The organism is Streptomyces sp. NPDC002795 (assembly GCF_042888725.1).
Lineage (GTDB): Bacteria > Actinomycetota > Actinomycetes > Streptomycetales > Streptomycetaceae > Streptomyces.
On sequence record NZ_JBIAQB010000008.1, the window covers coordinates 281,227 to 336,172 of the forward strand.

Consider the following 54,946-nt stretch of genomic DNA (forward strand, 5'->3'; position numbering starts at 1 on the left):
ACTGTCATCACTGCTCCTTGCTGCACACGACGAGGGAACCGGTCTCGTCGGCCGTGACCTGATGGCCGGGCGGGACGACGGTGGTGGCGGTGGACTCCACGACGATCGCCGGGCCCGCGAAGGTGTGTCCGGGCAGGAGGTCGTCGCGCCGCACGAACAACGTCTCCTGTTCGGTGCGGTCGAAGACGACCCCCCTGACCTGGTGCGCGAACTCCTGCTGCGGCGCCGGGGCGATCCGCTCGGTCTCGGCCCGGCCGAGGTCGCCGAACGCGGTGGTGCGCAGCGTGACGAATTCAATGGGCGCGCCGAGGTTGGCGTGGCCGTAGCGGGACTCGTGCTGGGCGCCGAAGCGCTGGGCGATCACCTCGAGGAAGTCCTCGCGCAGCGGCTCGTCCGCGCTCTCCATGGGCACCGTGAGCGTGTACTCCTGCTCCACGTAGCGGACGTCGACGGCGTGGACGGCGCGCCGGCGTTCCTCGGGCACGCCCTCGCCGGACAGAGCCGCGATGGCGTCGCGGTGCAGGCTCGCGAACTGGGCGGCCATGTCGGTGCGGTCGAGGTCGGTGTCGACGAAGAAGTACGGCTCGGAGAAGTCCTTGCGGATCTCGGTCTGCAGCATGCCCCAGGCGGAGAACGCGCCGGGAAACCGTGGCACGACGACGTCGGTGATCCCCAGTTCCTCGGCGAGGAACACGGCGTGCATTGGTCCTGCGCCGCCGAAGGCGACGAGCGCGAACTCGCGGGGTTCGATGCCGCGCGACACGGTGATGGTGCGGATCGCCTGCGCCATCTTGGCGTTGGCGACGCTGCAGATGCCTTCCGCAGCCTGGACGACGTCCAGGCCGAGCTGCTCGCCGAGCGCGGCGACGGCTGTCTTGGCGCGCTCCAGGTCCAGGTTGATCTGCCCGCCGGCGAACCAGTCGGGGTCCACCCGGCCGAGCACCAGGTTGGCGTCGGTGACGGTCGGCTGCTCGCCACCGCGGCCGTAGCAGGCCGGCCCCGGGTCGGCGCCTGCCGACTGCGGCCCGACGCGCAGGCCTCCGGCCTCGACCCAGGCCACCGAACCTCCGCCCGCGCCGATGGTGTGGATGTCGACCACACTCATCAGCATCGGGAGGCCTTCGAGGGTGGCCTCGGGCGACACGACCGGCTCGCCGTCCACGACCAGGGACACGTCGAACGACGTGCCGCCCATGTCGACGCAGATCAGGTTGGGACGGTCGAGCGCCTTGGCCAGGGCTGCGCCGCCGGCCGTGCCGCCGACCGGCCCTGACAGCAGTGTCTGCAACGGGCGTTGCCGTGCCGACTCGGCGGACAGAATGCCGCCCGACGACTGCATGACGTGCAGCGGAACGGTCAACCCCTGCTCGTCCAGGCTCTGTTCGAGCCTGCTGAGGTAACGGCGCACCACCGGCCCGGTGTAGGCCTCGACGACGGCCGACGAAGTGCGCTCGTACTCGCGCCACTCCTTGGCCGCCTCGTGCGACAGCGAGATGGTGAATTCGTCGCCGAGTTCCTCGCGCAGGATCTCGCGGGTGCGCAGTTCGTGCGCCGCGTTCTTGTAGCTGAAGAGGTAGCCGACGGCGACCGCGCCGAACCCCTCGTTTCTGACCCGCTCGGCCGCGGCGCGTACGGCCGCCTCGTCGAGCGGCTGCAACTCGGAACCGTCCGCGCCGAACCGGCCGCCGACCGGCACGATGTCCCGCAGCGGCAGCAGCGGTTCCGGCTTGCGGAAGTGCAGGTCGTACAGGCGCGTCCGGGGGCCGCGCGCGATGTGGTAGACGTCCTCGGACCCGGCGCTCGCCAGCAGCAGGACCTTGACCCCGCGGCGCTCGAGCAGCGCGTTGAGGCCCTGGGTGGTCCCGTGGACCATAAACGAGATGTCACCCGGCGACTGCACGAGGGACCCGAGGGCGGCGAGCACGCCCTCCGTCAGATCCTTCGGTGTCGTCGAGGACTTTCCGGCGTGGAAGGCACCACCCTCATCGTCGTAGGCGACGACGTCGGTGAACGTGCCCCCGATATCCATGGAGACGCGGTATCGGCCCATCAGTGGGCTCCTCTCAGCACGATGTGGGCGGCACGTTAGGCCGCGAGCGGACGGCGGCCTTGTGCCGTGCGCCCACGCGAAGTCGAAGTGGGTGTGCCAGCTGCACGTCGAGGTCGCGGGCGTCGCCCGCGTCAGTCGGCGTCCGGCCCCGTCACGGCGTCCAACACCGCGGCCAGCGCCCCGCCGTCGTAGTACAGAAACGCCTGCGTGATGCGCCCGTCCCGCACCGTCACGACGGAGCAGCCGTGGACATCCAGGGGCTCGCCGTCGGCCGCCGACGGGGTGCCGCGCATCCGCCAACGGGCCACCGCCCGCTCGCCGTTCGCGACGACGTCTACGATCTCGCGGCGGTAGTCCGGGTAGCGGCGCAGCAGTTCGTCGTTGGCGGCACGGTCGTCCTCGGCCGAGGCCAGCGCCTGCCGACCGTTCACCTGGACGTCGAGGTCCGGCGCGAGCAACTGTGCCGCGGTGTCGGGGGCGTGGGCGTTCTCGGCGTCGTTGTATGCGCGGAAGATCTTCTCTGCGTCGGTCATGGCAGCCTCCTGGCGGGGCGTCGGGCGTCGGGATCCGGGAGACGCTATGCCGGGCACCGGCGGACGGAGTGTGCCTTCCGCACAGTGCGGGAGCGGCGAAGGGTGCCTTGTGAACGACCGCCCCATCCGCAGGATGTACGCCGTGCGATGGAGTGCTTCACCGGTCGACCATCAGGCACCGGCCACACTTCGGCGAGTCGGCCGACGATGAGGATGGGCGTGAGGGACTGGTGTCCCTGAAACGGACCTGCTGGAGGCCGATGGGTCTTCGCGGACGTCACACAGCGGGGAGGACATCGTCCTGTCGGCGCTCCGACGAGCACCTGACCCGGCCCTGGGAACCGGGTGTGGAGACGGCCACCACACCTGCGCAGGCGATGCCGCGCCGCCGGGCGAATGGAAGGACGTCCGCCAACGCTCCACCGACCCCCTCTGCGCCAGCGGTAAAGATCACTCCGGGCGTGGAGCGCGCCGCATCCTCCGCTCCGAGAAGACGGCCTCGGCCGACTCCCGGTCAAAGTGCTTGAGGGCCACAATGATTCACGCGAAGGTGTTGGCGTAGCCGAGGAAAGGATGTCCCACCATGGCCGCCACCACCCGGCCCCCGTTCCGCGCCGACCACGTCGGCAGCCTGCTGCGCCCGCCCGCGCTCCTCCAGGCCCGCGAGCACCATGCCGCGGGGAAGATCGACGATGCCGCGCTCGCCGCCGCCGAGGACGAGGCGGTGCGCGTGATCGTCGCGATGCAGAAGGAAGCGGGGCTGCGCAGCGCCACCGACGGCGAGTTCCGCCGTGCCTCGTGGCACATGGACTTCATCTACGCCCTCGGGGGCGTGCGGCGCGTCGAGGACGAGTCGCTGCACGTGCGGTTCCACAACGAGGACGGCGACATCGAGTTCGCGCCGCCCTCCGCGCGCATCGACGGCAAGGTGTCACTGGAACGCACCATCTTCGCCGATGCCTTCGCCTTCCTGCGTGACACCGTCGCCGACGGCGTCACCCCGAAGCTGACCATCCCCTCGCCGAGCATGGTCCACTACCGCGGCGGCCGCGCCGCGATCGACACGACCGTCTATCCCGACCTCGACGCCTTCTGGTCCGACCTCACCGACGCCTACGCCGCCCAGATCCGCGGCGTGCACGAACTGGGCTGCCGTTACCTGCAGTTGGACGACACCTCGCTCGCGTACCTGAACGATCCCGAGCAGCGTTCCTACGTCGCGTCCATCGGCGGCGACGCGGAGCACCAGCACGAGACGTACATCGCGAACATCAACCGGGCGCTCGCGGGACGCCCCGACGACCTGCGTGTCACCACCCACATGTGCCGCGGCAACTTCGCCTCCTCCTGGGCCGCTTCGGGCAGCTACGACTACATCGCCGAAGCCGTCTTCGGCGGCCTCGACGTCGACGGCTTCTTCCTGGAGTACGACGACGAGCGCTCCGGCGGGTTCGCCCCGCTGCGCTACGTCCCCAAGGGCAAGCAGGTCGTGCTCGGCCTCGTCACCACCAAGCGGCCGCAGCTGGAGGACAAGGACGCGCTCAAGCGGCGTATCGAGGAGGCCTCCCGCTACATCGACATCGATCAGCTGTGCCTGTCCCCGCAGTGCGGCTTCTCCTCCACCGTCGAGGGCAACAAGCTCACCACCGAGGACCAGATGGCCAAACTGCGCCTCATCGTGGAGACGGCGGAGGAGGTGTGGGGCGGGGTGTGACGGCACGTCCGCCGTCAACTGCGCGCCACTCCCGCGCCGCCCGGCCGGGGAAACGGAATCCATCCGCAACCGCAACCGGCACGAAACCCTCCGCCGCACCGCGCTCCGTACGCTCGCCGTACCGCTCCCGGGCACCGGGATCCGGTACGCGCCCGCACTGGACCGTCACGGGGAGAAAGGCCATGGCGCACGTCATTCCGATCCGTGAGCCCGCCGCACGCGCGCCGGAGGAGGGCAGCGCGCTCGCCTTCGCCACCGTCCACGGCTACCGCCGCGCCTACCGGATCGCGGGCGAGGGCCCGGCCGTGCTGCTCATCCACGGTGTCGGGGCGTCCAGCGCGCACTGGGAGGACTGCGTCGGCACCCTCGCGCGCCGGCACACCGTCATCGCTCCCGACCTGCTCGGGCACGGCGATTCGGCGAAGCCGCGCGCCGACTACTCGGTCGCCGCGTACGCGAACGGCCTGCGCGACCTGCTCGGCGTGCTCGGCATCGACCGCGTCACGCTCGTCGGGCACTCCTTCGGCGGCGGAGTCGCGATGCAGTTCGCGTACCAGTTCCCCGAGCGCGTCGACCGGCTCGCCCTGATCTCCACCGGCGGGGTCGGCCGCCAGGTCACGCCCCTCCTGCGGGCCGCGACGCTGCCCGGCGCGGGCCTCGCGCTCGGCCTGCTGAAGGTGACAGGCGCACGCTTGCCGGTCACCGCGGTCGTCCGCGCCCTCCAACTCCTGGACACCGGGCTCGGCGTGGACGCGCCCGACCTCGTCAACATGGTCGACGCCCTGCCCGACCAGAACTCCCGCGACGCCTTCATACGGACACTGCGGGCCGTCGTCGACTGGCGCGGCCAGGTGGTCACCATGCTGGACCGCTGCTATCTCGCGCGGGGCATCCCCACGCTCCTCGTCTGGGGCGACCGCGACAGCGTGCTGCCCGTGGCGCACGCCTGCGCCGCGTACCAGGCGATGCCCGGCAGCCGGCTCGAAATCTTCCCGGGCGCCGGGCACTTCCCGCACCACACCGACCCCACGCGGTTCATCCGGCTCCTGGAGGAGTTCATCGCCACCACCGCTCCCGGCGACTGGAGTGTCGAGCAGTGGCGCGAACTCCTCCGTACGGGACGCCCCGAGGAGACGTACACGCGGGCTGTCGGCGACGTAGATGTCTCCTGATGCGGTACCGAGGGAGTCTCCTGGCGCGCGGAAATATTCGCTCGCGTACGCCCCAGCGGCCTGCCTACCCTTGCCCCGTTGTTTCCGCACGCACGAACGACCGGGCCCCGCGCCCACCGAGAGGGTGTCTTGATGACCCGGACCGCGCCGAGCGCGCCTCACCGCGACGTACCACCTACGGGCACACGTACACGTACTGCACGTACACGTCGCGGATAACCGACCGATCCAGCCGTCGAGGCCGCTCGGCCTGCTCTTGCTGTCGATGACCAACTCCCCAGCAAGGAGCACCGGTGTCCGAGCACACCCCCAACCCGAGCCCGAACCCCAGCCCCACCCTCAAGATCAGTACGTTCACCTGCGCCTGGTGCGGTCTCACCGTGACCACCGCCGATCCGGACGGCCGTAGCCGTAACCACTGCCCCTCGTGTCTGCACTCGCGCCACGTCCTGGACCACGTTCAGGGCGGCCGCACCGAGTGCCACGGCCGGATGTCACCGATCGCCATCGCCGTCCTGCGGACCGGCGACTGGATGATCGTCCACCGCTGCGTGCGGTGCGACGAGCTCACCTCGAACCCGGTGAGCCCCGACGACAACCAGCTGGTGCTGATGCGGATGGCGGTACGGCCACTGGCCCAACCGCCCTTCCCCCTCGAAACGTTCGGAACACTGTGAGCGGGGAGGCCCGGCATGCCACGCCGTAACCGGACGTCGCCCGAGGTCCCCGACACCCGGCGGCGGCGCCGGCCCGACGGCCACCGCACCCGCGACTTCCGCTGCGCGGGCTGCCGCCTGGAGGTCTCCCTGGACGCCCCGGGCAGCGGCCACCGCAATCACTGCCCGAACTGCCTGACCAGTCTGCACGTGGACGACCGGATCCCCGGCGACCGCGCGTCGGACTGCCGGGGCCGGATGGACGCCTTGACGGTGTCCTGCCGCCCGGACGGCGAGTGGCTGATCGTCCACGAGTGCCTCTCGTGCGGCGAACTCTCCACCAACCGCGTCGCGGGCGACGACAACGCCGTGGTCCTGATGCGCCTCGCGGTCCTCCCGCTCCGGGCCACGGGGCGGGCGGCGCACCGCACGCTGCTGATGCTGTAGGTCACGGCCATCGGGAAGACATCGTGGGCCAGGATCGTGGGCGATGATTGTGGCCGGAACCAGGGAGGCGTCTTCGCGCGTCCCGGAGCTTGACCTGAACAGTGTCCGACCCAAGAGGAGCCCCCATGCAGCAGTCGACCAACCGACAGATCGCCGTGCGAGCAGCAGGGGCGCTGCTGGCGGTGGCGTTCGCGGCGGGTTGCTCGGCGAGCGTGGGTTCGAAGGGGGTGGACAAGGACGAGGTCGCGAAGCAGGCCTCAACGGCCCTGGGCAAACAGATCGGCCGGGAGCCCGACGACATCGCCTGCGCCGACGACCTCAAGGCCGAGGTGGGCGCGACCGTACGCTGCGAACTCACCGACGGCGGCGAGAAGCTGGGCATGACGGCCACCGCGAAGTCGGTCGACGGCGACAAGGTCAACATGGACTTCAAGGTCGACGACGCCGCGGGCGCAGGCAAGTCCGCGGATCCGGAGCCCACCGACGCGGCGAGCACCGGCATCGGCGACGGGTCGGTGAAACGGGCGGAGGTGGCCCGTCAGGGCAAGGCCGCCCTGACGGCGCAGGTCGGCAAGGAGCCCGACGCCTTCTCCTGCCCCGAGGACCTCCCGGCCAAGGTGGGTACCGTCGTCCACTGCCAACTGGCCTCGGAAGGCAAGCAGTACAGGGTGACGGTGACCGCGAAGTCGGTCGTCGACGGCCGGGTCCGCATGGGCTTCAAGGTCGACGACGCCGCGGCAGGCTGACGTGTGGCCGCCGGATCGGGCGTGCTCCGCGGATCGGATTCCTCGGTAGCGTGGCCATCTGACGCATGGGGTGTCCATGTGTCCGGCCGGTCCGTTCAAGGGCCCCGACGGAGAGCGCTGAGGCGGCCATGAGTGAACTGACGAAGCCCGAGGTCGATGTCCCGGAGGGTGACGCTCCTGCCGAGCTGACCATCCGGGACCTCATCGTCGGGGACGGAGCCGAGGTGAAACCCGGCATGGTGGTCAGGGTCCACTATGTCGGGGTCACCTTCGAGTCCGGCAAGGAGTTCGACGCTTCCTGGGACCGGGGCGAGCCGTTCAAGTTCGCCCTGGGCGGTGGCAGGGTCATCAAGGGCTGGGACCGGGGGGTGAGGGGGATGAAGGTCGGCGGTCGACGCGAGATCATCGTTCCCCCGCGTCTCGGCTACGGCAAAGAGTCTCCCTCGCCGTTGATTCCGGCGGGCTCGACCCTCGTCTTCGTGGTGGACCTGCTGGACTCGTATTCCAGGACCGCTGGGTGGAGCAACACCTAGAACGTCACCGTGCGGTGGCCTTCTCGGGGCCTCGCGCGGAGCCCGCGGCACGGCCGAAGAACAGCGCTGCCGCGAACGCCACAAGACCGATGACGCCCGCGAGGACGAACGCCGCGCTCAGGCCACTGGCGTCGGGCGCACCGGACGCGCCGTCGGACGCACTGGACGCCACGGTGACGAAGACCGCCGTACCAAACGCACCCGCCACCTGCTGCATCGTGGCGAGGATCGCGCTGCCGTGGGAGTGCTGGTGGTCCGGCAGCACGTTCAGGGACGCCGTCATCAACGGAGTCATCATCAGGCCGAGTCCGCCCATGAGCAGCAGGTGGATGGCGATGACCGCCGCCAGCGAGGAGTCCGGGCCGAGCAGCGAGAACAGCCACAGCGAGGCCGCCAGCGCGGCCGCCCCCGGGATCACGAGCGGACGGGCGCCGACGCGGTCGTAGAGCCGGCCCACGGGGCGGCCGAGGAGACCCAGGAGCAGGCCGCCGGGGAGGACGGCGAGGCCGCTGACGAAGGTGGTCGTCCCCATGACCGTCTGAAGGTAGAGCGGCAGCAGGATCGCGGCCGCGCCCAGCATGCACATGAACAGCAGCGCGGACAGCAACAGGGCTACGGAGAAGGTGGGGTTGGCCAGCGGGCGCAGGTCCAGCAGGGCGCGATCCTGGCGCTGCAGGCGCAGTTGACGCAGGACGAACAGGGTGAGGGACAGCAGGCCGACGACGATCGGTATCCATGGCGCGACGGTGTGCTCCCCGCCGCCGGACTCGCCGATGGAGGCGAGGCCGTAGAGGATGCCGCCGAAGCCGGCGGCGGAGAGCACCACCGACAGCACGTCCAGCGGCACCTTCCGTGTCTCGCTGTCCAGGCGCAGCCGTATCGCACCGATCACCAACGCCGCCAGTGCCAGCGGCAGGACGATCCAGAACATCCAGCGCCAGCCGAGCGAGGACAGCACCGCGCCGCCCACCGTCGGGCCGATGGCCGGGGCCACCGCGATGACGATCGTGATGGTGCCCATCATCGCGCCGCGGCGCTCCGCGGGGACCAGGCGCATCACTGTCGTCATCAGCATCGGGATCATCACAGCGGTGCCGAACGCCTGCACCACGCGTCCGGTGAGCAGCACGCCGAAGCCGGGCGCGAGGGCGCTGATCAGGGTGCCGGTGCTGAACGCCGTCAGCGAGGCCAGGAAGATCTGGCGCGCGGAGAAGCGCTCGAGAAGGAAGCCGGTGATCGGGATGACCACGGCCATCGTCAGCAGGAAGCCGCTGGTCAGCCACTGCACGGTCGTTGTGGAGACCCCCAGGTCGACCGTGAGGTCGCGCAGGGCGACGCTCAGGATCGTCTCGTTGAGGATCATCACGAACGCGGACGCGACGAGGACCGCGATGAGGACTCCCGCGCGTGCCGATGTCGCGTCCGCGGGCGGGGTGCCCGCACTGCCGTCGTCACCGGGCGCGTCCACGTGCTCGACGTTGGTTGGCTGGCTCATGTGGGGCTGTACCTCGCAAGAGTCGGTCGAAGTCATGGGCCGGGCCGTGCGCCGCGGGCCAGGAGAAAGGCGCGCACACGCAGCACGCACTCAACCCCCAACGACCCGTCGGTGCACGGCATTCCCGGTATGACGGCGATCACTTGGCGAAATGGCCGGTGCGTCTCAGCGGCCGGTTGCCCGGCTCCATGCCCGTTCGGCTCCTCGGCGCCGCGAGAAGCATGCCGTCACTCGGCCGAGGACAGTTCGTACGCTGCGACGCGCCCCGACAAGCGCCTGTACGCCGATGAGCACCCAGACAAAGTTCGACGTCACCGAGGGCCATGCTCCACTGGCGGCGGCGGAGACGGCCAGGAGAGCGCCACCGAGCATGTTGATCACCTGAAACATCTGGGCGTCCGGCTCGATGACACGACGCGAGACCAACAGGTAGGCGGCGGCCGTGCTCAGGGCTCCTACCCATCCTGCTGCCGTCGCCGCGGAGGTCATGATTGCCTGCATGTCCCCCATTGTTGGCACCCACCGCATACAGATCAATCGAAGTTCTCTACGCCGGGGGTTAAGCTGCACTGAATGGATGTCGACCCGCGGAAACTGGCCGTTCTGCTCGCTGTCCACCGGGCAGGCGGGATTCTCGCGGCCGCCGATGTGCTGCACCTGACGCCCTCTGCCGTATCGCAGCAGATCGCCCGCCTCGAAGCCGAGATCGGCACCCCGGTCCTGGACCGCCAGCCGCACGGCGCCGTGGTCACCGCCGCGGGCCGGGTGCTCACCGAAGCGGCCGAACGCATCGAGTCGGAACTGACGGACGTCACAAGGTCGTTGGCGGCCTTGCGGGAGGAGGTCTCCGGCACCGTGGTCATCGCCGCTTTCCAGACGGTGATCCGGGCCCTGCTCGTCCCCCTGGTGCACCAGTTGCGCTCCGAATTCCCGGGCCTGGAGCTGCGGATCCACGAGATGGACGGCGACAAGGCGCAGCAGGAGCTCCGCGCCGGGACAGTGGACCTCCTGATCGTGGAAGCCGAGACCCCCATCGGCCGCAGGTCCGCGCGGGGAACCCGCGACGTGCCGATCCTCGAGGAGCCATGGGTGGTCGTCACGCCCGCCGGAACTCCCGCTCCCACGACCCTGACGGACCTCGAACACCTCACCTGGCTCGGTGTCGACGCGGACGCCGCCGCCCACGACGCCACCGAACACGTACGCCGCGGCATGACCCTGGCCCGCACCGCCCACAGCTACTACGACTACAACGCCGCGCTGGCTCTGGTCGCGGGAGGCCTGGGCGTCGCGGTGGTGCCGTCCCTGGCCGTGCACGGCATGCCTCTTGAGGGAGTCAAGGCGGTGTCCGTGCCCGGGCTCGGCTCTCGTCGCCTGATCGCCCGGCACCGCACGAGCCGTGCCGAGCCGCGCAAGGAGGTGGCGACCGTCCTGGACGGCATCATCAGGGCCGCCGCGGAACTGCCGTCCCCGACGGCATGACCCATGCCCCCCCGCGCCTTCGGCCACTCGGCTGCCAAGGGGCCGAAGGGTGCGGCCCGCCCATTCGCTTGTCTCCCCCGGCACATCAAGCGACCACCAGGTTCACACCCGCCTGCATCAGAGCCGCGCCCAGTTCGGTGTCGGCAGCCCGGTCCGTGATGAGGGTGTCGAAGCCGTCGAGTCCGCAGACGCGGTGGGCAGCGGTGCGGCCGAATTTGCTGGAGTCACCCAGTACGCAGCTGCTCGTGGTGTTCGCGAGGATGGCGCGCCTGGTGGCGACCTCGTCGAGGTGATAGTCGGTCAGGCCGAAGTCCGAGATGCCGCCGGAGCCGATGAAGGCCACGTCGGCGCGGAGGTCGGCGAAGAACCCCACGGCCTGGGCGTTCGAGCAGGCGAGGTCCCCCGCGCGCAACCTCCCCCCGCTGACGAGCACTTCGACTCCGGGCCGCGTACTCGCCTCGGCGGCCACGAGCAGTGATGGAGTGGCGATGACACCGGTGTGGTCGGCCGGTAGGGCACGGGCCACTTCGAGCGCGGTGGTGCCGACGTCGATGATGACCGTCTGCCCAGGTTTGATCAGCGCGGCGGCCGCCCGCCCGATCGCTTCCTTCTGGGCCGCCTGGGTGCCGCTGCGCTCGGTGAACGGGGCCTCTTCCCCGACGGGGGCCTGGCGCGACGTGGCTCCCCCATGGACCCGGGCGAGTTCTCCGCGCTGTTCGAGCAGTGCGAGGTCCCGGCGTACGGTCTCGTGCGATACGCCCAGCAGTGTCGTGAGGTCGTCGGTGGTGACGAAGCCGAGCCGCGAGAGTTCGGCGGCGATCCTGCGGTGTCGTTCTGCGGCGAGCACGCTCGCACCCCCATGACTGTTTCTCATGACTGTTTCTGTGGCTCTCTGCCCGCATCCTACCGTCGTCGGCCACGATTCCGCCCGATCTCTTGACGCGATGCAGGCACAGGTCCACACTTTCGGGTGTTCACAGTCAGGTATCCACAACTTCGGTCAGAGGGCATCCGCAGCGGGGCACTCTCAACCAGGGGAACGCCAGCCATGACTCATCAGGACACACCCACGCCGGGTTCGAGACCACCTGCTCACGAGCCTCGGGAAGGGATGACCCGGGAATTGGGGTGGTACGCCTCGTTCTCGGTCGCCTTCGGGTTCGTCTCGATCGCCACCGGCATCTTCACGACCTACGGAGCGGTCCTGGCCACCTCCGGGCCGCGCGGCATCTGGGCCTGGCCGATCACGGTGATCGGCCAGCTCTCGATCGCCCTGGTCTTCGGCGCGCTCGCCGCCCGCATCCCGATCAGCGGCTACTCCTACCAGTGGGTGTCGCGCATCGTGGGCCCGGTGTGGGGCTGGATCATGGGCTGGATCTCGTTCGCGTTCCTGGGTGTCGTCCTGGTCGCTGTCGACTACACCATCGCCTCGACGATCCTGCCGGAGCTCTTCCAGTACGTCGGAACGCCGCAGAACGCGTGGGCGATCACCGCCCTGGTCGTGCTGCTGCAAGCGGTGTTGGTGGCCCTGTCGACGCGAACCACCCACAAGGTCAACAATGTCGCGGTCACGATGCAGCTCGTCGGGATGATCGCCCTGACCGTGCTGCTCTTCGTGGTAGGCGCCGCCACCGGCAAGCTCGACTTCGGTCATCTCTTCGACACGGGGACCGTCACCGCCGACGGGTACTACGCACTGGGTGGGAGCACGCACGCCGGGCCGTTCGCCCTGGCCTTCCTGCTCGGCGCCTTCACCATCGTCGGGTTCGAGTCGGCGGCTAACCTGGCGGAGGAGACCCGCGAGCCGGCCCGTGTGATCCCCAAGGCGATGGTGCAGGCCGTGCTCTCGCTGGGTGTGCTCGGGTTCTTGTTCCTGGTCGCGGTGACGGCGGCGGCGGGACGGCTGAGCACGCTGAACGAGTCGGCGACCCCGGTGGCCACGGTGATCACAGCGGTGCTCGGCTCCGTCGTCGGCAAGGTGCTGCTCGTCCTCGTCGTGGTCTCGATCTTCTCCTGCGGGCTCGTGATCACCCTCAGCGGCACCCGTCTCGTGTACGCCATGTCCCGTGACGAGCGCTTCCCTGGCTGGAAGCTGCTGCGCCGCGTGGACCGACGCACCACGACGCCCCTGAACGCCTCGGTGTTCATGATGCTCGTCGCCCAGGTGATCCTCGCCCTGTTCTCCGGCTCCACGGACGCGCTGTTCCAGCTGTTCTCGGCCGGAACGCTGCTGCCCGCTCTCATCTACGCGGGCACCGTCGCGATGTACATCGCCAAGCGCAAGTCGCTGCCGCCGTCCCAGGGGTTCTCCCTGGGACGCTGGGAAGTGCCGGTTCTGGTCATCGCCTCGGTCTGGCTCGTCTACGAGCTGTTGATCTTCCGCGACGCCTCGTTCCGTGCTCCCTGGCTGTACGTACTCGTGCTGTTCGCGATCGGTGCCGTGTACTTCGCCGGGCTCTTGTACCGCCGGGGGCGCCACGGGCTGACCATGCCCGACATGGCCGACGTCGACCGCGCGTTGGACGACGCCGACCCCGTCGTACCCCGACAGCACGGCGCTCTCACCGCGGAGGGCGACGTCAAGTGACCACGATCCTCGCCATCGACCAGGGCACCTCGGGAACCAAGGCGATCGTCGTCGACGCCGAGCAGGGCACACTCGCCATCGCCGAAGAGACGCTCCGTCCGGTCTATCTGCCTGGCGGAGGCGTCGAGCAGGACCCCCAAGAGCTGCTGGCCTCCGTCCTCGAAAGCGGACGGCGCGCGGTCCGCAAGGCAGGCCGGCCCATCGACTGCGTCGCGCTGGCCAACCAGGGCGAAACCGTCCTGGCCTGGGACCCGGCCACCGGCAACCCGCTGTCCGCCGCGATCGTGTGGCAGGACCGCCGCGCCGACGACGTCTGTCGCGAACTCACCGCGCACGCCGACGACATCGCCCGGCGCACCGGACTCGTGCTCGACCCGTACTTCTCCGCGCCGAAGATGGCCTGGCTGCGCCGCAACATGACACGCGACGGGGTGGTCACGACCACCGACACCTGGCTGGTCCACCACCTCACCGGTGAGTTCGTCACCGATGCCGCCACCGCGAGCCGTTCCCTCCTCCTGGACCTGGACTCCGGTGCCTGGGACCCCGGACTCGTCGACCTGTTCGGACTGGGGGACGAGGAGCTGCCCCGCATCGTCGCCTGTGACGAGATCGTCGGCACGACGCAGGCCTTCGGCGCCGCCGTCCCCGTCGCCGGGCTGATCGTCGACCAACAGGCGGCGCTGGTCGCCGAGAGCTGCCTGGAGGAGGGCACGGCCAAGTGCACGTACGGCACGGGGGCGTTCCTGCTGGCCAACACGGGCCTGAATGCCGTGCGTTCCAGCGCGGGGCTGACCACGTCGATCGCGTGGCGTGCTGAGGGACGTACGCCGTACTGCATAGACGGTCAGGTCTATACGGTCGCGTCGGCCGTGCGCTGGCTGCAGGACCTCGGACTCATCCGGGCCGCCACCGATCTGGACACGCTCGCCGCCGCGGACGCCCAAGGGGCGCTGTGTGTCCCCTCGTTCGCGGGGCTCGCCGCTCCCTGGTGGGCGCCCGACGCCACCGCGTCGTTCACCGGGCTCTCGCTCGCCACACACCGCGAGCACCTGGTGCTGGCACTGCTGCAGGGCATCGCCGCGCAGGTCACAGCGTTGGCCGACCTCGTGGGCAAGGATCTCGGTCGACCGCTGACCCGGCTGCGCGCCGACGGCGGACTGACCAACAGCGCGGTTCTGATGCAGGCACAGGCCGACATCGCGCAGCTGCCGGTGGACATCTACCCCTCCGCGCACGCGACGCCGCTGGGCGCCGCCGCGCTGGCCCGCTGCGCGCTGGAACCCGCGCTCGGTTTGAAGGAAGCCGTCGGGACCTGGGAACCGACGACCGTTTACGAACCCCGCTGGTCCGCACACCGGGCCGAGGAGTTCCGCACCACATGGGCGCAGGCCGCAACTGCCTGCGCCGGCAAGGGAGTACAACCATGACCGCCACCACTGCGGCGCCCCACGCCGACGTCTACGACGTCGCCGTCATCGGAGGCGGCATCGTCGGCGCGGCCATCGCGCGTGACCTGGCCGGCTACGAGCTGGACATCGCGCTGGTCGAGGCCCGTGACGACGTGGGCGACGGCACCAGCAAGGCCAACACCGCGATCCTGCACACCGGTTTCGACGCCAAGCCCGGCACCCTCGAATCCCGCCTCGTCGCCCGCGGGTACGAGCTGCTGTCCGCGTATGCCGAGGAGACCGGCATCCCCGTCGAGCACACGGGCGCCCTCCTTGTGGCCTGGGACCAGGAAGAGCTCGACGCCCTGCCCGGCCTCAAGGAGAAGGCCGAGGCCAACGGCTACGAGCACTGCGTCATCGTCGACTCCGAAGCGGTCTACCAGGCCCTTCCCGACCTGGGCGAGGGAGCCCTGGGCGGACTCTCCGTGCCGGACGAGTCCATCATCTGCACCTGGACGACGAACCTCGCCCTGGCCACGGACGCTCAGCAACGGGGCACCGAGATCCTGCTCCAGCACACCGTGACCGCCGGCCAGGACAACGGCGACCACACCACGCTGACGACCTCCGCCGGCGAGGTCCGCGCCCGTTGGGTCGTCAACGCGGCCGGTCTCGGCGCCGACCGCATCGACCGGCTCTTCGGCCACGACCGCTTCACCGTCACCCCGCGCCGAGGAGAGCTCTTCGTCTTCGACAAGCTCGCCCGCCCCATGGTCGACAAGATCGTCCTCCCGGTGCCGACCTCCCGCGGCAAGGGCGTCCTCATCTCCCCGACCATCTACGGCAACGTCATGCTCGGCCCCACCGCCGAGGACCTCGAAGACCGCACCGACACCGGCACTTCGGAAAGTGGCCACGACTTCCTGCTCAGCAAGGGGGAACGGCTCATGCCGCGCCTGCTGGCCGAGGAGGTCACAGCCGGCTACGCAGGCCTGCGCGCCGCCATCGACCACGGCGACTACCTGATCGAGGCCAGCCCCGAGCAGCGCTATCTGCTCGTCGGCGGTATCCGCTCCACCGGCCTGACCGCCGGAATCGCGATCGCCGAGCACGTCCGCGGTCTGCTGGAGGACGCAGGCCTGGTCCTCAAGCCCCGCCAGGCGCTGCCCGACCCGCCCCACATGCCCAACATCGGCGAGGCGACCACGCGTCCGTACCAGGACTCCGAGCGCATCGCCGAGGACCCGGCCTACGGGACCGTCGTCTGCTTCTGCGAGCGCGTGACCGAAGGGGAGATCCGCGACGCGTGCCACGCCGCCGTCCCCGCCCGGAACCTCGAAGGCCTGCGTCGCCGTACCCGCGCCATGAACGGCCGTTGCCAGGGCTTCTACTGCGGCGCCGCCGTCGACGCCCTCCGCACCCAGCACCACGCCCACGACGGCTGCCCCAAGGCCTGAAGGACAGAACCCATGAACCACCAGCCGACCCCTCTCATCACCCCCGACGTCCTCGTCATCGGCGCCGGGCCCGCCGGCCTGACCGCGGCCGCCGAACTCGCCCGGCTCGGCGCCGGACACGTCCTCGTCGTCGACCGCGAGGCCGAAGCGGGCGGAATCCCCCGGCACAGCGACCACACCGGCTACGGCATGCGCGACCTGCGCCGCTTCATCTCCGGCCCCGCGTACGCCCGTTACCGCGTCAAGGACGCGACCGAGGCCGGAGCGGAGATTCGGACACGCACGATGGTGACCGGGTGGGAGGACGACACCACCGTCGAGGTGACCAGCCCCGACGGCCGCTACCGGATCCGCCCCCGAGCCCTCGTGCTCGCCACAGGGGCCCGCGAACGTCCGCGCGCCGCACGCCGCATCCCCGGCGACCGCCCGCACGGGGTCTACACCACGGGACAACTCCAGAACCTCGTCCACCTCCACCACCAGCCGGTGGGCAAGCGGGCCGTGATCGTCGGCGGTGAACTCGTCAGCTGGTCCGCGGCCGTCACCCTGCGCGAAGCCGGCTGCACACCTGCCCTGATGGTCAGCCAGTACCCGAAGGCCGAGTCGTACGGAGCCTTCAACGCCGCCGGGCGCACCGTCCTGCGCGTCCCCGTCGCCACCCGCACCCGCGTCACCCGGGTCATCGGCAAAGGGCGCTGCCAGGCCGTCGAGATCGCACACCTCGACACCGGGAAGCGCCGCACCATCGAGTGCGACACCGTCGTGTTCACCGGCGACTGGATCCCCGACCACGAACTCGCCCGCAGCGCAGGCATCGAACTCGACCGGGCCACACTCGGCCCACTCACCGACACCGCCCTGCGCACCAGCCGCCCCGGCGTCTTCGCGGCAGGCAACCTGGTGCACCCCGTCGACGTCGCCGACGCCGCGGCCCTCGACGGCAAACACGTCGCCGAACAGGTCGTCCACCACCTCCACGGCCGGCCACAGCCGACCCAAGGCCTGCGCCTGCTGGCCGACGCACCGTTCCGCTGGATCGCCCCACAGATCCTGCGGCCGGGCGACCCCGCGCCCGCACGCGGCAAACTGCTGCTGTGGACCGACGAGTTCGTACGCGTCCCCAAGGTGACCGTGCACCAGGACGGGCGGGTCATCACCCGGCGCACGAGCCCGTGGCCGGCCGCTCCCGGACGCGTCTTCCGTGTGCCGTTCACCTGGCTCGATGGTGTCTCGCGCGAGGGCGGACCGGTTCACGTCTCAGTCGGCTGATCACGAGGACCTCGGCCGCACGTCTGATCAGCATGCGACTGAGCTCGATTACCTCACCGTCGAACACGCGGAAATCTGTAGCGGCTGAGGTAGACATTGGGCGGTGGTGTGGTTATGGTTTCTCTCGTAGCCGAGATCGAGCAAGAAGCCCGGCAGAGATGAACTGCCGGGAAGCAGTACCGCAGTTGCAGTTCGCAGGACGGTGCGGTGGTGGAGTTTCGAAGCCAGGTTGGTTGCAGGACGGCGACGGGACTGACGACCGGACCGGGTGGCCCGCAGTGATCAGGGGCCGCCGTGAGCAGTACCGCAGTTGCAGTACCCGTAAGTGATTGATCCCAGAGGGAAGAAACGGAGGAGCAGAGCGCCATCAGGATCGCCCGGGCGGAATGTTGAGCCCGGGTACCGCAGGACATCGATAGTGAGGTGGTCTCCGGTCAAGCAACCGCGATCCCCGCAGCCCCGACACCTTCCAGGTCGGGTCGGCGGACACAGAAGGCCGGTGCAGTATCAGGGCCGGCAGATGGTGTAGCAGTTCCTTCGGGGCCCGGGTGCCGTACGGCATCCGGGCCCCTCGACGCGTTCCACAGAGAGGTGCAAGTGACAGCTGACGATTCGTTCGGGCGTCTCGACGACGACGACTACCCCGCCTACACGATGGGCCGGGCCACCGAGATACTCGGCACCACCCAGGGATTCCTCCGCGCCATCGGCGAAGCCCGCCTGATCACCCCGCTGCGCTCCGAGGGCGGCCACCGCCGCTACTCCCGCTACCAGCTGCGCATCGCCGCACGCGCCCGCGAACTCGTCGACCAGGGCACCCCCATCGAAGCCGCCTGCCGCATCATCATCCTGGAAGACCAGCTCGAAGAAGCGCAGCGCATCAACGCCGAATACCGCGCCGCCGAATCGGCCGAAACGAAGAAACCGCCGGCCCCGGCCTGAGGCACAGTGCCTCCTCAGTGACGCTGGCTCCGTCATCTCCGTCCGATTACCGTCCGATCCGTGACGGATCCGCAGGCAGACACGGCGACGAGCCTGGCCACGGGTTGTTGCGGCGGGACGACGAGGGACGGCATCACACCGGGGAGCGGTTCGCGGTTTCCGCTCTGGCCGGGGCGGCGGAGCCGGTCCTTGAGGAGTTGCGGAGCGAGAGCGGGGAGACGGCGCAGGTGTGGGTGCGCCGGGGTACGGACCGGCTCTGCCTGCTCACCGTCGACTCGCGGGCGGAGCTGCGGGCGACCCCGCGCCTGGAGGCACGCTCAGTCCTGCTCCTCGACGATCCTCTTCAGCACGCTCGTCGCTCCCATGCCGTTGGGCCAGCCGGAGTAGAACGCCAAGTGCAGCAGGGCCTCCTTCAGCTCCTCGTCGGTGACGCCGTTCTGGCGGGCGAAGCCGAGGTGGAACTGCAGCTGGTCCATCTTCCCGAGCGCGGTCAGAGCGGCGATGGTGACGAGGCTGCGGTCGCGCTTGGACAGGCCCTCGCGCTCCCAGACCTCGTCGAAGAGGACCCGGTCGGTGTAATGGACCATCCCCGGGGCGAAGTCGCCGAAGGCGTTCTTCCCGCCGGTCCAGCCGGTGCTCGTGTTCTCGGCCATGATCTCTCCCTGTCTGCGTCGACGTCCGTCGGTCGGTCAGTCGGTCTCCGTAGGTGTAACGCCCATGACATCGCCGCACATGTCGAGCGAGGGAGTCCCCGGTGAGGGGCGTACTGGCAGGGCATCCCTCACCACGGCTTCACGTCGTAGCGTGGACCGCATGGACCCCAGGAACGATGCACGGGAGTTCCTCATGTCCCGTCGAGCGAACCTCACTCCCGAGCAGGCCGGCCTGCCGGTTTCCGGACACCGGAGGGTGGCGGGCCTGCGCCGCGGCGAGGTGGCGATGCTCGCGGACGTGAGCCCGGAGTACTACGCCAAGATCGAGCGAGGCCACCTGGCCGGTGTCTCCGACGCCGTCCTGGAATCGCTCGCCCGGGCGCTGCGGCTGGACGACGCCGAGCGCGAGCACCTCTTCGATCTCGCCCGGGCAGCCAATGGCGCGGCCCGGCCCGTACGCAGGCGCAGGTCGAAGAAGTGGGTGCCCAGGGACAGCCTGACCCGCGCGCTGGACGCCATCGCCCTCGGGCCCGCGTTCGTGCGCAACGGCCGGATGGACGTCCTCGCCACCAACGCCCTCGGGCGCGCCTTCTACGACGAGGTCTTCGACGGCCCCGGACAGGAGAACCTGGCCCGCTACTGCTTCCTCGACGACCGGGCCAAGGCGTTCTACCCCCACTGGGAGGCGGCCGCGGACATCACCGTGTCGATCCTGCGCACCGAAGCCGGCCGGGACCCCCGCGACAAGCAGCTGCACGACCTGATCGGCGAGCTGTCCACGTGCAGCGACGCGTTCCGGACCCGGTGGGGAGCACACAACGTACGCCGCCATGGATCTGGCACCAAGGAGTTCCACCACCACGAGGTCGGCGACCTCACGTTGACCTACGAGGGGATGGAGCTGACCGCCGAACCCGGGCTTTCCTTCCTCATCTACACCGCCGAGCCCGGCTCGCCCAGCCAGGAGCGCCTTCAGCTGCTCGCGAGCCTCGCCGCGACGTCCACCGCGGGGCCGCCGCCCCGCAGCGGGCACCCGACCACGATCCAGGAAGGCTGATTCATGCACACCAGAACACTCGGACAAGGCCTGGAGGTCTCCGCGATCGGGCTCGGCGCGATGGGCATGTCCCAGAGCTACGGCCCCAACCCCGGCAGCCGCGACGACATGATCGCGGTGCTGCGCTCCGCGGTCGACGAGGGCGTGACCTTCTTCGACACCGCCGAGGTCTACGGGCCGTACGTGAACGAGGAGCTGGTCGGCGAGGCGCTCGCGCCGATCCGCGACCAGGTCGTGATCGCCACCAAGTTCGGATGGGACATTCAAGGCGGCCGGAGCGTCGGCCTCGACAGCCGTCCCGAGCAGATCCGCCGCGTCGCGGAGGCGTCCCTGAAGCGGCTCCGTACCGACGCGATCGACCTGTTCTATCAGCACCGCGTCGACCCCGACGTGCCGATCGAGGACGTCGCGGGAACGGTCGGCGAGCTGATCGCCGAGGGGAAGGTCAGGCATTTCGGGCTCTCCGAGGCCTCGGCCGCCACCCTCCGCGCCGCACACGCCGTCCACCCCGTGACCGCGCTCCAGAGTGAGTACTCGCTGTGGACACGGGATCCCGAGGCCGAGGTACTGCTCACGCTCGCCGAGCTCGGCATCGGCTTCGTACCGTTCAGCCCCCTCGGCAAGGGCTTCCTCACCGGCACCGTCGACACGTCCATGACCTTCACCGACGGAGACATCCGCCAACGGGTCCCGCGCTTCGAGGCGGAGAACCTGGCCGCGAACCAGGCGCTCGTCGACCATGTCCGGCGACTCGCTGAAGGCAAGGGCGCGACGCCGGGCCAGATCGCCCTGGCATGGCTGCTCGCACAACAGCCGTGGATCGTGCCGATCCCCGGCACTCGCCGCACGGCCCGCATCCAGGAGAACAACGCCGCGACGGCCCTCGCGCTGTCCGCGGACGAGGTGGCCGATCTCGACGGCCTCGCCCAGCGGGTCGGCGTCAGCGGCGACCGCTACAACGCCGAGCACATGGGCTACGTCAACCGCTAGGCGGGACGCACCGAAACAGAAAGAAAGCACGAGAACACGCGAAAATGACTGCCAACGGATTCGACCAGATCTTCCCGCTCGGCGAGAAGAACGAGGCATACGCCCAGTACTTCATCGGCCAGAGCTTCCTGGCTCCGCTCGCCTCAGGAAGCGTTCCCGTCAGCAACGTCTCCTTCGAGCCGGGCTGCCGCAACAACTGGCACATCCACCACGGCACGGGCGGCGGCGGTGACCAGATCCTGATGTGCACGGCGGGCAGCGGCTGGTACCAGGCCGATGGCCAGGACCCCATCAGCATGGAGCCGGGAACGGTCGTCCGCGTCCCGGCGGGCACGAAGCACTGGCACGGCGCGAAGGCCGACTCGTGGTTCTCCCACGTCGCCTTCATCACCCCGGGCGAGGGTGTGAGCAACGAATGGCTCGAGCCCGTCACCGACGAGGTGTACGGCGAGCTGCCGAGGAACGGAGCAACCGCATGACCATCCTGGACGAGACCTACACGCTGTCCAACGGCGTCGAGATCCCCAAGCTGGGGCTCGGCACCTGGTTCATCGACGACGACAAGGCGGCCGAGGCGGTCCGCGCGGCCGTCGAGATCGGCTACCGCAACATCGACACCGCCCAGGCGTACGGCAACGAGCGCGGCGTCGGCGAAGGTGTGCGCACCGCCGCGGTCCCCCGCGACGAGCTCTTCGTATCGACGAAACTCGCCGCCGAGATCAAGGACCACGACGAGGCGGTCGCCTCGATCGACGAGTCACTTCACAAGCTCGGCGTCGAGTACATCGACCTGATGCTCATCCACAGCCCGCAGCCGTGGGACGACTTCCGCGGCGGCGACTACGCCGAGGGCAACCGCGCGGCGTGGCGCGCACTCGAAGAGGCACACCAAGCAGGAAAGATCCGCTCCATCGGAGTGTCCAACTTCCAGCAGCAGGACCTGGAGAACCTCCTCCAGGGCGCGGCCGTCGTGCCGCACGTGAACCAGCTGCTCGTCCACGCCGGCAACACCCCCTCTGCGCTCCTGGACTACTGCGAGGCCAAGCAGATCCTCGTCGAGGCGTACTCGCCGATCGCACACGGAGCGATCCTGGAGAACGCCGAGGTCAAGGCGATGGCCGACCAGTACGGTGTGTCCGTCCCGCAGCTGTGCATCCGCTACACCCTGCAACTGGAGACGGTGTCGCTGCCCAAGACGGCGAACCCCGAGCACATGCGTTCCAACGCCGAGGTCGACTTCGAGATCTCCGGCGATGACATGGACGCCCTGCGGGGCCTGCGCGATGTGGACTACGGCGAGCACAGCGGGTTCCCCGTCTACAGCGGCAAGTAACGCCGCAGTGGCGTCGGCCCAGGGAGGAGAGCCATTGCCTCAGCCATTGCTTCAGCCATCGCCTGCGTCTGGGTAATCCAGCAGCCCCTCCGCGATCCCCTCCCACGACGCCTTCAGCCGGCCGAGCAGCTCGGGCTCGTCCGGGGCGCGATCGGCCTGTTCGCGCTGGTCGGTGGCGAGGTTGTAGAGGTGGTCCTTGCCGTTCGCGTCCTGGTGGTACTTCCAGTCGCCGCGCCTGAGCGCCCGGTTGCCCCGTACCCGCCAGAACAGGTCCCGTTCGGGCAGCTTCTCGCCGCGCAGCAGATAGCCGGCGAGGCTCGTGCCGTCCAGGGGGTATGCCGGGTCGGGGCGGGCGCCGCCGAACTCCAGCAGGGTGGCCGTCCAGTCGGCTGAGTGGTTCGGCTCGTGGCTGACTTGCCGACCGTCGATGCGCGAAGGCCAGCGCACGATGGTCGGCACCCGGATCCCGCCCTCCAGGAGTTGGGACTTCTCACCGCTGAGCGGCCACTGGTACGACCAGCGCTCCCCGCCGTTGTCGCTGGCGAAGACGACGACGGTGTTCTCCTCCTGCCCGGACCGGCGCAGCGCCGTGAGTACCTGGCCGACGGCGGTGTCGAGGCTCTCGACCATCTGCGTGTACTTGGCGACGGAGCCACCGTCGGCGTGGTTGAACGCGGCGATGAGTTCCGCCGAGTTCTTCGCGGAGCGGACTTTCGCCTCGATCTCCGCGCCGGTCTCCTCGTCGCCCTCCGCGAGCCACGGCCAGTGCGGGGTGGTGAAGTTGAGGTTGAGCAGCCAGGGTGTGTCGTGGTCGCGGCTCACGTAGTCGACGGCCCGCTCGGTCACCACGGTCGTGTAGTAGCGCAGGTCCTTGTACTCGGCGTCGCCCTCGTAGAGGTCGTAGGTACCGAGCTGGCCGAGCTTGGAGTAGTACTCCAGGACACCACCGAAGTTGCCGAAGAACTCGTCCCACCCCGACTTGGTGGGGCTGTAGTCCGGCAGCCAGCCGCAGTGCCACTTGCCGATCAGCGCGGTGGCGTAGCCCGCCTTCTTCAACAGGGAGGGCAGAGTGGGGTGTTGGGGGTCGAGTCCCCGCGTCTTGTCCCCGAGCGGCTCGGCAAGGCCGCCGGGCGTACGCCCCGGGTACCGCCCGGTGTACCAGCTGAACCGGGTCGGCGAACAGGTCGCGGACCCCGCGTAGGCATCCGTGAACCGGACCCCCTGCCGGGCCAGCCGGTCCAGGTTGGGCGTCTTGATGTGCGGAGCGCCGTACGAGGACAGGTCGGCCCAGCCGAGGTCGTCGCCCAGGATGACGAGGAAGTTGGGGCGCTTGCCCGGGGTGGCGGGGCGGGCCTTGAACGGGCGCTCGGCGGGGGTGGCCTGGTCGGCTGTGGTCGCGGCTGCGGCGGTGGTCGTGCCGGGCGACCGCGGTCACAGCACCACCGCCGACGAGACCACCGAAGGCACGGCGGGATATCTCGGGCATGCGCAACAGTTGATCAGCGGGTCGTGCGTCAGGGACAGGGATACGGCGCGGAGTTCATGCGACTGCAATACCTCCACGACTGCTGCCCGTGGGATCAACTGACCCTCTAAACACGGGAGTTCGCACTCCTCACCAGTTTCCGGGTTGTGATCAGAGAGCCGGATCCGACGGCCCCACGATCGCCCGCAGCGCCGCGATGTGCCCCTGGTAGGCATCCCGGCCTTCCGGGGTCAGGCGGAGCCACACGCGCTGCCGGGTGTCGCGGACGGCCTTGCGCTGCCCGACGTACCCGGCGTCCATCAGCACGGTGACGTGCTTGCTCAACACGGAGGCGGATACGTCGAGTTGCTCTTGGACCAGGCCGAACTCCGCCTCGCCCGCGGTGTCCAGCAGGGCACAGATACGCAGCCGGTTCGGGGCGTGGATGGTGGTGTCGAACCCCTCCAGCAGGTCGCGGGTTTCGGCGCTCACGAGGCCTTCCGGTGCAGACGGACGAAGGCCAGATGACAGCCGACGGACACGGCGGCACCGGCCACGGAGGCGGCGATCAGCCACACGGGCCGGCCCGTGCCGCGGAACGCGAACGCCGCCCCCACCACCAGCACAGGAAGACCCGCTATGAGCGGCACCGTCACCCTCTTCGGCAACACGTCCAGCCGCAGCGCCACCCCGGTCTTGTTGCGCCACGCCTTTCCCGCGACGGCGAAGAGCACCCCGTACGCCGCGGTGACTGCCAGCATGATGCCCACCCAGGCGGGGCGCGGCAGCAGCCAGTCCGAGTCGGCCACGACGCCTCCGTAGATGATCGGGAGCGCGGCAATGTAGAGGGTGAGCGTGATGAAGAACCAGTTCGGCCATGGTGTGGCCGACAGCGCCGCGGTCGACGTCCGGATGTGCTCGGTGTCGGCCAGGGCGGAACGGGCCTGCTCCGGTGTCGGTCGTACCCCGTGGGTTTCCATGACGGAAAGAGTAGCGGCTGGTTTCCAGTACGGAAAGGGGTGAATTTCCGGTACGGCAAGTGGCCGGCGCGCCCGCCCCCGCTCGCCCCGCTTGCCCCTCACCCGCACGTCAAGAGTTAGCGTCCGGGCCTGCCCAGCAACTTCGGCTCCCGGAGGCCTCCATGCCCGCACCGTCCACCGGCCGCGAAATTCGACTGGCCGCCGTCCCCACCGGCCTGCCAGGACCGGAACACTTCACGGTCGCCGAGTCCCCCATCCCCCGCCCCACGTCGGCCAACTCCTCGTCCGCAACCGGCACTTCCTGGTCTTCCCGGGTCTGCGCACCCTGTTCTCCGCCGAGGCGAAGGACTTCCCGTTCCCGCCGTTGAAGCCCGGCGAGACCCTGTTCGGACCCGCGCTGGGCGAAGTGGTGGCGACGGGGCCGGATGTCACTGACGTACGACCCGGCGCCCTGGTCACACACATGCAGGGGTGGCGGGAGTACGCGGTGGTCGACGCGGATGCCGTACATGCCGTGCCGGACGGATACCCGGACCCGGTGGCGCTGCTGTCCACGGCATCGGCCGCGTACGGGGCGCTGACCCGGCTGGCCGAACTGCGACCCGGGGAAACGGTGTTGGTGACCGGAGCGGCCGGCGGGGTCGGTTCGCTCGCCGGGCAGATCGCGCGGCTGCTCGGCGCCTCGCGGGTCGTCGGCACCACCCGCAGCCCGGGCAAGGCCGCACGGCTGCGACAGGAACTCGGGTACGACGCCGTGGTGGTGCCCGGCGACGACGGATCGGGTTCACTCGCCGAGGCCGCCCCTGACGGCTACGACGTGATCGTCGACAACGTAGGCGGCGAACAGCTCACAGCAGCCCTGGAGTTGACGCGCCCCGGCGCACGGGTCGTCGTGGTCGGCGCCCTGTCCGGACAGTTCGATCCGGCGCTGCCGGGCGGGAGTTCGCCGACCGTGATCGACACATTCGTACTGGTGAAACGCTCGGTGTCACTGCTCGGGTATCAGACCGTGGACCATCCCGGAGTGGAGGAAGAGTGGCGCGAACGGTTCACCGACTGGCTGCGGGCCGGGCAGATCACCTTCCCGTACGCGGTGCTGCCGGGCATGGAGAAGTCTGACCGCACACGATGCGAACACGACGCGAAGAGGGAGGCCGGCATGCGGATCGGCGACGCGGCGGCAGCCGCCGGCACCACACCGCGCGCCCTGCGTTTCTACGAGGAGCGGGGGCTTCTGCCACCACCTCGGCGCACGGCGTCGAGGCAACGAGCTTACACAGAACGGGACTTGGCTCGAATCCGCGTGGTGCGCCGACTACTCTCGCTCGGCCTGACCGTAGCGGACGTCCGGGCATGTGCCGACCGTATCGACCTGCTGATCGCCGAGCCCGACCGCCGATGCTCCGCGCCCGCGCCCGGCGCCGCACAGGGTGTCGTGGACCAGCGGATCGCCGCGATCGACGCCGAGATCGCCCGCCTCACCGCGCTGCGCGCGAGCCTGGCCGGGCAGATCGCGGCGCCCGAGCCGGCGGCGTGACGGAGCCTGCGCCCGGCCATGACGGCACTCAGCTTCAAGGCCCGCCGGCGCCGGCCTGGCGGCCGTCCGGACCGGCGGACGAGGCGAGGTCACGCAGGGACGCCGAGCGGGGGGTGCTCGAGCACGCGGGGCTTGTACTCGACCAGTTGGATGCGGCCGTCGAAGGTGCGGTGCTCGGTCATTTCGAGGGCGACGTCCGGATAGCCGTCGTAGATGCGTTCGTCACCCGTGGCCCCGGTGATCACCGGGAACATCACGACCCGGAAGCGGTCGACGAGTCCGGCTCGTAGCAGGGACCGGCACAGGCTGAGGCTGCCGATCGTACTGAGCAGCCCCGAGCCACTCGACTTCATGGCCCGGACCGTCTCGACGGCATCGTCACGGATGAGCGTGGAGTTGGCCCACTTCAGTGGCTCCTTGAGTGAGGAGGAGAACACCACCTTGGACGCTTGCGTGAGCTCGTCGACGGACGCCTCCTCTTCGGGCCTGAACTCATCTTGGCCGTCCGGAACGTCGCCCGCGGCGAAGCCCGACATCAGGCGGTAGGTGTTTGCTCCCATCAGGTAGGTGACCTCGGGCTGCTCACCGAGCCACGCGAGGTACTCCGGGCCTTCGAGGCCCCAGAACCCGGGCCATCCCTCTCCTGACGCATGGCCGTCGAGGGAGGTGATGAAGTCGACGAGAAGCTCTGACATGACGGTTCCCTTCCTGTCCTGAGGTGTCACAAGCTTGGACCGGCCGCGAGCCAGAAACTCATCGGCCGCGCCGAGGGGAGGGGACGGGGTTGCTCAGGCAGGAGTGACGGCGCGAGTGGGAGCGCGGCCCATGTGGCCAGCACGGCTGCTGCCGTGCGTGCGCCTTGAACGAGGCCCACGCCTTCGGATTCTTCCAGGAGCGCGCCGAGCAGCGCCCGGTCCAGCGGTTTGTGTACGGTCCGCGAGCTCGGTGAGCTCGTCGAGGAGCGGTGCCCGGCAGGCACCGCCCGGGATACGCGTGCGCAGTGAGTTCGCGGCGATGCCGAACCCGCTGGTCGACTGGCGGAACTGGGCCGCCGCATCGTGCATTGTGACGGCGATGTGCGTCGTCGGTTATGGCACGTACGCCACGTTGTCCGGCGTCATGCGGCTCTCCGGTGCCCAGTCGTTGCTCGGGTGACCCTGACGGTGCTCGGTTGCCTGCTGGTTCGACAGACCTACCGGTCCCCTTGGGTGGTCGAGTCCGGTGGCGAACAGGGCGGAGGCCACACCGAGATCGGCTCCTACTGCGCCGTCGCCGTACTCATCGGACTCTGCTGGCGCCCCGCCGATGGGCCCGGGCGCTTCGGTGCCACGGAGATTCTGGGCATCGACGTGGCGCCGATGCTCCCCAACCTGACGGTGATCGCGCTGACGCTCGGCGGGCTGTATCTCCTTACCTACTCGTCGAGTTGGCGGACCCTGGCGCCCTGGCTTGCCCCGGTCCTCGTCCCGGTTGCCATCGGCCTGGTCCCCGGCGCCGGCGGCCTGGTGATCCGCCAGTATCTGGACGCGTTCGGCGTGGAACCGGGAGATGTCGGGGTGCCGCTGTACTGGCAGTTGAAAGCAGCTGCCTCGTGGCTGGGCGAACTGGGTGCGTTGCTGGTGGTGCCGGCTGCCTTCGGGTATCTCAGGGCCGTACACATCACGCTTGGGAACCGCGGAGCGGTCACCCTGCTGACGGTGCTTGCCGTTCTCGTCGGCTACGCCTGGTACTTCAACGGCCACTTTCTGGGCGAAGCTCGTGGCGCCGGGGAACACGCGGTCTACGTGGCGAAGAAGGGACGTACACCCGCGCCGTACTACGGAGTTGACCCGGCCTGTGTCTGATCATGGCACCACGACGTGGTGCTCGTCGATCAAGCCGTGAGCCCCGCGCCCAGGAGGCGCGGCATGTCCACATGGATGTCCACATGGACGAAAGGGCGGTCGCCGAGAGAGCCGGCCGGAATGGCCGGGCCCTTCTACCAATAGTGCTTTCGCCCACCAACGGCATGGCCGGCGGCGCCGAGGACCCACAATGCCGCACCGATGACAAGCAGTACGACGCCAATGGTCCACAGGATGGAGATACCGGCCACAAAGCCGACCACGAGGAGGATGATGCCCAGTGCGATCATTAGGTCCTCCGACCCTCGGAATGGTTTCAAGTATGCGTCTGTTTTGTGCTGTTGATGGCCCGTGGGACAGGAACCCGTCCGCAGCAGTCGCGCCCGACGGTCGCCCGCAGATCGGATAGCCGGCCCCTCGGGCACACGGGCCGAACCAGCCTGCGCGACGAGTCCCACGCCGATGGTTTTTCACACCCGGCACGCGCTGCGGGCAGCACGGCAGGTCGGACCACAGCGGGGAGCGCCTGCTCGGCGGACCGGAATCCGACGGCCTCACGTCCGCCCGGCAACCGCGCCGCAGTTGCTCCAACGTCATCTGTGTTCATCGCCGGGGCGGGGGCACCCGCCGGCCCGAGGAGCGCCGGAATCACTGGACAGGGCGCTCCAGGCCGTACATCGTCGATGAAGGAGCCGAACGTGAACGAGAACATGTGGGGCTATCCGCCGACGAGCGGCCACACCAGGGGAGCCGACCTGATCGGCTTCAAGGTGGAGGCCACCGACGGCAGTATCGGCAAGGTCGACAAGCACTCGGACGAGGTCGGCTCCGCCTACCTCGTCGTCGACACCGGTGTGTGGATCTTCGGCAAGCATGTCCTGCTGCCCGCAGGCACAGTGTCCCGGATCGACACCCAGAGCAGGGCGATTCACGTCGACCGCACCAAGGCACAGATCAAGGACGCCCCCGAATTCGACAAGGACAAGCACGTCGGAGACGTCGGGTACCACGACCAGATCGGCACCTACTACGGCAAGGGCCGCATCTGAATATCCGCACCCTCACAACCACCGGGGCCGGCCGAGCACTTCTGCCGGCCCCGGTGCCCTGACGGGGTGGAGTTCCTACTCACCGTTGCCCGGCGGCGGGCACGCCACCGCTCTTACCCGTGGGCCTGGATCTCGCCCAGAAACCAGCCGCTCACGTGCGTCAACCGGATACGGAACAGGCCGCCGCGCTCAGGGAATACAGCGCCTGCGCTGACAACCTTCCCTCCGTTCAGATGCAGATGGTCACCATCACGCTCGGGCTGCTTCCGCTCCCACGTGAAGTCGTCAGCGAATATGCTCGCCCGGCTTTCCGACTCTGCAAGCTGTTCCGCAATGTGCCCGGCCCACACGTCGTGCGGCACCACCTCGCCGGTGATGGTGGTGCCGTTCACGACCAGCGTGATCGGCAGGGCGAGGCCCTCCCGCTCCACTCGATCGGTCAGTCGCTTCAGCAGGGGATCCATGTCGCTCATCCCTGGACAGTACCGGGGAACAATGGACCGTGAGGCTGGGGGCGTTCGCCGGCCTGGTGTCTCAACAGCCAATCGGTGATCTCGTATTGATGTCGCGACTGGCCTGCATCGCCGTCCTGCGACATCGGCTCGGCAATCAGCGCCGCCCGGTTTTCAGACGGCCGACCGCATTCCGTCGAGGACGTAGGCGGTGCGCCGGTCGTAGTCCTCTCGGGGCGGGCGGGGACCGTGCTTGAGGACGAGTGCGCTGTCGTGGAGGAGCGCATGGAGGTCGCCGGCCGTGAACTCCGGCCGCAGTACGCCGGTGGCCCGGCCCGCGGCGACGAGCTCCTCGTTGATCTCGCCTCCCACCCGGCAGATCTCCATGAGGCTCGGCGCGTCTGGGTAGACCTGCAGCATGGTGTCGACGGTGGCCGGCTGACGGTACTGCAGGTCGCGGATGGCGGTGACGTAGTACGTCAGCCGTTCCCAGACATCGCCGACGGCTCGGCTGCGGTCGATGATGGCGTAGATCTCCGTGGCGACGACCTCGGCGATGACGGCTTCGATGAGGCCGATCCGGCCGCCGAACCGGTTGAAGATCGTGCCCTTGCTCACCCCCGCCGCTTTGGCGACCTCCTCCAGCGGCACGGACAGGCCGCGGCCCTGGAAGGCGCCGATCGCGGCAGCGCGGATCTGCTCGGCGTTGCGCTTGGCGTCGGCGCGCAGCCGAGGTTGCTGTTCCTGGCCCGGGGGCGTCGCTCCGGCTGCACCGGCCATCGCTGAACTCCGCCTCTCGCTGCGCTGCCGTCCGCTTAACTTGACTCTACGGGTCAGTTTACTTACGGTCGCCCTCGAAAGCGAAATTGACTGGGTGAGTCAACTTACCGAAAGGCCATGTCATGATCGTCGTGACCGGTGCCACCGGCGGGCTCGGCGGTGCCACCGTCGAGCACCTCCTCCACCGCATGCCCGCCGACCAGATCGCCGTCAGCGTCCGCGACGCCGCGAAGGCGAAGCACTTCGCGGACCGTGGTGTCCGGGTACGGCAGGGCTCCTACGAGGAGCCGACCGCGTTGCGCGACTCGTTCGCCGGCGCCGAGCAGGTGCTGGTGGTGTCCGGCAACGACCCGTCGGCCGACATGATCAGCCTGCACCGCAATGCCGTCGAAGCCGCGGTCGGGGCCGGCGTCCAACGGATCGTCTACACCAGCCAGCAGGGCGCTGTCCCGGGCAACCCGTACCTGCCCTCGGAGTTCCACATCGCCACCGAAGCGCTCCTCGCCGAGTCCGGGGTCGCTTGGACCGCGCTTCGCAACGGCGCGTACGGTCCCCTCGACCAGGTGCTCGGCCCCTGGTCGCAGACCGGCGGGATCGTCCAGCCGGAGGACGGCCCCGTCCCGTACACCGATCGCGACGACATCGCCGAGGCCACCGCGGCCCTCCTCGCCGGTGACCGCGCCGTCGACGGTCCCGCCAACCTCACGGCGCCGACAGCCATCACCTTCGACGACCTCGCCAGGATCACCTCCGGCCTCACCGGCCGCACCGTCAAGCGGGTCGTCGTGGACGACGAGCAGTGGGTTGCCGACCAGATCGCAAGCGGCGTCCCGGAACAGATGGCCCGGCTCATCCTCACCTGGCACCAGGCCGGCCGGGCCGGCTACTTCAGCGAGACCGGCCCTCTGCTGGGTGAGCTCCTGGGCCGCGAGCCGCGCAGTGCGGCGGAGCGGCTTGCGGCCCAGATCCGCATGTGAAGCGCCGCGTCGGCAGGTGCGGGGCGAATCCCCGCTGAGCCTCGCCCCGGAAGGGCCGCCAGTAAGGTCGTTGATGTGCGTGGTGTGCGTGGTGTGCGTGATGTGCGTGATGTGCGGGCGGTGCTGATCGGTGGGACATCGAACGTCGGAAAGTCGACGGTTGCCCAAGTGGCGGCGGAGAAGCTCGGGTTCGAGTACCTGAGCACCGACGGGCTGGCCCGGCACCCCGGGCGCCCCTGGAGAACCCCGGAGCGGGAGGTGCCGGCGCACGTCGCCGAGCACTACGGGTCGCTTTCGGTGGACGAGCTGATCACGTCCGTTCTCGGCCACTACGACCGGCTGTGGCCGCGCATCGAAGAGCTGGTCACGAACCGTGCGATCGCGGACCGCGGCGGGGCGGGCCTGGTACTGGAGGGGTCCGCGCTCTGGCCCGTCCGCGTCGCGCGGCTGGAGGCCCCGCGCACCGCCGCCGTGTGGCTCACCGCCGACGACTCCGTACTACGCGCACGCGTTCACGCAGCGGGCCGCTATGAAGCAGCCACAGGCGAGGAACAGGTACTGATGGACAAGTTCCTGGCCCGCACGGAGCGCTACCAGTCACTCATGCTCGCCGCCATCGACAGACTGGGCCTGGACCGCATCGACGCAGGCCGTGGACAGTCCGCCGCGGAACTGGCCGACACCGTGCTCGCGGCAGCCGACGCGCAGGTCACGGTGGGACGCTCGGCCACGGGCCCGTGACTACTCGCAGCGAATCACCTGCGGCGCCGTGGCCCGCGCGTGAGCAGGGCGAGGAGGACACCCGCGACGAGCCCGCCGCGTCCGTCACCGTCCGCCCCCAGCCGGCCACGACGACCAGCCCAGGCACCGCTCTCAGTGCCCGAGGCGGCCTCCTGTGTCACTTGCGGCTGCGTGTCCTCAGGGGCGGGCACCGTCAGCGCGCCGCGCGGACGCAGCACCTGAACCACCGTGCGGGCCACGGACCGGCAGGCGCGGCCGGCCAGCACCGGCGCCGGCGCCGCCGCCACGACCAGCTGGACAGGGCTGCACTCGGGCAGCGAAGTGTCGCAACGGTCAGCCGGCCGCCCGGCGTTGGCAAGGCACGCAGTACCGCGTGTACGGCAGGATCTCCAGGCGCTCGTCCGGGATGGTCTGCCCGCAGCCGAGGCAGGAGCCGTAGGCGCCGTCCTCGACCCGGGCGAACGCCGCACCGATCTCCTTGAGCACCTGCTCGACCGCGACCCGCTGCGCTGACATCAGTTCGTCCCCCTCCCGGCCGCTCTCTTCGAGGGCCCGCAACTGGGTCAGGCCGGTGCTGCGGGCGTGTTCGAGGCGGCGGCGCGTCTCTGGAGCGCTCGGCCGCTCGGGACGGCGTTCACTGCGGGCTGCGTCGACGGACATGGTGCGGACCCCCTGATGAGTGCGGTGTACCCCCACCATGGACGGCCCCCCGCTCCGAACCCATCGGGCCCACGCCCCATTTACCGGGGTTGCCGGACCCACCCCACCCGTTGCCCGGCCCGGCCCGGCCGAATGGGCATCCCGCGCCACCGGGAATGGGGTCTGGACCCCATCGCCCGCACAGCCACGAACGGGCAAGCTGGACGCTTGCGCTCTACGCGGTGGTGCCGAGCCTCCGGGCCCCGGGTCCGCCCACCCACCAGCACGACCAGCACAACCAGCACAACCAGCCACCACGAAACACGAATGGGGACGGTGCATGCGCCCGACACAGGCCACCGCCGCCCCCACGGCCACCACGGCCACCACTGCGACAGGCCACCGCCTGGCCCTGCTCCTCATCGCACTGCTGTCGGTACTGCTGACCACAGCCCCACCCGCGCCCGACACACCCGACACACCTGGCATCGCGGCACCTCCGGCATCGGCATCGGCACCGGCATCGGCCCACGCATCACACCCCGCCCACGCCGCCGCCTCCGCCTCCGCCCTCGACCACCACGCCGACGACGGCTGTACGCCCCTCTGCGCCAACCAGCCGAGAGCCCGGCACGAGCAGCCGTCCGAACGCACCACCCCGCCACCCGCCCACGCGCCCGTCACCCCGTACGGCGCGGGTCTCGGCCCTGACGCAGCCGCGCACCGCACCGCCGCGCCCCGACCCGACGCGCCACGCGTCTCCCCCGGCCGCTCCGGCCACGACGGCAACCGGGCCCCACCCGTCTCCTCCGGCACCTGAGACACCAACGACCCACCCCCTGCACATCACAAACATCACATCTCCCTTGCCGCGGCCGCGCTCGGCCGCCACCGCGGCATGCCTGCCGGAGGCCCGAGTTGACAAGCTCACGTCCCCAAAGCCGTCCACGCCCTCGTCCACGTCCACGCCCCCACCCACGTACGCGCAGGCGCTCACGCGCCCCGCTCATCCGCGCGCTCGTCGCACTCGCGGTGCTCGCCGCGTCCGTGGCCATCGCCCTGAGCACGCCGATCCGCCTGGGGCTCGACCTGCGCGGCGGTACCCAGATCGTGCTCGAGACCAAGTCCACCGCCACCACCAAGGCCGACCGCGAGGCGACCGACCGCACCGTCGAAGTGCTGCGCGGCCGCATCGACGCCCTCGGGGTCGCCGAGCCCACCATCGTCCGTTCCGGAGACAACCGGGTCGTCGTCGAACTGCCCGGCGTACAGGACCCGAAGAAGGCCGCCGACGTACTGGGCCGCACGGCACAACTCACCGTCCACCCGGTCCTTGGCCAAGCCGACAAGGACAGCGACGCCACCCTCAAACGCGACGATCGGGTGCTCGCGGACGAGTCCGGACAGCGTCTGCACCTCAAGGCCGCCACGCTGACCGGACAGGACGTCAAGGGCGCCGACGCCCGCATCGACCAGCAGGGCGGCGCCGGTTGGCACGTGACCGTCGACTTCAAGGACGCCGGCAGCGCCCGTTGGGCGCAGGTGACCGGCGAAGCGGCCTGCCACCCGGACGGCGACCCGCGGCGGCGGGTCGCCATCGTGCTCGACGACAAGATCATCTCCTCGCCGCAGGTCGACCCCTCCGTGTCCTGCGGGACGGGCATCACGGGCGGCTCCACCCAGATCACCGGATCCTTCGACGACACCGAGGCCCGCGAACTCGCCCTGCTCATCAAGGGCGGCGCCCTGCCCGTACCCGTCGAGACCATTGAGCAGCGCACCGTCGGCGCCACCCTCGGCGACGAGGCCATCTCGGCCGGTGCCCGGGCCGCCGTCATCGGCACCGCGCTGACGGCCCTGTTCATCACCGTCGTCTACCGGCTGATGGGCTCCCTCGCGACCGTCGCGCTGCTCTGCTACGGCCTGATCTCCTACGCCGCGCTGGCCGCGATCGGCGCCACCCTGACCCTGCCCGGCCTCGCCGGCTTCGTCCTCGCGATCGGCATGGCGGTGGACGCCAACGTCCTTGTCTTCGAACGGGCCCGCGAGGAACAGGCCGCCCGCGCCCGGCCAAGCCCCCGCTCCGCGTTGACCGCCGGATTCCGCAACGCGTTCAGCGCGATCGCCGACTCCAACATCACCACCCTCATCGCCGCGGTACTCCTGTTCTTCCTCGCGTCCGGTCCGGTGAAGGGTTTCGGCGTGACCCTCGGCATCGGCGTCCTCGCCTCCATGGTCAGCGCCCTGCTCATCACCCGGGTCCTGGCCGACTTCGCGGCGAGCCGCCCGGCGGTCCTCACCCGCCCCCACATCACCGGCATCTCGACCACCGGCCCGGTCCGCGACGCCCTGCTGCGCCGCAATCCCTTCCTGATGCGCCGACCGCGCCGCTGGCTGGCCGTCTCGCTCGTCGCCCTCGTGGTGGCGGGTTCCGGGATCCTCGTCCGCGGCCTGGACTTCGGCATCGAGTTCACGGGCGGGCGCCTCGTCGAATACTCCACCGCCACCCACGTCGACCCCGACCGGGCCCGGGACGCCCTCGCCGACGCGGGGCTGCCGCACACCGTCGTCCAGTCCTCCGGCGACGGCAACGTCACCGTACGGACTCAGGAGTTGAGCGCCGCGGAGGCCGCGACCGTCACCGACACCGTCGCGGCCCTGGGCGGCGAGGCCGACAAACAGCGCGACGAACTGATCGGCCCCAGCCTCGGCGACGAGCTGCGCCAGAGCGCCCTCATCGCCCTGGGCCTGGCCCTGGGCGCCCAACTCCTCTACCTTGCCGCCCGGTTCCGCCTCCTCTTCGGCACGGCGGCCGTCAGCGCACTGGCCCACGACGTGATCATCCTGGTCGGCGTCTTCGCCTGGCTCGGCAAGCCCATCGACGGCGTCTTCCTGGCCGCACTGCTCACCGTGATCGGCTACTCGGTCAACGACTCGGTGGTCCTCTTCGACCGCATCCGCGAGCTGTTGGGCAAGGGCCGCGGCACGCCCTTCGCCCGGCTCACCAACGACGCGATCCTGCAGACCCTCCCCCGTACGGTCAACACCGGTATGGGCGCCGTCCTCATCCTCGCGTCCCTCGCGGTCCTCGCCGACGACTCCCTCACCGACTTCGCCCTGGCCCTCCTGATCGGCGTATCCGTCGGCACGTACTCCTCGGTGTTCACGGCGTCACCCTTGGCCGTGGTCATGGCGGAGCGGAGGAGAGGGGGCCGGCGCGTGCGAAGCACCGAGGGCGCGAAGGCAGCCGCATGACACACTCTCAACTGGCAAGCATCTTCCCCGGGTTGAGGATTCCGCGCGGATCGAGGGCCGCCTTGATGTCCTGGTGGACGCGCACGCCGGTTGGTCCGAGTTCCTTGGCGAGCCAGTCGCGCTTGAGCAGGCCCACGCCGTGTTCGCCGGTGATGGTGCCGCCCAGGCGCAGGCCGAGGTCCATGATCGCGCCGAACGTCTCGTGGGCGCGGCGCACCTCGTCGGCGTCGTCGCGGTCGAAGATGACGTTGGGGTGGACGTTGCCGTCACCGGCGTGGGCGACGCACGTGACCAACAGACCGTGCCGCTCGGAGAGTTCGGCGATCCCTTCGATCATCTCGGCGAGCCGGCCGCGCGGAACGCACACGTCATCGGCCAGATAGGCCCCGAGACGCTCGGTCGCGATGCCCACCAACCGGCGTCCGGCGAGGAGGAGTTCGGCCTCGGCGGCATCCTCGGCGATTACCGTGGTGCCGCCGTGCGTCTCGGCGATGTCGGCGAAGCGGCGCAGGTCGGCCGGGGCCGCCTCGCCCCGGTCGGACTGGGCGATGAGGACGGCGCCGGCATCGTCGGGGAAACCGAGGTCGCGGTACGCGCTGACCGCGTCGATGCTGGGCCGGTCCATGAACTCAAGGAGGCTGGGCCGCGGGCCGCTGCTCATGTACGCGGGGACGACCGCGCACGCGGCGGACGTGGTCGGGAAGAACGCCACGGCGGTCAGCGGGCGTTCGGCGGCGGGCCGCAGTCCGACGGTGACCTCGGTGATGACACCGAGGGTGCCTTCGGATCCTACGAAGAGGTGGGTGAGGTCGTAGCCGGCGACGCCCTTGGCGGTGCTGCGGCCGGTGTGCAGCACATTGCCGTCGGCCAGGACTACGGTGAGCCCGCGCACGAAGTCACCGGTCACTCCGTACTTCACACAGCACAAGCCGCCCGCGTTCGTGGCCGCGTTGCCGCCGAGCGTGGAGGACTCCCAGGAGGACGGGTCCGGCGGGTAGAACAGGCCGTGCTCGGCGACGGCCCGCGACAAGTCGGCGTTGACGACGCCTGCTTCGACCCGCGCGACCTGGTCGACGACGTCGATGTCGAGGATCCGGGTCATGCGCTCCACGGACAGCAGGATGCACCCGTCGACCGCGTTGGCCCCGCCGGACAGCCCCGTGCGGGCGGCCTGTGGCACGACAGGTACGCGGTACTGGTGGGCGATGCGCAGCGTCGCCGCCACCTCGTCGGTGGTACGTGCACGCACCAGGGCGGCCGGTGTGCCACTGGGGCAGAACGGCGCATGGTCGGTGCGGTGTGCGGCCAGCACGTCGGGATCCGCGGTGACCGCCTCGGCGGGCAGCGCGGCGAGCAACGCGTCCAGGGCAGGACCGGGAGTGGCGGTGGTGGGAGCGGTCAAGGCGGCCTCCAGCGGACGAGCGGGTACGGCGCGGCAGGAACCGTCCGAGCATGCGCAAGGGAAGATCGTCTACGCAAGGCCGCGCCGCGGCCCAACCGACCAGGTCCGCGGTCTGCTCGCCACCACCCTCGACCACCGCGGCGTACAGGCGCGGTCTCCGCCACTCACCGCGCCGACGGAACTCCGGCCGTGTGGCGGGTGAGCTGCTCGTGCACAGAGCAAAGTCGGCCCGCCTTGGTCCAGCCGGGTCGGCTCAACTCCCCACCTCCACCAGCCGAACCGGCCCGAGCAGACCGGACGGCATCGGGTCCCAGCCCTGGGGCGGGGTCGAGCGCCACTGCATGTAGTGGTGCAGGGCCAGTTCACCGCGCCGCGCCAGGGCACGGACCCGGTTCGCCGCGAGGTTGGTGACGTCGAGTTCCAGGACGTTCTCCCCCTCGCGCAGCGCGCGCCCCAACGGCACGCGGAACGGGAGCGCCCAAGCCGTGGCCACGTCACGGCCGTTCAACCGCACTCGGGCGCTCTCGCGTACGTCGGCGACGGACCCTTCCGTATCGGTCGAGTCAGCTCCGGGTGAGGGTCCAGGTCGTCGGGGGCTCCTGGTCCGGCGGGTACTGCGCCAGGCCTCCGTCGGCGGTGGTGTCGAGGGTCATGCGGGTGATGGCGTTGGTGAGGGTGTAGCCGCCGGGCGACCGTGCGATCTGCCAACGCTGGAGCGTGTTCTTCGGGTCGCACGTCTCCCACGTGGCGGCGGAGCCGGGCTGCAGCGGCACGTTGAGTGTGAGTTTGCCGCTGCGGGTCTCCAGGCAGGCACCGTTGGTGTCGTCGGCGAGGGTCGCGTAGCCATCGGCGGTGCGGGTGATCCGGACGGTGCGGGCGTCGGTGCGGCCGGCGCGGTCCGCGAACGTGTACGTGCCGTCGGCGACCGGGACGCGGGTCAGGTCGCGCACGCCGGGCGCGGTGCCGGTCGCGGCGGCGCGTGCGGTGAACGCGTCGTAGGTGGCGTCGGGTTGGGCGTCACCCCAGGTGGCCTGGGCGATGTGGTCGAGGGCCGGGGTGGTGGCCCGGGTGACCTCGTTCTCGGTCTCGCCGCGTCCGTTGTCCGGCCACAGGCTGATCTTCGCGCCGGTGATCCCGCGGTCGGAGGTGAGCTTTTCGCCCTCGAAACTGCGCGGGTCCCACCGCTGGTCGTACAGCTTGCGGGTGTCGGTGTGGAAGCCGCCGCGCACCAGGTAGAGGGAGTAGGCGGCGTTCATCACGGGGTGGCCCTGCGCGATCAGGGCGCTCGGTTTCACGTCGACGTCCAGCCAGTGCTCGACGGTGGTGCCGGGGGCGACGGGCACGGTGTTGGCGCCGGTCAGGCCGTCGTTCCAGATGCGGAGCCGCTGGCCCCTGCTCGCGGCGTAGGCCTGAACACGGTTGACGAAGTCGATGAAGGCGTCCTGTGGCGTGGCGTCCGCCCCGTACTTGGCCCGGGCGTACTCCAGCACGTGCGGGTACTTCGCAAAGTCGGAGCCCAGCATGTACTCGTCCGCGCCCATGTGCCACCAGCCGGTCGGAAAGACCTCGGCGTACTCGTCGATCAGGCTCTTGTAGTACGTGAACGCCTCGGGCTTCGTCACGTCGAGGCGGGAGGGCTGGGCCTTGCCGTCCTTGTCGACGAGTTGGAGGTCGGGGCGGTTCTCGATCCACGGGTCCATGTGACCGGGCGAGTTGATCTCGGGGACGATCGTGACGTGGTACTTGGCGCCGAGCGCGACGATCCTGCGGATCTCGCTCTTGGTGTAGTAGCCCCAAGTGTTGGCCTCGGGGTGGCGGTCGCTCTTGACCTTGACCTCAAGGAGCAGCTGGTTCAGCCGGCGGTAGGACATCTCGCGCACCAGGTTCTCCAGCCAGGTGGTGGAGATGTGCACGTAGCAGGCGCAGACGCCGACCCCGCGCTCCTTGTACCGCGGTACGTCGACGGTTCGGCCCGCCGGTATCGCGTCGCCCTGGGCGAGCATCTGGAGGAGGGTACGGGTGCCGTAGAAGGCGCCGGTCTCGGCGGCGCCGGTGATCTCCAGCCGGGCGCCGGCCCGCAGTTCGTACCCCTCGGCTCCGAGCTGCCGGCGGCCGGGGGCGACGTCGATGACGACGTCGCCGGTCCGGGCGGCGCCGCCAGTGACGGGCACCGTGCCGTGGCCCGCGTCGCGCAGGTCACCGACGAGGGTGCGGGCGACGCGGCGGGATGCCGCGTCGTCGGCGACGATCCGGGTGCGGTCGCCGTACGTGTAACTGCCCGCGGCCGAGGTCCAGTTGTCGAGCGCCGGCAGGGTCCGCGGGGCGGCTTCCCGCGGCGCCTCTCCGGGCGCTGCGGAGACGGGCAGCGCCCCGGCGAGGAGGGCGAGGGCGGCACCGGCCAGACCGACGAGATACGGTCTACGGCGCCGGGCGTGCGGTGTCGTGCGCGACTCGGTCCACATGGGAACCGAGGATTCCCGGCTCCACAGGACGCGGTCCATGGACATCGCCGACGAGTACTTGGACATCCGGGCGCGCGGTTACACCGCGGGGGCGACCGGCACCGGGCGCGCCGGGGCGGGCTGCCCCGACATCCTGCCCAACGCCGGAGTACAGATGGCACGGATGTCTCCACGCCCCCGGTGACTCCCCGAACAGCGACACCACCATCGACACGACCGTGACCATGCACTACGCGAAGTGGGGTGCGGAATGCTGACGCGCACGAAGAGGACCGGACTGCTCCTCGCGGCCGGCCTGCTGACCATGGCCGGAGTCGCCACCGCCAACGCCAACTCATCCGCGGCTTCCCCGGACGACTGCCCACGGGCCAACGTATGCGTGTGGGGCAACGTCGGGGCCGCCGGCGAACCGGGTTGGAACTCGGAGGGCAACCTCACCAGGGAGCTCTACTCCGCCCAGGGCATCACGATCTTCAATAACGGGGAGCGCCACCCAGGAGCCGACCACATCCGGTACTCGTACAAGGACCTCGACACCGGAAGCAATCACAGGGGATGCCTGCACTACCCCAGGGACGAGCCGACCGCCCACCGGTCAGAAGCCCACAAGATCTCCCTCAAGTACCTGAAGTGGGGAAAGGAGTGCTGACCGGGCCCTGCCCGTAAGAGAACGAGCGCGTGGCGCACCCGCAGGGGGCGGGGTGCGCGAACAGTCCCGGCCGTGGGCGAAGGTGACGAAGCCTCCTGGAGTCGGCGCTCACCGAGCAGTTCTCGCCCCAGGAGTACTCGCACGTCGCCCTCGGCCAGGACCTGCGCGACGGGCCCTCGTGTCTCGCCGCGCCACGCCGGGGGCCCCGACGACCTGTTCCTCGCCGGCAATCCGCACCAACCGATCTACCACTGCGGGTCAGCCTCATCTCCCTGGACGTCCTCACGACAGGCCGTAGCACTCGCTTGTGTGCCAACCACCGCTCCACGAGAGAGATCCTCACCTGTTCGGCCGCCGTTCGCTGCTGCGCGGCAACCAGCCCGAAATGCCGGAGCGGCTGAGTCGGTCGGCGTCCCAGTGGCCCGAGTCAAGGGCCGGGTCCCCGACATGTCTTCCGCGGTCCTGCAAGAGGGCCGCTGGCCTCCGGGCCCGGCATGACCGTGTCCCCCTGTCCTCAACGACCTGGGGGCGCGCTCGCCAGAAGTCCCTGGCTACTGGACTCGGTACGCGCCCTTAGCGGACCGCCGTACGACGTCCGCCGAGCTGCGCGATCACCGCGTCGCGGTCAGGGGGCCGCAGAGGCGAGGTAGGTACGCGTGCGGGTGACCCCTACCTGAGCGGCTGTGAATTCGATAAGTGACCCAGGGCCACACGCAGAAAATCTCAGCCTTCCATCGTCACGACCGGACATCAGTACAGCCTTCTGTGCCGGCGCATTCCATCCAGTGACGTAAAGTTGCGACGCTGCATCGAACTGCAAGTAGAACTGGAAGGTATTGAAATCCTTGGCCTGCCATTCACGGTGTGGACGCGCCGGGAGATACGATGTTTCGAATCCCAGCGTTACGGAGCATGCACGCTCGTCGATGTGGACATAGTAGAGACCGCAGCGATTCAGTTCTGGCGGGGAGTCGTACAGGTCCATGATGGCGGACGGCTCGGAGAGGAACCGAACCCAACTGTCAGCGAGCATAGAAGATCTTTTCGTGAGGGCGAGGGACAGTCGCAAAGAGGCGGGTGTCGACCCTCCCCAGGAATCCGTGGGGGACTTCATCGGAACCATCGGGCTCGACACGAAACGCACTGATGTGGCCGATACCCACGGATTCGTGACATCTGAAGTCGAGCGAGACACCAGCGCCGCGCACTGAGACATCAAGCATACGAGGAACGTCCGTGGATGCAGCGCTGAGATGGGCTCGCGTCGGCGGCGTCCACTCTTGCAGGCTGAGCCTTTCGACTGCCGAGAACCGAATGTGACACTGCACCACATCGTAGCCAGTCGCCGCCCAGCCCTCGGGGGGAATTTCGGGAAACTCTGCGAGGTCGACACGAAGCTTCAGTGACGGCCCCCACAAGTCGATATTGATCGAGCGGAGTCGAAATTCATCGAGCCGCGGACGTTTTCCGTAGAGTCGTCGCAGCGGATCAGGGTCTATTGGAATTATTGGCACGGTCATAGTAGTAGCGCTCTTCAACTCCGGGGACTTGTCTATTTCGTGTTTCGCCGAACCGTCAAACTTGCACGTACGCGGATCCATGGGCTGGCGTTCCGAGTTTGTGGCGACCAGAATACTTCCGTGTGACGGGCCCACTCCGAGACATCGCTTTCCAGCTACGTCGACGCACCGCCGAACTCGAACTGCCCCGCATCGGCCTTCATGACCTGCGCCACTCCACCCTGTCGACCATCCTCAACACCTAGCTCACCCCTGGACCACGCCGACAACGACAGCCTCACAGCACCTTGGTCGCCTCGGGACGACAGGATTTGAACCTGCGTTTCTTGACCCCAGTTTCTGCAACTTCCCTGCTGTACCGACTAGTTCGTGACTCCGAAGGGGGACTCGAGTTGACTAACGGCAGCACTCTGTCGCCGGGAGGGGCCTGCGGCACGCTGCCGGTCAGCCCGGCACCGTGGTCACAATCTGCAAGGCGGAGGCCACCAGGGATGCCAGAATGCTTACTGATTCGACTCGCCCCTGCAACCGACGCAGGAACACCCGGGCCCCTTCCCGCCCTTCGTCAGTGGCAACGTCTGCTCCGGCCGCCTCGTCGAGATCACGCACCGCTTCGTCATAGCCCGTGACGGAGTCTCGGTGTTCCACCAACGCGCCGCGCAATTCCGCGAGTTTGGCGGACCAGGTAGCAGATTCACTTTCGACCGCCCCGGTCGTGACGACAGTTACGGCCCTCGAGTTCTTCGCGTGCGGCTGGTTGGTTACACCCGTCATGTTTCCGTGGTTGACGATGCCTGAGTTCCGGTCGTCCGGGTTACGGCGAATCATGATCAGTCGGCCTCCTTCGGCACGGGCACAGGGAGCTGGACCACAGTCGCGGCATTACCCGCTACTGTTCCCGTCGAGTTCTGGGCATGCGGCTGGTTTACGACGTTCTGCATCTCACCGGTGTTGAAGATGCCGTTGTTCTCCAGGATGTAGGTGGCCTGCTTCAGATAACTGTCCACATCGATTCCGTGCTCGTCGAGGAAGCCGTGAACGGCTTGCAGCACCCGGCGTTCCATCCAGACCACGTAGCGCCGAGCATCATCGAGCTGGAGCATGTCGTCCATGGAACGGGAGGAGTAGATCTCCCGCACACTGACCGGCCCCTTGTCCGAATCCGCTTCCGGGGTATGTCGGTTGAGGGGCGTAGCAGCTCGAACCGCGAGTTGGCAGACATCGATCAAGGCGTTGAGCGGTGCTTTCGCGTGCCACCGCCAGCCCTGCTTGCGTGCCTTGCGGATGGCCTGTCGCAGGGCAGGATGGATCGGCTTCGTGACGTGGGGGCGCAGGGTGATACGTAGAAAGTGGTGTTCGTAGGCGAAGTTGACGTAGACGGAGGACACCAACTCGCCGTCCCAGGAACGCATACGTACGCAAAGGAAGCGACGGGCCTTCTTCGTCTCCCGGCTGGCTCCGGTTGCGCCGACTCCCTGCTCTGCGAGTGTGACGAGAGATTTCCATTGCGGGTCGTCGATGTGCGGCCACCGATCAGCAGACACCGCGGCCACATCGAAGACGTCCAGTTCGTTCTCCGGGTTGAAACGCGGCTCGTGGCTCAGGAAACCGCGCAGGCGCCGAACGACCCAGTCGTGCAGTTGATCCGGAGTGAAGTCGAGGTCCGGTTCGCCTCCGCTGCCGTGGGCGTGGCCGTGTGACGCTCCTTCCAGACTGCGGAACGCGAGGCGGACGGCGCGTTCTTGTTCGGACTCCTTGGCGCGTTCCTCGTCCGAGAGCGCGGGAGTGACGTTGAAACTCACCGCGCTCTCCGGCCAGGGGTCGCCGGCTCCGAGGAAGTGATGACCGCCGAATCCGTCCTGCCCGTAGGGCGCCACCAGACCGTCGCGTATCCGCGGCTGGCGATCCACGCGGAGGCTGCGGTGACGGGGCAGGGAGATCCACCACAGCTGCCGGCCCCGCCATGCCTGGGAGCGGCGCCAGAACGCCGCGCGCAGGCGGGCACGAGCGATCACCCGGTCCGCGTAACAGGCAAACCACAGACCTGCGAACGACAACGCCGCGGTACGTGGCCATGGCAGGCCGGCCCGCACCCCCACGACGGCCAGCGCACCTGGCAAGAGCAACAGCAACGCCCTGCGGAGGTGCGTGAGCCCCTCCGCCGAGGCGGCAGTACGCAGGACGGGGGTGAGGTGGAAACCTTGCGGGGGTACTGCGTGGCCGCGGGACACCCGACGCCGAACCCACCGCGCGTAGTCGTGGCCGAGCGGCACGTACAGCTGCGCATCGGAGTCCTCTGCCACGGCCCACCAGTGGGGCTGCGGCGGCCAGCGAATGTCCAGATCGTTGCGGCGCCGACGGAACGGTCTCTTCACTGACTTCCACGTTCCGGCCACGGCAGTCGCGAGACCGGCACGCACGACGTCCTGCCCATGGTGACGGACGAAGTCGACTGCATCACCGCAGTAGTCGTACCGCGTGTATGCGGCCGCGCAGAGCCACTGGGTGACGTCGGAGAGGCCGTCTCCCGCTCCCCTCTTGTCCGAAGCCTTGCCAGCCGCACCTGGAAGTACGGAGATCGGGATCGACGCATAACCAAGCCTCGAAGCCTTTCCGGTCCCGCCCGGAATCGCGCCGTCCACCTCTGGAGCCGACTCGGGGAGCTGCTCGAATCCCTTACCCAGCACCACGAGTCCACCGCTCCCATCGTTCCCCCACCGGCGACGACAACAGTCGCCAGTCCGAACGTGACACGCAAGGGTCCCCAAGGCGATTTCAGCCATGATCATCTGCGTACACGCTCCCTCGCGCACAAGCGGGGCCAGGGCAGCGCGCCCACCGGAACCGGTGGCGAGGCAGCCCAATGCACGTGAATAATGGACAAGTTGGGTCTCAGGTGGTCGCACTTCTTTCGTTGAGGCGGGGCAGTGACCAGTGCAGCACGCACGAATCGGTATGCGGTCCTGTGCGCCCGTTGTGGCGCGCAGGTGGAGGCCGGAGCAGGCTTCCTGCTGCGCAGTGCGTGGGGGCAGTGGGTTACCTACCACCCCGCGCACGCCCCAACACCGGACCCAGACGGCACCACCTCAGACCCTTCCGCGATGCGCCCGAACCGACGGGACGGTGAATGCGAGGTCTGCGGGGAGGCCGTCGCTGCCCACGCAGGGGCACTCGTGGGCAACGCGTTCGGCGGCTGGGACGTGTATCACCGCGAACACGTCCGTGAACCCGCGCCTCCGCCTCGCCTTCCCCACCCGGGCTGGCACCGACGCCGCCTCATGGCTCTGGACATCGCGACCACGGGCAACCGCTACGACGTCGATCGCATCCTGAGTGCTGCGGTGTGCAGCACTGACGGGACACAGCGGTGCCTGCTCGTCGATCCCGGGCCCGATGCGCTGTCCGTCGCGCCCCGAAAGAGCCACGGTATCTCGGTGGAGCGGGCACGCACCGAAGGGACGCCCGCCGCTGAAGCTCTGGAGGGCCTGGCGACGGAGCTGGCCAAATACTTGGCGTCCAAAGAACCCCTGGTCGTCTGGAACGCCCCGTTCGTACTGACCGTCCTGGAGACAGAGTTGATCAGACACGGCCTCGTCCCGCTGTCCGATCGCCTGCCGGGCGGCCTGTCCCCGATCTGCGACCCACTCGTACTGGACCGGCACGCTGAGCCCTTCCGCTCCGGCGGGCGCGCCCTTGAGACTGTCTCCGAGTGGTACGGCGTCCCCCACGACCGTCCTGGTAGCCCCGCATGCGATGCGGAGACTTCTCTTGTCGTCGCGCAGGTCATCGCAGCATGCCACTCCGGCATCGGACGCCTGTCACGCCCCGCCCTCCACCGTGAACAGGTGCGCTGGCACAAGCAGTTCGTCCATGAACTCGAAGCACGCAACCCCGGCAGGCCGACGGACCGCCACTGGCCTCTGGAGACGGTCCAGGTATCGGCCTGGAAAGAACATGAGCCGACCTGACAGCTCGTCACCTCCCGGCTCGGCGCAGGTCCGTGAAGGCCGGGGCCATCCAGGACGGCTCCGACGCCGTGATCACACCAGTCACATCAAGATCATCTAACCCGTGACCAGACGTTACAGGACAGCCCTTAGCCATCGCCGCTGCTGGTGTGGCTCCGACGTCGGTCCTTCTGTGAGTGACGCACCAGCTCGCCCGCGGCGAGAGTCGCTGTCGCTACGCCGCGGACCCAGCGGGGTCCGCCGCGCGCCGCCCACACCACACATACACACCCACCGACGGTGAGAACCAAGATGCCGAGCAGCACCAGAACAATCATGTTCTTCCCCTCCGTGTTCAGTCCTACGGTCTTACTGATCGTCTCAGACCAGGCGAGACCCAGAGGATGTCCGAGCGACAGTGTTCAGTCACAAGGCTCCGGAGGCCACGGGGGATCGCCCTTCCGCCTCAACTCCGTTACGGACCCCCGGGTTCGGTCTGTACCGCCGCGCGCCGACCTAGTGTGCCGCCATGACTCCCTCCGCCGATGCGACTCCACGGCCGTCCGAGTCCGGGAACGGCTTTCCTTCCGGGTCCGGGACCGGGTCTGCGCCCGGCTTCCCGGGACGTGCCTTCCTCGCTGTCGCGGCGGCACGAACGGCGACGGCGCTATACCGCGATCGCGAGCGCTGCCCTCGCCGTGATCGGCGTGGTCGGTTGGCAGCTGTCAGTCATGGGGCCCAAGCCCGGCAGTCACGCGCCGATGGAGATATGCGCGCTGAACAACACCACCCTGCGCGCCGACGTGGACGCCGACGGACATCAGGACGAGATCTACGACAAGACCCGTGAGGGTGACCCTTTGGTGACCTTCGGGGGCGGTGACACCGTCCGGGTCGAAAAGGCGCGCTGGTTCTGGCAGAAGTTCCGAGGCGTGTGGGTCGACGACATGGAGACGCGCGGGACCTTCGGGGACTTCGACGGTGACGGGTACATCGATCTGGCCCTGTTCTACAGCCAGCACGACACCGGAGACTCTCCGGAGGACAACATGATCACCCACGAGGGCGCTGATGGAGGACGGCCGACGGGTGCGGTCCGCGGTGATCGAGGCGACGCTGGCCCTGACCCTCTTCGCCCGACTGGACACCGACGACCTGCTCAACCTGGTGAGTCTCCTGGCGAAGGCGCTCGGGCCGACGGCGGATCCGGCGTGAGATCCGCGGACTACAAGACGTAGCAGTCATCGTTCGTGATTTGCTCATGTGCTGGCCCTATGTCGTCGGACGCGGCGCGGCCGGGACGTCCTCGAAGCGCAGGTCGTCCTCGACGAATACGGGCATTCCCCTCGGGGATCAATGGCCGGCACCCAACGTCCCGGGGCTCCCAGCCCCGGGAGGAGAAGAGGCCAAAGGACTTTGAGGGCCGAGAGTGGAAACAGCACACGCCTCAGCGCAACGCCCCAAACACCTGGGCCATTGGGCCGTGTTTCAGGAAGCGGTTGAATCGTGGGCGGCGAGTTCTTCGGCCAGTTCCATGCAGCGCAGGCGGGCTGGGGAGAAGTCGTAGGGCATCTTCCCGATAGCTTCGAATGCGCTCGTGGTCTTCTGTTCCCTGCCAGAGCCTTGGCCGGCCTCGTCCTCGTCCTCGTCCTCATTGGCGGTAGCGGGGTGCAAAGTGTCCCAGGCGTCGAAGAGGGCCTCGTCGCTCTCCGCCAGACCCGACCCCTCGATGACGGCGTGCAACGCCTTTTCGAAGGCGTGCCGTTCGGCAGCCACTTGGACCACGCGGGGGTCATCGACAGCGATCGTGCCGTCGAGTGCCTCCTCGGCGGCATCAACACGGTCAGACTCTTTCCTCAGATCCGGGTGGGTGGCCAGGGCGATGAAACGGCTGGCCTGGACGGCCGCTCCGAGCGGGCCGAAGATCCGCTCGGTGACCAGCAGGGTGTCCAGGTCCGCCTGACGCAGGGAGCCTTCGGGCAGGCCCTTGAGGCGGCTGGTGACGAAGTCGGAGAGCAGACCCATCCTGCTTCCCTCGGTCCGCATGCGCTGCACGGCAGTCCGTTGCCGCCGCAGTTCTGTCTCCTGGGCGAGAAGGGTTTCCTCCAGCCGTTCCAGGGTGCCCGCGATGCCGTCGCCGCTGTCGGTGCCGCTGTCGCTGTCGCTGTCGCTGTCGCTGTCGGTGCCGGCCGAGGCCGTGTTGGCGAAAGCGTCACGGATGTCGTCCAGCGCGATCCCGGCGTCGGCCGTCCTACGGATCCACAGCAGCCGAATCATGTCTTCGTAGCCGTAGCGGCGGCGGTCGTCGCCGCCCCGCACGGGCTCGGGGAGCAGGCCGATCTCGTGGTAGTGACGGATCGCCCGGGGTGTGGTGCCGACGAAGGCCGCCGCGTCACCGATCTTGACCTGGCGCGGCGGGATGAAGGACGAAGACATGAGTAGGGGCCTTCCTCAATTGGGCGGGGCGTGAGTACACCGGATCACATACCGCTACGGAAGCTGCAACCCAGGACACTCCGTCCGGCATCCATGCCAGGAGAAGCGCCCTTCGCCGTACCGATCGACCTGCCTGTCAGGACAACCGCAGGAGCGCAGGCGGGGTCGTCACAGCCACTGGTGTATCGCTGCGAACTGGACCGTCGCCTCAAACCGCACTGCGAGTTTGCCGAACCGGGTCGCCACGGCCCCATGCTGCTTGAGACGGCTGATCCCACATTCGACAGCGTGCCGCGCTTAGTGGACCTCACGGTCGAAAGCGGGTGGACGGCCACCGCTACGGCCCCGGCGCCTGCGATTGCAGACCTGCTCGGCCCGCTCGGGAATCGTGCACCTGCCCACACGGTGCCGGGGAGTTCCGGGCGCGTGCCATCGCGCTGGTCCATGCCGGCAAGCTGAAGCAGCGGTGGTCGCCGCAGCAGATCACCCGTCACCTCGCGCGGGGCCGCCCGGGCCGGCGACATGGACCGGCTGCTCCGCCACGCCTCAGCCGCCGCCCGCCAGCACCCGGTCCGGCGTTATCGGCAGTTCACGCTGCCGGGCGCCGGTCGCGTGGTGCACGGCGTTGCCGATGGCGGCAGCCGTTCCGACGATGCCGATCTCGCCGATGCCCTTGCTGCCCATGGGGTTGAGGTGGGGGTCGTCCTCGTCGATCCAGTGCGCCTCGATCGCGGGCACATCGGCGTGCGCCGGTACGTGGTAGCCGGCGAGGTCGCGTTCCACGAAGTCACCGAAGGCGGGGTCCAGCGTGCTGCCCTCGGTGAGGGCCATCCCCAGGCCCATCGTCATCCCGCCGATGAACTGGGAGCGTGCGGTACGGGAGTTGAGGATGCGGCCCGCCGCGTAGACACCGAGCAGGCGCCGCACGCGGACCTCGCCGGTCACCGTGTCGACACCGACCTCGGCGAAGTGTGCGCCGAAGGCGTGTCGCGCGTAGGCACTGTCGGCGTCGGCGCGGCCCGCCGTGTCGGCCGTGGCATCGAGCCCGGCGGAGGGAACCTGCCCCTGGCGGTCGGCGAGGTCCGCCGCCAGTCGCGTACAGGCCTCGTGGACGGCCCAGCCCCAGGAGGCCGTGCCGGAGGAGCCGCCCGCGAGTGAGGCGGTGGGGAGGTCACTGTTGCCGACGTCGGTACGCACGCGGTCCAACGGGACACCGAGTGCGTCGGCGGCGACCTGGGCCAGGACGGTACGCGCGCCGGTCCCGATGTCGGTCGCGTTGACCCGGACGACGAAGCTGCCGTCCGCAGCGGCGTGCGCGCTCGCGCGCGACGGCGCCACGATCACCGGGTACGTCGCCGCGGCCACGCCGGAGCCGACCATGACGGGCCCCTCGGCGCGCGAACGGGGGCGCGGGTCACGTGCGGACCAGTCGAAGCGGCGGGCTCCTTCGCGCAGGCATTCGGCGAGGTGGCGGCTGCTGAAGGGGCGGGAGCTGTCGGGTTCGCGCTGGGTGTCGTTGCGCAGCCGCAGTTCGACGGGGTCGATGCCGAGGGTTTCCGCGAGTTCGTCCATCGCCGACTTTAGGGCGTACATGCCCGGCGCCTCCCCCGGTGCGCGCATCCAGGAGGGGCTTGGCACGTCGAGCGGGAGCACCCGGTGGGTGGTGCGGCCGTGCGGCGAGGGGTACATGACGCGGGTGGCGGCGGCCGCCGTCTCGACGAACTCCTTGATGCGGGAGGTGTGCGAGGTCACCTCGTGAACCACGGAGGTGAGTGTGCCGTCGGCCTCCGCCGCGAGCCGTACCCGTTGCACGGTCGGCGAGCGGTGGCCGACGACGGTCGCCAACTCCCGTCGGTGCAGGGCGAGTTTGACCGGCCGTCCGGTGGCGCGGGAAGCCATGGCGGCGAGCACCACATGCGGCCGTGGTGTGCCCTTGGCGCCGAAGCCGCCGCCGACGTGTTCGGAGACGACCGTCACCTGGTCCTTCGGCAGCTCGAACAGGCCGGCCAGGACGTCGCGTACCGTGCTGGCGCCCTGACTGGAGTCGTACACGGTGAGCCGGCCGTCCTCCCAGTGGGCGGTTGCCGCGTGCGGTTCCATCGGGTGGTTGTGCAGCGGCGGCACCCGGTAGGTGACGTCGACCCGGGCGTCCGCGCGGGCGTACGCGGCGTCGGCGTCGCCGCGTACGTGCTCGCCCGAGGTGCCGTCGGAGTCCTCGGGAACGTAGGCGTCGGGGTGGTCGGCGGTCAGGGTGACGTCGTGGGGTTCCTCCGCGTAGGTGACACGGACGGCGGCGGCCCCTTCGCGTGCCGTCTCCAGGCTGTCGGCGACGACGAGGGCCACGTACCAGCCGCGGTGCGGGACCCGGGCGTTCTGGAGCACCCTGAGCGTCGCGTCGTCCGGTTCGGCCAGGCGCGGCGCGTTGAGGTGGGTGAGGACCGTGACGACACCGGGCAGTGCCCGCGCCGCCGTGTCGTCGACAGCGGTGACCTCACCCCGTGCCACGCCGGCCGGCACCGGCCAGGCGTAGGCACAGCCCTCGGGGGTGTGTTCGGCCGCGTAACGGGCGGACCCGGTCACCTTGGCCGGGCCTTCCCTGCGCGCGGCAGGCGACCCGAGTGCGCTGGTGGTGTCCGGCATGGTTCTTCTCCCTGGAGAGCACGTGTGAGCACGTGTGGTGAGGCGGCCTGGGGTGTCGGTCAGGAACGTGCGGGCGGCGTCAGGCGGCGCAGCATGTCGCACGCCAGATTGCGGGCGAGGCGCACCTTGAACGCGTTGTCGCGCAGCGGTTCGGCGGCCGCGAGTTCCGCGTCGACGGCCCGCTGATACGCCTCGTCGTCCGCGGCCTCGCCCGTCAGTGCTTGTTCGGCGCGCAGGGCCCGCCAGGGGCGGTGTGCCAGACCGCCGAACGCGATGCGGACCTCGCGCACCACGGCGTCCTCCACCCTCAGGACGACGGCCACCGAGGCGAGCGCGAAGGCGTACGAGGCGCGGTCGCGTGCCTTGCGGTAGGCGGAGGGCAGCCCGGCGGTGGCGGCCGGGAGCAGGACGCCGGTGACGAGTTCCCCGGGCGCGATCTCGGTGTCCAGGTCCGGACGGTCACCGGGCAGCCGGTGGAACTCGGCCGCGGGCACCGTGCGTCGACCTGCCGCGCCGTGCAGCTCCACCTGGGCGTCGAGTGCCGCGAGCGCGACCGCCATGTCCGAGGGGTGGGTGGCGATGCACTGCGGCGAGTGCCCGAGGACCGCGTGGTCGCGGTGGACGCCGTCGCGCGCCCCGCAGCCGGTGCCGGGCTCGCGTTTGTTGCAGGGTTTGCCCAGATCCTGGAAGTAGGGGCAGCGGGTGCGCTGCAGGAGGTTGCCGCCGGTCGTGGCGATGTTGCGCAGCTGCCCCGAGGCTCCCGCGAGCAGTGCCTGCGCCAGCACGGGATAGCGGGTGCGCACCGAGGGGTGGGCGGCGAGGTCGCTGTTGCGGACGGTCGCTCCGACGCGCACGGATCCGTCGGCGAGCTCCTCGACCGTGTCCAGCGGCAGCCCGCTGACGTCGACCAGCGTTCCGGGCGTCTCCACCCCCAGCTTCATCAGGTCGACGAGGTTGGTGCCACCGCCCAGGTAGCGGGAGCCGGGGTGACTCGCGTGGGCCGCGGTCGCCTCGTCGACGCTGTGGGCCCGTACGTACTGGAAGGCCTTCATCGGGTCACGTCCTCGACGGCCTCGACGATGTGCGGATAAGCCCCGCAGCGGCACAGATTGCCACTGAGCCGCTCGCGGATCTCGTCCCTGCTCAGCGCGACGGGATCACCCGGATCCGCGCCCGGATCCGTCACGTACGAGGGGTGGCCCGCCGCGGCCTCGGCGATGGCACCGACGGCCGAGCAGAGCTGGCCGGGTGTGCAGTAGCCGCATTGGAAGGCGTCCCGGGCGAGGAAGGCGCGCTGGAGCGGGTGCAGGTGGCGCAGCCGACCTTCACCGTCATCGCCCACGCCCTCGCTCTCCCCCTCGCCCTGTAGGCCATCCAGGCCATCACCACCGTCGTCTGCGCGCAGACCTTCGACCGTGGTGATGTCGCACCCCTCGTGGGCCACGGCCAGCAGCAGGCAGCTGTTGGCGCGGCGCCCATTGACGAGCACGGTGCAGGCCCCGCACTGACCGTGGTCGCACCCCTTCTTCGCGCCGGTCAGATCCAACCGCTCGCGCAGGACGTCCAGCAAGGTGACGCGGTGGTCGACCGTGAGATCACACCCCTTGCCGTTCACGGTCAGTGACACTGCCGAGTGGAAGGCACCGGTTGGCATGGGGGCTCTGCTCCCTCGTCCGACGTCCGAAGCGTGGTCTGGTCCATGACCTCGCGTATCCAGCCTGGGCCAGAACACACACTCCGGCACTCGGGGGACGGACCGGGCGTGGGACCCGCGGCGCGTCCGTGGGGCTCGCCACAGCGGCACGCCCGGAAACTCGAGGTCGGCCAGGACGAGTTGGGGCCCGCGTCCGTTGCAGGGCCGGCCGAAGACCACCTGGTTGGCTGCGCCGAAGACCGCCTGGTTGGCCGCACTGTCCGCCACATCCCAGCACGTCCCGTCCACGGCCGGCACCCGCAGCCACCACCCGATCCACCAGACCGGGCGGTCTCGATGAGCTGTTCGCCGGAGGGCATGTCTACGTAATCACTCCAGCTTGGGCGGCCGAAGCCGAGGTTCCGCCCTTCCAGCCAGACGATGGCTACGACAAGGTGACGGGAGTCCTCAACACCGACACCCGGCTGCGACGCATCCACCACCCCTACGACGGCGGCGCCGCAGGACAACCGCGTTCCTCTTCAAGCCACTTGCGCACAACCCTTCGTACGTCTCACACGTCACACAGCCGGAAGTCTTCCCCCCATTCTCGATCTCCGGGAGAACCATCGTGCGTGTACGAACCCTGGGCGCTTCAGCGGCTGTTGCGGCGCTCACCGCCGGCGGGCTGACCCTGCCCCTCGCCGGAACCGCGGCCGCCGCGACCCCGGTTCACGCCGACTTCAACGGGGACGGTTTCACCGACCTCGCGGTCGGCGTGCCCTCGGCTACCGTGAACGGCGAGGCGAAGGCCGGTTACGTCAATGTGGTCTGGGGCGGCCTGAACGGGCTCGGACCGAACAGCTCCACCGGTGTCATCAGCCAGTCCTACCGCGCCGTGCCCGGCACCCCGGAGGCCGGGGACCGTTTCGGGTCCGCGGTGGCCTCGGGCGACTTCGACGGCGACGGCATCACCGACCTCGTCATCGGCGCGAGTGGTGAAGCCCTCACCGACACGGGCCACGGCCACGAAGGCAGCGTCACCGTGCTGTACGGCTCCCCGACGGGCTTCGGCAACCACGACAGCGTCGGCTTCACCGCCGCCAAGGGCGAGGGCGAGTTCACCGAGCTCGGCGGCCGCATCTCCGTAGGCGATTACGACCACGACGGCGACCAGGACCTGGCGCTCGGCGCGGCCGGTGAGGAGAGCGGCTCGCTGCGGCTGCGGCGCGGCCCGCTCACCCCCGGCTCGCCCACCACGACCGACGTCATCGAGCGGTACGGCATGGGCGGCCGCACCCGCGACCTCGCGAGCGGCGACTTCGACGGGGACGGCAAGGACGACCTCGCGGTGACGTACAAGGAGATGGAGGGAGCGGGCACCTTCGTCCTGCGCTGGGACGCCGCGGGCCAGCCCGTCCGGCACTGGAGCAGCGGGGACTTCGGTCAGTCGCTGGCCGCCGCGGACTTCGACCGGGACGGCAGGGACGACCTGGCCATCGGCTACGTCCAGCCCGACCCCGAGTCCGAACAGACACCGATGTGCGCGGACGAGCGGGCCGGCGGCGCGGTCGCCGTCGTGTACGGCAAGGGTGCGTTCGGTTCCTCGCGCGACTGCATCACCCAGGACAGCCCCGATGTCGCAGGGGCCTCCGAGGCCGGCGACTGGTTCGGCTTCTCGGTCGCCGCGGGTGACGTGAACGACGACGACCTCCCGGAGCTCGTGGTCGGCGTGCCCGGTGAGGACGTCGGCACCGCCAAGGACGCGGGTGCGTACGTCGTCCTGCGCGGCACCGCCACGGGCCCGTCCAGCGGTGTCGCGCGCAACCAGAACACCCCCGACATGCCCGGCACCGCGGAGGCGGGCGACCAGTTCGGCGCGCAGGTGAGCACCGGCAGGTACAACCCCGACCAGCTGGACGACGTCGCCGCGAGCGCCCCCACGGAGAACGCGGGCGAGGCCCGCTCGGGTGGCGTCTGGTACGCCCAGACCACGGAGACCGCCTATCCCCTCGGGCGCTCACTGACCCC

56 protein-coding genes and 1 pseudogene (2 of these 57 running past the window's edge) are annotated in these 54,946 nt (G+C 69.5%); 30 read left to right on the plus strand and 27 right to left on the minus strand.

Annotated elements, in window-relative coordinates; translation table 11 throughout:
* The 3 genes from ACFYWS_RS25080 to ACFYWS_RS25090 form a co-directional block, all read right to left on the minus strand.
* Positions 1-8 carry the start of a hydantoinase B/oxoprolinase family protein gene (locus ACFYWS_RS25080; RefSeq protein WP_389280338.1) on the minus strand. Its footprint begins 1,666 nt before the window's first position, so 8 of the gene's 1,674 nt are visible here — the first part of the coding sequence; its start codon is at positions 6-8; the stop codon falls past the left edge of the window.
* On the minus strand, positions 8-2,050 hold the full coding sequence (locus ACFYWS_RS25085; protein WP_389280340.1) for a hydantoinase/oxoprolinase family protein: 2,043 nt from the start codon (positions 2,048-2,050) through the stop codon (positions 8-10). Before ACFYWS_RS25085 ends, ACFYWS_RS25080 begins: the two co-directional genes overlap by 1 nt.
* Before the next feature lie 131 nt (positions 2,051-2,181).
* Positions 2,182-2,583 carry a nuclear transport factor 2 family protein gene (locus ACFYWS_RS25090; protein ID WP_389280342.1) on the minus strand — a complete coding sequence of 134 codons (402 nt, stop codon included), beginning with the start codon at positions 2,581-2,583 and terminating at the stop codon, positions 2,182-2,184.
* Positions 2,584-3,166: 583 nt separating this feature from the next.
* Here ACFYWS_RS25090 and ACFYWS_RS25095 point away from each other — a divergent pair.
* The 6 genes from ACFYWS_RS25095 to ACFYWS_RS25120 all read left to right on the plus strand — a co-directional run bounded on the left by ACFYWS_RS25095 (position 3,167) and on the right by ACFYWS_RS25120 (position 7,851).
* A complete protein-coding gene (locus ACFYWS_RS25095) occupies positions 3,167-4,297 on the plus strand; it encodes a 5-methyltetrahydropteroyltriglutamate--homocysteine S-methyltransferase (protein ID WP_389280344.1) in 1,131 nt (376 codons plus the stop codon).
* Positions 4,298-4,479: 182 nt separating this feature from the next.
* Entirely contained in the window at positions 4,480-5,469 is a 990-nt protein-coding gene (locus ACFYWS_RS25100) for an alpha/beta fold hydrolase (protein WP_389280346.1), read from the plus strand.
* A 293-nt stretch (positions 5,470-5,762) separates the two neighbouring features.
* Positions 5,763-6,146, plus strand: coding sequence for an RNHCP domain-containing protein (locus tag ACFYWS_RS25105; protein WP_389280347.1), 384 nt, complete (start codon positions 5,763-5,765; stop codon positions 6,144-6,146).
* A 15-nt stretch (positions 6,147-6,161) separates the two neighbouring features.
* Positions 6,162-6,572, plus strand: a complete 411-nt coding sequence (locus ACFYWS_RS25110) for an RNHCP domain-containing protein (RefSeq protein WP_389280348.1) — start codon at positions 6,162-6,164, stop codon at positions 6,570-6,572.
* 125 nt (positions 6,573-6,697) lie between these two features.
* The gene (locus tag ACFYWS_RS25115; RefSeq protein WP_389280349.1) at positions 6,698-7,318 is read left to right on the plus strand and encodes a DUF4333 domain-containing protein; all 621 of its coding nucleotides are present in this window, start codon (positions 6,698-6,700) and stop codon (positions 7,316-7,318) included.
* 128 nt (positions 7,319-7,446) lie between these two features.
* Positions 7,447-7,851, plus strand: a complete 405-nt coding sequence (locus ACFYWS_RS25120; protein WP_389280350.1) for an FKBP-type peptidyl-prolyl cis-trans isomerase — start codon at positions 7,447-7,449, stop codon at positions 7,849-7,851.
* A 4-nt stretch (positions 7,852-7,855) separates the two neighbouring features.
* On the opposite strand, the gene ACFYWS_RS25125 is transcribed toward ACFYWS_RS25120, so the two are convergent.
* Positions 7,856-9,346 (minus strand): DHA2 family efflux MFS transporter permease subunit, encoded by a 1,491-nt coding sequence (locus ACFYWS_RS25125; protein WP_389280351.1) that lies wholly within the window; start codon positions 9,344-9,346, stop codon positions 7,856-7,858.
* Positions 9,347-9,511: 165 nt separating this feature from the next.
* Positions 9,512-9,847, minus strand: a complete 336-nt coding sequence (locus tag ACFYWS_RS25130) for a hypothetical protein (protein ID WP_389280352.1) — start codon at positions 9,845-9,847, stop codon at positions 9,512-9,514.
* A 72-nt stretch (positions 9,848-9,919) separates the two neighbouring features.
* Between ACFYWS_RS25130 and ACFYWS_RS25135 the strand changes: the two genes are divergently transcribed.
* Positions 9,920-10,828: a LysR family transcriptional regulator gene (locus ACFYWS_RS25135; protein ID WP_389280353.1), complete on the plus strand. Its 909-nt coding sequence runs from the start codon at positions 9,920-9,922 to the stop codon at positions 10,826-10,828.
* 85 nt (positions 10,829-10,913) lie between these two features.
* On the opposite strand, the gene ACFYWS_RS25140 is transcribed toward ACFYWS_RS25135, so the two are convergent.
* On the minus strand, positions 10,914-11,675 hold the full coding sequence (locus ACFYWS_RS25140) for a DeoR/GlpR family DNA-binding transcription regulator (RefSeq protein ID WP_389280354.1): 762 nt from the start codon (positions 11,673-11,675) through the stop codon (positions 10,914-10,916).
* A 264-nt stretch (positions 11,676-11,939) separates the two neighbouring features.
* On the opposite strand from ACFYWS_RS25140, the gene ACFYWS_RS25145 reads away from it, so the two are divergent.
* From ACFYWS_RS25145 to ACFYWS_RS25165, 5 genes are all read left to right on the plus strand, one after another.
* Positions 11,940-13,415: an APC family permease gene (locus ACFYWS_RS25145; protein ID WP_389280355.1), complete on the plus strand. Its 1,476-nt coding sequence runs from the start codon at positions 11,940-11,942 to the stop codon at positions 13,413-13,415.
* The gene (locus ACFYWS_RS25150; protein WP_389280356.1) at positions 13,412-14,845 is read left to right on the plus strand and encodes an FGGY family carbohydrate kinase; all 1,434 of its coding nucleotides are present in this window, start codon (positions 13,412-13,414) and stop codon (positions 14,843-14,845) included. The genes ACFYWS_RS25145 and ACFYWS_RS25150 overlap by 4 nt, the downstream gene beginning before the upstream one ends.
* Complete coding sequence (locus ACFYWS_RS25155; protein WP_389280357.1) at positions 14,842-16,263, plus strand: NAD(P)/FAD-dependent oxidoreductase; 1,422 nt, start codon at positions 14,842-14,844, stop codon at positions 16,261-16,263. Before ACFYWS_RS25150 ends, ACFYWS_RS25155 begins: the two co-directional genes overlap by 4 nt.
* Positions 16,264-16,275: 12 nt before the next feature.
* The gene (locus tag ACFYWS_RS25160; RefSeq protein ID WP_389280358.1) at positions 16,276-17,532 is read left to right on the plus strand and encodes an NAD(P)/FAD-dependent oxidoreductase; all 1,257 of its coding nucleotides are present in this window, start codon (positions 16,276-16,278) and stop codon (positions 17,530-17,532) included.
* Between the two features lie 597 nt (positions 17,533-18,129).
* Positions 18,130-18,474 carry a MerR family transcriptional regulator gene (locus ACFYWS_RS25165; RefSeq protein ID WP_389280359.1) on the plus strand — a complete coding sequence of 115 codons (345 nt, stop codon included), beginning with the start codon at positions 18,130-18,132 and terminating at the stop codon, positions 18,472-18,474.
* Positions 18,475-18,791: 317 nt separating this feature from the next.
* Here ACFYWS_RS25165 and ACFYWS_RS25170 read toward each other — a convergent pair whose 3' ends face one another.
* The gene (locus ACFYWS_RS25170) at positions 18,792-19,127 is read right to left on the minus strand and encodes a carboxymuconolactone decarboxylase family protein (RefSeq protein WP_389280360.1); all 336 of its coding nucleotides are present in this window, start codon (positions 19,125-19,127) and stop codon (positions 18,792-18,794) included.
* Positions 19,128-19,287: 160 nt separating this feature from the next.
* Between ACFYWS_RS25170 and ACFYWS_RS25175 the strand changes: the two genes are divergently transcribed.
* The 4 genes from ACFYWS_RS25175 to ACFYWS_RS25190 are packed head-to-tail and all read left to right on the plus strand — an operon-like array spanning position 19,288 to position 22,507.
* Positions 19,288-20,184 carry a helix-turn-helix transcriptional regulator gene (locus ACFYWS_RS25175; RefSeq protein WP_389280361.1) on the plus strand — a complete coding sequence of 299 codons (897 nt, stop codon included), beginning with the start codon at positions 19,288-19,290 and terminating at the stop codon, positions 20,182-20,184.
* A 3-nt stretch (positions 20,185-20,187) separates the two neighbouring features.
* Positions 20,188-21,174, plus strand: a complete 987-nt coding sequence (locus ACFYWS_RS25180; RefSeq protein ID WP_389280362.1) for an aldo/keto reductase — start codon at positions 20,188-20,190, stop codon at positions 21,172-21,174.
* Positions 21,175-21,218: 44 nt separating this feature from the next.
* Positions 21,219-21,653, plus strand: coding sequence for a cupin domain-containing protein (locus ACFYWS_RS25185; protein WP_389280363.1), 435 nt, complete (start codon positions 21,219-21,221; stop codon positions 21,651-21,653).
* Complete coding sequence (locus tag ACFYWS_RS25190) at positions 21,650-22,507, plus strand: aldo/keto reductase (RefSeq protein WP_389280364.1); 858 nt, start codon at positions 21,650-21,652, stop codon at positions 22,505-22,507. The genes ACFYWS_RS25185 and ACFYWS_RS25190 overlap by 4 nt, the downstream gene beginning before the upstream one ends.
* 51 nt (positions 22,508-22,558) lie before the next feature.
* On the opposite strand, the pseudogene ACFYWS_RS25195 reads toward ACFYWS_RS25190, so the two are convergent.
* The 3 genes and pseudogenes from ACFYWS_RS25195 to ACFYWS_RS25205 form a co-directional block, all read right to left on the minus strand.
* A pseudogene (locus ACFYWS_RS25195) lies at positions 22,559-23,993 on the minus strand (sulfatase).
* A 150-nt stretch (positions 23,994-24,143) separates the two neighbouring features.
* Positions 24,144-24,464: a transcriptional regulator gene (locus ACFYWS_RS25200; protein ID WP_389280365.1), complete on the minus strand. Its 321-nt coding sequence runs from the start codon at positions 24,462-24,464 to the stop codon at positions 24,144-24,146.
* Positions 24,461-24,952: a hypothetical protein gene (locus ACFYWS_RS25205; RefSeq protein WP_389280366.1), complete on the minus strand. Its 492-nt coding sequence runs from the start codon at positions 24,950-24,952 to the stop codon at positions 24,461-24,463. The genes ACFYWS_RS25200 and ACFYWS_RS25205 overlap by 4 nt, the downstream gene beginning before the upstream one ends.
* 91 nt (positions 24,953-25,043) lie before the next feature.
* On the opposite strand from ACFYWS_RS25205, the gene ACFYWS_RS25210 reads away from it, so the two are divergent.
* On the plus strand, positions 25,044-26,489 hold the full coding sequence (locus ACFYWS_RS25210; protein WP_389280367.1) for a zinc-binding dehydrogenase: 1,446 nt from the start codon (positions 25,044-25,046) through the stop codon (positions 26,487-26,489).
* Between the two features lie 89 nt (positions 26,490-26,578).
* On the opposite strand, the gene ACFYWS_RS25215 is transcribed toward ACFYWS_RS25210, so the two are convergent.
* Positions 26,579-27,184: a dihydrofolate reductase family protein gene (locus ACFYWS_RS25215; protein ID WP_389280368.1), complete on the minus strand. Its 606-nt coding sequence runs from the start codon at positions 27,182-27,184 to the stop codon at positions 26,579-26,581.
* A gap of 298 nt (positions 27,185-27,482) precedes the next feature.
* On the opposite strand from ACFYWS_RS25215, the gene ACFYWS_RS25220 reads away from it, so the two are divergent.
* Together ACFYWS_RS25220 and ACFYWS_RS25225 are read left to right on the plus strand one after the other, a co-directional pair.
* Positions 27,483-27,644 (plus strand): hypothetical protein, encoded by a 162-nt coding sequence (locus ACFYWS_RS25220; RefSeq protein WP_389280369.1) that lies wholly within the window; start codon positions 27,483-27,485, stop codon positions 27,642-27,644.
* Positions 27,641-28,333, plus strand: coding sequence for a hypothetical protein (locus ACFYWS_RS25225; protein WP_389280370.1), 693 nt, complete (start codon positions 27,641-27,643; stop codon positions 28,331-28,333). Before ACFYWS_RS25220 ends, ACFYWS_RS25225 begins: the two co-directional genes overlap by 4 nt.
* Positions 28,334-28,467: 134 nt before the next feature.
* Here ACFYWS_RS25225 and ACFYWS_RS25230 read toward each other — a convergent pair whose 3' ends face one another.
* Positions 28,468-28,623, minus strand: a complete 156-nt coding sequence (locus ACFYWS_RS25230) for a DUF6131 family protein (protein WP_389280371.1) — start codon at positions 28,621-28,623, stop codon at positions 28,468-28,470.
* 408 nt (positions 28,624-29,031) lie between these two features.
* Here ACFYWS_RS25230 and ACFYWS_RS25235 point away from each other — a divergent pair, with 408 nt between their 5' ends.
* Positions 29,032-29,382, plus strand: coding sequence for a PRC-barrel domain-containing protein (locus tag ACFYWS_RS25235; protein ID WP_389280372.1), 351 nt, complete (start codon positions 29,032-29,034; stop codon positions 29,380-29,382).
* A 113-nt stretch (positions 29,383-29,495) separates the two neighbouring features.
* Here the strand turns inward: ACFYWS_RS25235 and ACFYWS_RS25240 are convergent, their stop codons facing one another.
* Positions 29,496-29,855: a hypothetical protein gene (locus ACFYWS_RS25240; RefSeq protein ID WP_389280373.1), complete on the minus strand. Its 360-nt coding sequence runs from the start codon at positions 29,853-29,855 to the stop codon at positions 29,496-29,498.
* Between the two features lie 153 nt (positions 29,856-30,008).
* The gene (locus ACFYWS_RS25245) at positions 30,009-30,614 is read right to left on the minus strand and encodes a TetR/AcrR family transcriptional regulator (protein ID WP_389280374.1); all 606 of its coding nucleotides are present in this window, start codon (positions 30,612-30,614) and stop codon (positions 30,009-30,011) included.
* Between the two features lie 122 nt (positions 30,615-30,736).
* Here ACFYWS_RS25245 and ACFYWS_RS25250 point away from each other — a divergent pair, with 122 nt between their 5' ends.
* Both ACFYWS_RS25250 and ACFYWS_RS25255 read left to right on the plus strand, forming a co-directional pair.
* A complete protein-coding gene (locus tag ACFYWS_RS25250; protein WP_389280375.1) occupies positions 30,737-31,591 on the plus strand; it encodes an NAD(P)H-binding protein in 855 nt (284 codons plus the stop codon).
* A gap of 75 nt (positions 31,592-31,666) precedes the next feature.
* Entirely contained in the window at positions 31,667-32,332 is a 666-nt protein-coding gene (locus ACFYWS_RS25255) for an AAA family ATPase (protein WP_389280376.1), read from the plus strand.
* Between the two features lie 333 nt (positions 32,333-32,665).
* On the opposite strand, the gene ACFYWS_RS25260 is transcribed toward ACFYWS_RS25255, so the two are convergent.
* A complete protein-coding gene (locus ACFYWS_RS25260) occupies positions 32,666-32,992 on the minus strand; it encodes a TraR/DksA C4-type zinc finger protein (RefSeq protein ID WP_389280377.1) in 327 nt (108 codons plus the stop codon).
* Between the two features lie 319 nt (positions 32,993-33,311).
* Here ACFYWS_RS25260 and ACFYWS_RS25265 point away from each other — a divergent pair, with 319 nt between their 5' ends.
* Both ACFYWS_RS25265 and secD read left to right on the plus strand, forming a co-directional pair.
* On the plus strand, positions 33,312-33,791 hold the full coding sequence (locus ACFYWS_RS25265; RefSeq protein ID WP_389280378.1) for a hypothetical protein: 480 nt from the start codon (positions 33,312-33,314) through the stop codon (positions 33,789-33,791).
* 188 nt (positions 33,792-33,979) lie between these two features.
* The gene (gene secD / locus ACFYWS_RS25270; RefSeq protein WP_389280550.1) at positions 33,980-36,226 is read left to right on the plus strand and encodes a protein translocase subunit SecD; all 2,247 of its coding nucleotides are present in this window, start codon (positions 33,980-33,982) and stop codon (positions 36,224-36,226) included.
* A 7-nt stretch (positions 36,227-36,233) separates the two neighbouring features.
* Here the strand turns inward: secD and ACFYWS_RS25275 are convergent, their stop codons facing one another.
* From ACFYWS_RS25275 to ACFYWS_RS25285, 3 genes are all read right to left on the minus strand, one after another.
* Positions 36,234-37,628, minus strand: a complete 1,395-nt coding sequence (locus ACFYWS_RS25275) for an FAD-binding oxidoreductase (RefSeq protein WP_389280379.1) — start codon at positions 37,626-37,628, stop codon at positions 36,234-36,236.
* A 253-nt stretch (positions 37,629-37,881) separates the two neighbouring features.
* The gene (locus ACFYWS_RS25280; protein WP_389280380.1) at positions 37,882-38,121 is read right to left on the minus strand and encodes a hypothetical protein; all 240 of its coding nucleotides are present in this window, start codon (positions 38,119-38,121) and stop codon (positions 37,882-37,884) included.
* Positions 38,122-38,191: 70 nt separating this feature from the next.
* A complete protein-coding gene (locus tag ACFYWS_RS25285) occupies positions 38,192-40,090 on the minus strand; it encodes a family 20 glycosylhydrolase (protein WP_389280381.1) in 1,899 nt (632 codons plus the stop codon).
* Positions 40,091-40,127: 37 nt separating this feature from the next.
* Between ACFYWS_RS25285 and ACFYWS_RS25290 the strand changes: the two genes are divergently transcribed.
* On the plus strand, positions 40,128-40,274 hold the full coding sequence (locus tag ACFYWS_RS25290; protein ID WP_389280382.1) for a hypothetical protein: 147 nt from the start codon (positions 40,128-40,130) through the stop codon (positions 40,272-40,274).
* 66 nt (positions 40,275-40,340) lie between these two features.
* Positions 40,341-40,739 carry a hypothetical protein gene (locus ACFYWS_RS25295; protein ID WP_389280383.1) on the plus strand — a complete coding sequence of 133 codons (399 nt, stop codon included), beginning with the start codon at positions 40,341-40,343 and terminating at the stop codon, positions 40,737-40,739.
* Positions 40,740-41,364: 625 nt separating this feature from the next.
* On the opposite strand, the gene ACFYWS_RS25300 is transcribed toward ACFYWS_RS25295, so the two are convergent.
* Both ACFYWS_RS25300 and ACFYWS_RS25305 read right to left on the minus strand, forming a co-directional pair.
* On the minus strand, positions 41,365-41,862 hold the full coding sequence (locus tag ACFYWS_RS25300) for an Imm50 family immunity protein (protein ID WP_389280384.1): 498 nt from the start codon (positions 41,860-41,862) through the stop codon (positions 41,365-41,367).
* Positions 41,762-42,340 carry an Imm50 family immunity protein gene (locus ACFYWS_RS25305; RefSeq protein WP_389280385.1) on the minus strand — a complete coding sequence of 193 codons (579 nt, stop codon included), beginning with the start codon at positions 42,338-42,340 and terminating at the stop codon, positions 41,762-41,764. The genes ACFYWS_RS25300 and ACFYWS_RS25305 overlap by 101 nt, the downstream gene beginning before the upstream one ends.
* A gap of 41 nt (positions 42,341-42,381) precedes the next feature.
* Between ACFYWS_RS25305 and ACFYWS_RS25310 the strand changes: the two genes are divergently transcribed.
* Positions 42,382-42,504, plus strand: a complete 123-nt coding sequence (locus ACFYWS_RS25310) for a hypothetical protein (RefSeq protein ID WP_389280386.1) — start codon at positions 42,382-42,384, stop codon at positions 42,502-42,504.
* Positions 42,505-42,703: 199 nt separating this feature from the next.
* On the opposite strand, the gene ACFYWS_RS25315 is transcribed toward ACFYWS_RS25310, so the two are convergent.
* Together ACFYWS_RS25315 and ACFYWS_RS25320 are read right to left on the minus strand one after the other, a co-directional pair.
* Positions 42,704-43,087, minus strand: coding sequence for a hypothetical protein (locus tag ACFYWS_RS25315; protein ID WP_389280387.1), 384 nt, complete (start codon positions 43,085-43,087; stop codon positions 42,704-42,706).
* 2 nt (positions 43,088-43,089) lie between these two features.
* Entirely contained in the window at positions 43,090-44,949 is a 1,860-nt protein-coding gene (locus tag ACFYWS_RS25320; protein WP_389280388.1) for a hypothetical protein, read from the minus strand.
* Positions 44,950-45,537: 588 nt separating this feature from the next.
* Between ACFYWS_RS25320 and ACFYWS_RS25325 the strand changes: the two genes are divergently transcribed.
* A complete protein-coding gene (locus ACFYWS_RS25325) occupies positions 45,538-46,227 on the plus strand; it encodes a hypothetical protein (protein WP_389280389.1) in 690 nt (229 codons plus the stop codon).
* Between the two features lie 128 nt (positions 46,228-46,355).
* Here the strand turns inward: ACFYWS_RS25325 and ACFYWS_RS25330 are convergent, their stop codons facing one another.
* The gene (locus ACFYWS_RS25330; RefSeq protein ID WP_389280390.1) at positions 46,356-46,544 is read right to left on the minus strand and encodes a hypothetical protein; all 189 of its coding nucleotides are present in this window, start codon (positions 46,542-46,544) and stop codon (positions 46,356-46,358) included.
* 288 nt (positions 46,545-46,832) lie between these two features.
* On the opposite strand from ACFYWS_RS25330, the gene ACFYWS_RS25335 reads away from it, so the two are divergent.
* Positions 46,833-47,444 (plus strand): hypothetical protein, encoded by a 612-nt coding sequence (locus ACFYWS_RS25335; protein ID WP_389280391.1) that lies wholly within the window; start codon positions 46,833-46,835, stop codon positions 47,442-47,444.
* A gap of 250 nt (positions 47,445-47,694) precedes the next feature.
* Here ACFYWS_RS25335 and ACFYWS_RS25340 read toward each other — a convergent pair whose 3' ends face one another.
* From ACFYWS_RS25340 to ACFYWS_RS25355, 4 genes are all read right to left on the minus strand, one after another.
* Positions 47,695-48,642, minus strand: coding sequence for a MerR family transcriptional regulator (locus ACFYWS_RS25340; RefSeq protein ID WP_389280392.1), 948 nt, complete (start codon positions 48,640-48,642; stop codon positions 47,695-47,697).
* Positions 48,643-49,188: 546 nt separating this feature from the next.
* Positions 49,189-51,282, minus strand: coding sequence for a xanthine dehydrogenase family protein molybdopterin-binding subunit (locus tag ACFYWS_RS25345; RefSeq protein WP_389280393.1), 2,094 nt, complete (start codon positions 51,280-51,282; stop codon positions 49,189-49,191).
* Between the two features lie 59 nt (positions 51,283-51,341).
* Entirely contained in the window at positions 51,342-52,334 is a 993-nt protein-coding gene (locus ACFYWS_RS25350) for an FAD binding domain-containing protein (RefSeq protein WP_389280394.1), read from the minus strand.
* Positions 52,331-52,936, minus strand: coding sequence for a 2Fe-2S iron-sulfur cluster-binding protein (locus ACFYWS_RS25355; protein ID WP_389280395.1), 606 nt, complete (start codon positions 52,934-52,936; stop codon positions 52,331-52,333). Before ACFYWS_RS25355 ends, ACFYWS_RS25350 begins: the two co-directional genes overlap by 4 nt.
* A 610-nt stretch (positions 52,937-53,546) precedes the next feature.
* Between ACFYWS_RS25355 and ACFYWS_RS25360 the strand changes: the two genes are divergently transcribed.
* On the plus strand, positions 53,547-54,946 hold the 5' portion of the coding sequence (locus ACFYWS_RS25360; RefSeq protein WP_389280396.1) for an FG-GAP-like repeat-containing protein. The gene runs 55 nt beyond the window's last position; only the first 1,400 of its 1,455 coding nucleotides appear in the window; the start codon lies at positions 53,547-53,549; the stop codon falls past the right edge of the window.

What these genes read in the sequence shown, in the direction of transcription:
- ACFYWS_RS25145 (WP_389280355.1), top strand. Translation starts at nt 11,940, where the DNA reads ATGACCCGGGAATTGGGGTGGTACGCCTCGTTCTCGGTCGCCTTCGGG.
- ACFYWS_RS25325 (WP_389280389.1), top strand. Translation starts at nt 45,538, where the DNA reads ATGGCTCTGGACATCGCGACCACGGGCAACCGCTACGACGTCGATCGC.
- ACFYWS_RS25300 (WP_389280384.1), bottom strand. Translation starts at nt 41,862, where the DNA reads ATGGTTCCGATGAAGTCCCCCACGGATTCCTGGGGAGGGTCGACACCC.
- ACFYWS_RS25355 (WP_389280395.1), bottom strand. Translation starts at nt 52,936, where the DNA reads ATGCCAACCGGTGCCTTCCACTCGGCAGTGTCACTGACCGTGAACGGC.
- ACFYWS_RS25295 (WP_389280383.1), top strand. Translation starts at nt 40,341, where the DNA reads ATGCTGACGCGCACGAAGAGGACCGGACTGCTCCTCGCGGCCGGCCTG.
- ACFYWS_RS25250 (WP_389280375.1), top strand. Translation starts at nt 30,737, where the DNA reads ATGATCGTCGTGACCGGTGCCACCGGCGGGCTCGGCGGTGCCACCGTC.
- ACFYWS_RS25290 (WP_389280382.1), top strand. Translation starts at nt 40,128, where the DNA reads ATGGACATCGCCGACGAGTACTTGGACATCCGGGCGCGCGGTTACACC.
- ACFYWS_RS25245 (WP_389280374.1), bottom strand. Translation starts at nt 30,614, where the DNA reads ATGGCCGGTGCAGCCGGAGCGACGCCCCCGGGCCAGGAACAGCAACCT.
- ACFYWS_RS25340 (WP_389280392.1), bottom strand. Translation starts at nt 48,642, where the DNA reads ATGTCTTCGTCCTTCATCCCGCCGCGCCAGGTCAAGATCGGTGACGCG.
- ACFYWS_RS25085 (WP_389280340.1), bottom strand. Translation starts at nt 2,050, where the DNA reads ATGGGCCGATACCGCGTCTCCATGGATATCGGGGGCACGTTCACCGAC.
- ACFYWS_RS25155 (WP_389280357.1), top strand. Translation starts at nt 14,842, where the DNA reads ATGACCGCCACCACTGCGGCGCCCCACGCCGACGTCTACGACGTCGCC.
- ACFYWS_RS25265 (WP_389280378.1), top strand. Translation starts at nt 33,312, where the DNA reads ATGCGCCCGACACAGGCCACCGCCGCCCCCACGGCCACCACGGCCACC.
- ACFYWS_RS25120 (WP_389280350.1), top strand. Translation starts at nt 7,447, where the DNA reads ATGAGTGAACTGACGAAGCCCGAGGTCGATGTCCCGGAGGGTGACGCT.
- ACFYWS_RS25215 (WP_389280368.1), bottom strand. Translation starts at nt 27,184, where the DNA reads ATGTCAGAGCTTCTCGTCGACTTCATCACCTCCCTCGACGGCCATGCG.
- ACFYWS_RS25180 (WP_389280362.1), top strand. Translation starts at nt 20,188, where the DNA reads ATGCACACCAGAACACTCGGACAAGGCCTGGAGGTCTCCGCGATCGGG.
- ACFYWS_RS25285 (WP_389280381.1), bottom strand. Translation starts at nt 40,090, where the DNA reads ATGTGGACCGAGTCGCGCACGACACCGCACGCCCGGCGCCGTAGACCG.
- ACFYWS_RS25330 (WP_389280390.1), bottom strand. Translation starts at nt 46,544, where the DNA reads ATGATTGTTCTGGTGCTGCTCGGCATCTTGGTTCTCACCGTCGGTGGG.
- ACFYWS_RS25175 (WP_389280361.1), top strand. Translation starts at nt 19,288, where the DNA reads ATGGACCCCAGGAACGATGCACGGGAGTTCCTCATGTCCCGTCGAGCG.
- ACFYWS_RS25095 (WP_389280344.1), top strand. Translation starts at nt 3,167, where the DNA reads ATGGCCGCCACCACCCGGCCCCCGTTCCGCGCCGACCACGTCGGCAGC.
- ACFYWS_RS25090 (WP_389280342.1), bottom strand. Translation starts at nt 2,583, where the DNA reads ATGACCGACGCAGAGAAGATCTTCCGCGCATACAACGACGCCGAGAAC.
- ACFYWS_RS25170 (WP_389280360.1), bottom strand. Translation starts at nt 19,127, where the DNA reads ATGGCCGAGAACACGAGCACCGGCTGGACCGGCGGGAAGAACGCCTTC.
- ACFYWS_RS25160 (WP_389280358.1), top strand. Translation starts at nt 16,276, where the DNA reads ATGAACCACCAGCCGACCCCTCTCATCACCCCCGACGTCCTCGTCATC.
- ACFYWS_RS25185 (WP_389280363.1), top strand. Translation starts at nt 21,219, where the DNA reads ATGACTGCCAACGGATTCGACCAGATCTTCCCGCTCGGCGAGAAGAAC.
- ACFYWS_RS25350 (WP_389280394.1), bottom strand. Translation starts at nt 52,334, where the DNA reads ATGAAGGCCTTCCAGTACGTACGGGCCCACAGCGTCGACGAGGCGACC.
- ACFYWS_RS25135 (WP_389280353.1), top strand. Translation starts at nt 9,920, where the DNA reads ATGGATGTCGACCCGCGGAAACTGGCCGTTCTGCTCGCTGTCCACCGG.
- ACFYWS_RS25305 (WP_389280385.1), bottom strand. Translation starts at nt 42,340, where the DNA reads ATGGATCCGCGTACGTGCAAGTTTGACGGTTCGGCGAAACACGAAATA.
- ACFYWS_RS25130 (WP_389280352.1), bottom strand. Translation starts at nt 9,847, where the DNA reads ATGCAGGCAATCATGACCTCCGCGGCGACGGCAGCAGGATGGGTAGGA.
- ACFYWS_RS25110 (WP_389280348.1), top strand. Translation starts at nt 6,162, where the DNA reads ATGCCACGCCGTAACCGGACGTCGCCCGAGGTCCCCGACACCCGGCGG.
- ACFYWS_RS25315 (WP_389280387.1), bottom strand. Translation starts at nt 43,087, where the DNA reads ATGATTCGCCGTAACCCGGACGACCGGAACTCAGGCATCGTCAACCAC.
- ACFYWS_RS25345 (WP_389280393.1), bottom strand. Translation starts at nt 51,282, where the DNA reads ATGCCGGACACCACCAGCGCACTCGGGTCGCCTGCCGCGCGCAGGGAA.
- ACFYWS_RS25260 (WP_389280377.1), bottom strand. Translation starts at nt 32,992, where the DNA reads ATGTCCGTCGACGCAGCCCGCAGTGAACGCCGTCCCGAGCGGCCGAGC.
- ACFYWS_RS25230 (WP_389280371.1), bottom strand. Translation starts at nt 28,623, where the DNA reads ATGATCGCACTGGGCATCATCCTCCTCGTGGTCGGCTTTGTGGCCGGT.
- ACFYWS_RS25190 (WP_389280364.1), top strand. Translation starts at nt 21,650, where the DNA reads ATGACCATCCTGGACGAGACCTACACGCTGTCCAACGGCGTCGAGATC.
- ACFYWS_RS25125 (WP_389280351.1), bottom strand. Translation starts at nt 9,346, where the DNA reads ATGAGCCAGCCAACCAACGTCGAGCACGTGGACGCGCCCGGTGACGAC.
- ACFYWS_RS25100 (WP_389280346.1), top strand. Translation starts at nt 4,480, where the DNA reads ATGGCGCACGTCATTCCGATCCGTGAGCCCGCCGCACGCGCGCCGGAG.
- ACFYWS_RS25240 (WP_389280373.1), bottom strand. Translation starts at nt 29,855, where the DNA reads ATGAGCGACATGGATCCCCTGCTGAAGCGACTGACCGATCGAGTGGAG.
- ACFYWS_RS25115 (WP_389280349.1), top strand. Translation starts at nt 6,698, where the DNA reads ATGCAGCAGTCGACCAACCGACAGATCGCCGTGCGAGCAGCAGGGGCG.
- ACFYWS_RS25205 (WP_389280366.1), bottom strand. Translation starts at nt 24,952, where the DNA reads ATGGAAACCCACGGGGTACGACCGACACCGGAGCAGGCCCGTTCCGCC.